The organism is Bacteroides sp. 2_2_4 (assembly GCF_000157055.1).
Lineage (GTDB): Bacteria > Bacteroidota > Bacteroidia > Bacteroidales > Bacteroidaceae > Bacteroides > Bacteroides ovatus.
The window spans coordinates 230,686-272,629 of record NZ_EQ973362.1 but is presented as its reverse complement, the minus strand read 5'-3'; the positions used below and the strand labels follow the sequence as shown (position 1 = coordinate 272,629).

Sequence of the window (41,944 nt, the reverse complement as noted above, 5' to 3'; positions counted from 1 at the left end):
AAAATTTATAGGTTCTTAATCAAATTCCGTGCTACTTATTTATGTTCAATTACCTTATTCATGGCTATTCCGGAGTACTTTAAGATGCATATAGTTTGGATAATTTATTTGCTATTTCTAATATGCCGATATCCCTTTATCCATCGGCCTTTCAATGAGCTTTACTAGCACGGAATTTGATTAAGAACCAATTTATATGTAAATACAATCAGTGTGTAGTAATTGACTTGTCTCTACATTGATCTTTTTATCTATTATCTCTCTTGCTTTTCGATTCATTCATAAACAGATAAGATTTCTTATAGCCTCCGTAGTCTACAACTAGCTTTTCCAGCACGATGCCCGGATCAAGAGGTTTGAAAATTAGTGTCTGCATGCCGTCTGATGTATTCGGCACATTCAGTTTGACCTTTTTCTCGACGATACGTCTTGCAACTGTCGGATAGTATATGCTATACACATTTTCGGGAAGTTCATTCAGATTATGATTGAAATTGATTGTCTGATCCTTTCCTCCTTCAAAACCTATGCTGTACTCATGCCCTTTCCGGTCGTGGAAAGCAAGAGTCGATTTCACTATCACGTGAACAGTCACTTTGTCGACTCCTTTAGGCAATTTTATTTTGTAGGAGATAGAAGCTCCGTCGGTCGGCTGGGTATAAGGCATCAGAGCCATGCCGCTAAGGGTTCGTCCCATGTAGGGGATCACTGTCCATTCCGTACCTGGTGCTGTTTTAGTGCTGTAATAGTGTTCGGCTTCCATAGCTACATATCCGTCTTGTCCGGTGAAGACGTATCCACCGACAGCCTTTTCCGGATGCTCGATTCGGTAGGTTTGTGGTAGTGTATCAGCGGGGAAATTATCATTCCATGAGGTATAACCGATATGTTTCTGAATCATCATGTTCTTCCATTTACCGCCGGACATAACATTGTTATAATCGTCACTCAATGCTTTATCCCGTGCAAAAGCCTGTTCCACTTTATCTGCCCATTCGTTAGCTTGCGGATTGTTTTCTTTGTACAATTTATGGTTCATGGCTTGTGCATAATACATCTCATACAGGTTTGCCATGGCTTGAACAGGGAAGAGGATTAATTGCTTGTAGGCATCTTTATATTCCGGTTTCAATGATATGTATTGTCTCAAAGCTTCCGCTTCCAGTTTCAGATATTCATCAGATACTTGTTTCCATTCGCCGGTCTCCAGGTTATAAGTATTCCGGTCGAGCATTTCTCCCGTTACGCGACCGTTATATTTGCTGTACAGGTTTAAGATTCGCATAGCTTCATCCGCTTGATCCTCGCCAAACTGCTGTGCGCAGAAACGACGGGGATGATCCAGCAAGTTAGAGACGTTGAATTGCTTGGGATTCCATGCCATATCCATGAAGAACGTGATCGGATATTCCATTGGTTTCAAATCGCCTACATTCAGTATCCACAACTTTTCTACTCCGTAATCGTATGTGAGTTGAAGTTGCTCCCACATATTTTGTATAGGGGTTACGTTCAGCCATTTGGAGTTTCTCGGAGCACCTACGTAGTCTACATGGTAATACATGCCCCAACCGCCCGGATGCTTACGTTCCTTGGCATTTGGCAGGCGGCATACATTTCCCCAGTTGTCATCACACAATAGCATGATTACGTCATCGGGTACACGCATACCTTTATCATAGTAATCCAGTACTTCTTTGTATAGTGCCCAGACTTGCGGGGTTGCTTTGGCAGGGCGTTTAGTCACCTTTTCAATGATTCTGCGTTGGTTCTTTACTATGTCTTCCAGCAGTTTCACGTTGGTGTTTTCGCTCATGGCTGCGTCACCGTCTCCGCGCATACCAATGGTTACGATATCTTCTGTGCCCTGCATCCGTTCGATACCTTCACGGAAAAACTGATCGATCACTTTTTTGTTAGTTGTATAATCCCATGCACCATATTCTTTGCGCTTGCGTGACCACTCCTGATGGTTGCGTGCCATTGGTTCGTGGTGGGATGTACCGATGATGATTCCCATTTCATCAGCAGTCTTACTATTCTCCGGGTCGTCTGCATAGAAAGCCCAGCTCCACATGGCAGGCCAAAGGAAATTACCTTTTAGGCGTAGTATCAATTCGCAAACTTGTGTATAAAAACGGTGGTCACCATAGTTTGTGCCGTAGGTCTGTTTTACCCAACCGGTCAGACAGGGCGCTTCATCATTGAGGAAGATGCCGCGGTAGGTCACCGCAGGTTCTCCGTCTGTATACTGTCCCGGCTTTACATATACATTCTGTTGTTTTCGGATAGGGACGTCTGCCCACCAATACCAGGGAGATACCCCTATTTGTTCGGAAAGTTCATAGATACCATAGATCGTACCGCGTCTGTCGCTGCCGATGATAACCACTGCTTCATCTACTCCTTCACAGGGATTGGTGACAACTTGCAGGATATATTTCTCATTTTTCCCTTCCAGCTCCTTTTTATCTATTTTGTTTGCAGCTATCAGTTTTTTTACAAAAGGAGTACTATAGGTACCTACAATGACACAGTGTTTCGAACTTACGTTTGTTAAGAATTCAGGCTTCGTTCCGCATACTTGCAGTATATCTTGTTGAAGATTGCCGACAGCTATCATTACCCCTTTGTCTTCGGAAGAATCTACATATATCGGACAAGGAACTCCGTTGGCAATCAACGGAAAATGATTACCGGCCGGTGTGAATATTACAAATTGTTCAGCGGCAAATGCCACTATACTCACAACAGAGAGGTAGAAGAATAGAAATAATCTTTTCATGGTTTCAATATTTAATAATTTGTTGTTAATCATTGATCTTACGTTTCACTGTAACCGGATATTCTACTTTGTAGATAATTGGTAATTGAAAAGTATATAACAGCAGGCTCAAAATGATGCAAATATCCTTCTTCATAAATACTATATTTAATGAAATTATCTTCTTTGTGTCTTAAATTCCAAAAATGGTTTATTTTTTGTCTGTACTGTGACACGATGCAAAGATAGTTGGTATTGATAAGAACGGGCTTTGGGTATGTTTCAATTATTTATACTGTTGATACCAATTTACTTTTTCTTGAAGTTTTTTCTTCGGAGATAAAATGAAGAAGTGTGAACAAACTGGTTTGTTCAATAAATGTTTTTGATTTTGTTTCAAAATCTTTTTGTATTGTATCTATGAGGCTGTCGGATGAATAATGATGGTTAATGTGTCATATTCCGTATTAATAAGATTGGTATGTGATGCGTATAATATAAGTTGGTTAAACAAGAGTAAGTAGAGATTTTAATGATCTTGAGAATATCGGTAAGCGTCAATTGCATTCTTAACCGAACCATGTAACAGTAACAATTTTTGTGCATGGTCATGATTTAATCCTAGTTCCTCCATAATCATCCTGGTGCCTCTTTCTACCAGTTTATGATTACTAAGCTGCATATTTACCATCTTATTTCCTTTCACCCGTCCAAGTTGAATCATCACCGACGTACTAATCATATTCAGAATCATTTTCTGTCCGGTGCCTGATTTCATCCGGGAACTGCCTGTCACATATTCCGGCCCTACAATCATTTCGATGGCGACATCCGCTTCTGCTGTCATTGGAGAATCGGGATTACTGGTGATACAACCTGTCAGGACACCGTGTTTACGGGCTTCCCGTAAAGCACCGATTACGTACGGGGTAGTGCCGGAAGCGGCAATGCCGATAACGGTGTCTTTTTCGTTGATCTGGTGTTCGACGAGTTCTTCCCAACCTCGATTTTCATCATCTTCGGCTCCTTCTACCGGATTGCGCAGGGCTGTATCGCCTCCTGCAATCAGTCCGATAATCCAGTTGGGAGACATTCCGAAAGTAGGAGGGATTTCGGAAGCATCCAATACTCCCAGGCGACCGCTTGTGCCGGCCCCCATATAAAAGATGCGTCCGCCTTGTTTCATGCGGGGTACAATCTGATTGACAAGCTCTTCAATTTGTGGAATAGCCTTTTGTACGGCTAACGCTACTTTCTGATCTTCCTGGTTGATATCTTCTAAGATCTCTCGTACAGATTTCTTTTCCAGATGATCGTAAAAGGACGGTTGTTCGGTTATCTGCATTTTTATAATTACTGGTTATAAATTACAATAGGTAAAAGAATTATTGTTGATGGTATTGAATCAGTCCTTCCATCGGACTTTGAAGAATCTTACCGATCTGAATACCTGTTGTTTGCGCGGCCTCCTGCAAAATCTCCTTGTAACAGTGAGCTACGGAACCAATAAAATGTACCGGATATTGCTTATAATCATATTGCATCACGTTTCTGCGGAGAAAAGCGATAAAGCTGTTGAGTACTAGTGAACGGATAGCCAGTTCTTCCAAGTGCTGTGCAAGGAAAGGGGAGAGACTAGCCAGAAAACGGTTCGGAAAGGGTTGGCGGTAAACGCGGTCGATGATTTCGGGGGCCGTCAGGTCGAACTGTTTTAAGAAAGCTTCTTTGATGGCGGGTGGAAGCTGGTTTTTCAGTACATCGCCTACCAGTAGTTTTCCTAAGACTGCGCCGCTTCCTTCATCTCCCAGGATGAATCCAAGAGGGGAGATGTTGTTGACAATCTCTTCACCGTTGTAGAAACAGGAATTGGAACCTGTGCCGAGGATGCAGGCAATCCCTGCTTCATGTCCGCATAGTCCGCGGGCAGCGGCAAGCATATCCGAGTAGGCTTTGATGTTCCCGATGACGGGCAGGCTGTCGGCAATAGCCCGCCGGAGGACGGGAGCTTTTTCGGGAGTGCATCCTGCACCATAAAAAAAGACGGAGTTGATCGTTCCTTCCGGTAGTTGTGGTAGAAGGGAGTGTGTCAGCTCTTGTTGAATTTCTTCTTCTGATTGGAAGAAGGGATTAATTCCCTTCGTTCCCATTCGTTTGATTGGGGTGCCGTTGAAAACGATGCACCAGTCGGTTTTGGTAGAACCACTATCTGCAATGAGTATCATATCTTTGAGCTTTTTATTGTTTCTTTCCGAAAGAATCCTCCAGTCGGTTGCGAATCATTAATGAGGCGACGATACCGGGCAGGGTACAAATACAAACCCAGATAAAGAAGTTTGTGTATCCGAGATGTTCCTGTATCCATCCGGCAGGCATACCGGGAATCATCATGCCCAGTGCCATAAATCCGGTTCCGATAGCATAGTGTGCCGTTTTATGTTCACCTTCTGCTATATAAATCAGATATAGCATATAAGCGGTAAAGCCGAAACCATACCCCAACTGTTCGATCGCTACACAAATGGCTATAAATATAGGATTGTCCGGGGTGGCGGCAGCCATCCATACATATAATAGATCGGGAATGTTGATGGCTAATGCCATGGGTAATATCCATTTCTTGAATCCGTCACGGGAAACGAGGAAACCACTAATGATTCCACCGAGCAATAAAGCTATGACACCTATCGTACCGTAGATCATTCCGACAGTTGCTGTGGATAAACCCAGTCCACCTTTATCGGTCGTATCGAGCAGGAAAGGAGAAGCTATTTTGGCTAACTGTGATTCTCCCAACCGATAGGTGAGGAGGAAAAAGAACATGAGACCGAGGTTCTTTTTCTGAAAGAATGTGACAAAGGTCAAAAGGAAATCTCCTAACAACTTACCCGGTGTGAGGCCGGGACGTTTAATGTCCGAATCAGGATGGGGGAGGATAAGTCGATGATAGATAGTAAGAGCCAGAAATAATCCGGCAAGGAGGTAGAATGTAATACTCCATGCCAAGGGAATATTGTTCTGTGATGTTTCCAGCCATCCTGCCAGCATGACTAGAATTCCCTGCCCGAAAATATTGGCAAGCCGATAGAAAGTATTCCGGATACCGACAAAGAAAGATTGTTCTTTATTATTGAGTCCGAGCATATAGAAACCGTCTGCTGCGATGTCATGCGTAGCGGAACTGAACGCCAGCAGCCAGAAAAAAGCAAGAGTCAACTGTACATAATGAGCAGTCGGAATAAAGAAGGCTATCCCCGCAAATCCGGCAGCGATGAAACCTTGCATGGCAATAATCCAGGCGCGTTTCGTTTTCACCAGATCAACGAATGGGCTCCATAGCGGTTTGATAGTCCAAGGAAGATAGAGCCAGGAAGTATATAAGGCTATTTCCGTATTGGATAATCCCAAACGCTTGTACATGATAACAGCAATCGTCATTACCGCTACGTATGGCAGCCCTTCTGCGAAGTAGAGGGTGGGTATCCAGCTCCAGGGATTTCTTTTTGTAGTGGGGGGTGTCATGGTATTATTCTTTTTTATTGATATTGTTTTTCGAGTGTACTTCCGGGGTAATAGTGAGACAGTATTTCTTCATATTTGTAACCTTGCTCTCCCATTACGGCAGCACCAATCTGGCAAAGTCCTACTCCATGCCCCCATCCGGCTCCGGTAAGGATGAATCGTGAAGGGATTTTATCCTCTTTATGTCCTTTTTCCTCATATTCCTTGTCTACTACGAAGGCGGAACTATACAGATGGGAAGTAGATAAGGTACGGCGTATTTCCAGTTCTTTCCCGATAATAAGCGTTCGCAAGGTTCCTATAATTTTCAATCGGACAAGACGTCCCGACGTTCCACGTTCTATAGGAATTAAATCCAGAATTTGTCCGAAGTCAATTCCCGAACGTTGATGAATCAGTGTTGAAAGTTCTTGTTGGGTATAACTGACTTTCCAACGATAGAAGTCTGCTGTTTCCTGATCGTAGTTGTTTAGTACTTGGCTTAGAATTTTCTTATCCTGCGTATTACAAAAAGCAACAGGTGAGGTACGTATCCATTTATCAGCTTCCGCCTCTATGGTCAAATCGGGAAGTTGTTTTTCAGTCTTGCTATCCCGTTGTCTGATTAGATAAGGATGCTTTACGTTTTCCCAACAATTTTGGAACTCTTCAAAAGCTCCGCCACAACATTTAGAGAAACGGGTATCACAAATCGCTCCTTTATACATCAGCACTTCCCCCCGCGTGGCGGAGACTGCTTCGATGGCTTGTGGTGTTGAGGCTCGTGTAATTCCTTGATACCGTTGGCAGTGATCGTCTGCGCATACGTCAAAGTTTTTGTGCGCTTCGTGGTCATACCATTTGATAAATTGAGAATCCGAAACGAAAGATGGAGAACAGGTTGCGCTATCCTTCTGTATAGACTTTCCTGTTTTCTCGTTCTTCATTTCCTGTTTTCTACTCTCTGTCTTACACTTATTCAACAGCCAACTTCGGGAAATAACAGCATGTGCCTTTAGTAGTTCTAAAGAAGCAGTAGCACTCATTTCTGATGAAATCACACTGATGAGATATTCTTCGATGGAAATAATATTGATAGCAGTAAGTTGTTCCCCTTCGACGATGATCTTTAACTCCCCTTTGAATTTCTGGACTTCTTTGCGTTCCCAATGGAAGTTGATTCCGATGGTCACATCTTTCAGTTCAAAGAAAGCAGGTGCACCTTGTTGGGGAGTGAAAGATAATTCATTATATTCTTTCCCTTGCCAATGAATCTTCCCATCCCGGTAAATAGCCTTTTGCATACCGGAGCTTTCCGTTCCGTCGGAGGAGATAAATTTTATAGGGAAAGAAAATTCAATCTCTTTCCCGGAAAGAATACCAACACTTATTAAGGGGACTCGCATATTACTTTATTACTATTTCTTTTTGAATAATTGATCGCATAGAGTATTTAATTGTTGGGGAGATAAACTTATCTCCTTGTAAATCTCTGTGAGTTTTTTGGCGTTTAATTTATCCATGTCTTCTTCTCTGACAATCGGGAATATGCCACCCATTTCTGCAACAGCCGGACTTATTAATAGCCCTTTTTCTTTTGGGGTATAATAGCAATCGGGACGATGTTTTGAGCGTAGGAAAATGATGCAATTCCATACTTCTATTTCGTCACCTCCGAAATGGCTTATTTTATCGAGACCATACCAGGTTATCATGTTGATTAAAGGTTCCTTATCCGAATAAATGATGGAAAGATTTTGGTAGACCTTTTCAAATTGTTGCATTAAGTCAACTTTCAGACCTGATGTCATACCTATGCAAGTTGTGAATACATTGTCTACATAAGTTGTTACGCCGTTTTCATTTTCTAATATACTCTTCAAGAAATTCAGCGCAAAAGGGTTAGTCAGTTCTTCTTCTTTTCCTGCTGCCTGGAAATGCATGTGGTCAGGGGCGGAAGCACCGCACTCCGGTCCGTTATAGAGTATATAGAACTCGTCCAGGTTTTCAGCTAAGTGAAGCATATCTTCAAAACGTCCTTTCATGCTTTGTGGAGTGTGTTCCTTGTCGATGATTGTCAAGTGACGCTGAAAAATGGGGTAGGGGTTGAGGCATACCTCATAATGTCCGAATGGTAGATATGTTTGCTCTGCGGGGCGGTTTTTTCCGCATAAAAAACAAGGCCTTTCCTGGATAGAACGACTATCTGTTTTTGCCATGGTCGAGAGGATGCGTTGAGGATTCGGGAAAATTCTAACTTTCATCTCTCTATCTTCTTCCTTCAGTTTCAATACTTTTTTCTTTTCCAGATTTTCTTCCAACGCTTCATAGTTCCTTTTCGCAAGTTCCCAGTTTTCTTTTTGGTTTTCTATCATTTCCTCTACAAGTTCCTGAAACTCTTCATCAATAGTATGCATCTGGATTCTGCCCTTAATTTCCCATGTGCGGATTCGGTCTTTGTAGAAGTTGTTCCGATTGACTTTTTCTGTGCTTAATGCGGCGTCAGAGTTACCTTCCCAACGGCGACAGAGGTATATTACATCATAGATACGTCCGATCTTATACTCCCGTGAGATTCGTAATCCTATGGCGTAATCTTCACCATAGCTGGTGTTCGGCAATTTGATATTACGAAGAATAGGAGTGTAGAAAGCTCGTGGAGCACCCAAACCATTGATACGTAGAGCGTTGTTCTTTCCATTTTCCGGTGTCCACTCTTTGTGGTCAATGATACCGGGGGGGATTTCGTTCAGTTGGAAGTCGGTCATTAGATAGGTACCTATAACCATTGCGCAGCTTTCCTTATAAAAGGTGTCTACGATTTTCTGTAAAGTGGATTCATCTTTATATAAATCGTCGCTATCTAACTGTATAGCGAACTTTCCGCATTTTTCGTGACATATACCCTTGTTCCAGCAGCCTCCTATACCTAAATCATTTTCTTGGGGGATGATATGGATCAATCTTTTATCGCTACTTAGTTCCTGGAGAATTTCCGTCGTTCCATCGGTGGAATGATTGTCGATAACAATAATGTTAAAAGAGAAAGTGGTCCGTTGGTTTAAAGCCGAATTGACAGCATCGCGGATTGTATGAGCACGATTGCGTACAGGGATGATGACAGATGCCTCGAATTCAAAGTTTTCGCTGTGAAGATTTACAGGCCGTGAAGAAGTAGGCATGAAATAAGCATCAATACATTTCAGGTATTCGGTACAGGCAGCTTCCATTTCAATTTGTACTTCCCGATTTTTGGGGTTTACATAGTCGAATTGTTTCTCTCCGCTTTTTCTGGTATCTGTTTCAATTTCGGTGTATAGATATTCATTGATGTGCACAATTGAATATTTGTAAGAGATGAATAGACGCATAGCATATAGTCCTGCGTATTTGTACTCTTCACGCAAAGCATCTGCTATTTTAGTGAAGGCAGAAGAACTGAATAGAAGCATGGAACCGAAATCGAAATCATCCCGGACGCTTCCTAATTGGTAGTCAATGACAGGTGCTTGTTTAAGTTCTCCGTTAATCAGCTGATAGTGGTCGGCATAAACTATTCCATTCTTTTTATCGTTCTCTATGATTTGCACCATGCGTTCCAAGGCATACAGTCCCAGTTTTAATGGAGTTTGTTTCAAGTAGAACAGAGTATATTCCGTATTGGCATTGGCTGCAATTGTTTTCATTGTGTCTGTGGAATAGAACCCTTTAACAGAGAGATATTCACAACCCGGAAGAGCTTTCTTACCGGGCTCCGAACCTAATAAATAGATCTTATTTACTAGCTCTGACACTTGTAGTTCCTTTACTGTCTGCATGGTATCTTCCGGAGTGCCGAAAGGTATGAAGCAATTAATTTTCTTCTTCATCTTCATCTTAATATTAAAGAACTGTCGTATTGTCCATCGTTGATTTCTTTCGAATGAGGAAGCAAAGTCCGATGAAAGTAAATGCAGCGTTAAATAATAGCAGCTCGTAACTAATTTGGTAACCGTTGAACCATGCTTCCGAATTTCGTTGCAGGATATAGCAAAGAATAGGAGAAGCGATAGCTACCAACGGAATATATTTATCATAAACTTGTTTCTTGGTGAAGATGCCGAAAGCGAACAACCCTAAGATAGGACCATACGTATAACTGGCCAATGTGTAAATCGCATCAATCACACTGGTGTTGTTCAGCAAATTGAATACAAAAATGACTGCCCCCATCACAATTGCCATACCGATATGTACCTGTTTGCGTATCTTGCTAAGTGCCGCCTCTCCTTTTATCTGTGCATGTAAAATATCTACGGTAAAGGAAGTGGTCAGTGCCGTCAAGGCAGAACCGGCTGCAGAATAGGCGGAGGCTATCAGTCCGATAATGAATAATATTCCGACTATGCCGGGAAAATAATTTCCGGTAGCAATCATCGGAAACAACTCGTCGCTTTTTTCCGGATTCCCAATGCCTTGCTGTGCTGTAAACGTATATAACAGTACTCCTAGCATCAGAAAAAGCAGAATGACAAAGAACTGTGAGATTCCACTGGTAATCATATTTTTCTGCGAGTCCCGGAAGTTCTTGCAGCTAAGATTGCGCTGCATCATATCCTGGTCGAGCCCGTTCATGGCAATAACGGTGAATACACCTGCCAGGAATTGTTTGAAGAAATATCGTTTGTCGTTGACATCGTCAAAAAAGAATGTCTTGGAAAAGTCACTATCTGAAATCGTACTAACCAGACCGCTGAAACTCAGATGCAGGCTGGAAGCAATATAATAGATGCAAAGTACAACCGACACTACCAGGCAGAATGTTTTTAGAACATCCGTCCATATCAATGATTTCACTCCACCGCGGAAAGTGTAAAGCCATACGATAAATACCGTAAGGATCACGTTCAACAGGAATGGGAGATGGAAAGGATCGAAGATAAGAAACTGCAATGTCAGGCATACGAGAAAGAGCCGGACGGCTGCCCCTAGCATCTTTGAAATAAAAAAGAACCAGGCTCCCGTCTTGTAGGAAGAGCTTCCGAACCTGTTCTCCAGATATTCATAAATGGAAACCAGATTCATGCGATAAAAGAGGGGAACAAGTACAAATGCAATGATAATTTGTCCTACTATGAATCCCAGCACCATCTGCAGGTAAGAAAAGCGACTTGCCTGTACCATACCCGGAACGGAAACGAAGGTGACTCCGGAAATGGTGGAACCGATCATGGCAAAGGCAACGATATACCAGGCTGATTTACGGTTTCCTACAAAGAATCCTTCATTGTCGGCTTTGCGTCCTGCTATATAAGAGATAGTGAACAGGATGATAAAGTATGCCACAGTAGTAATAGATATAACGGCTGGACTCATATCTGCTGTTTAAATTCGTTTGAGGATGAATATCCGGAACTTGTTTACTTTGCCTACAAATGTAGGGAATTTATCATAGATATACATACTCTTACATATTTTTTATTCCGGGTGTGCCTCCGGTGGCATGTTTGGAGGAACGCCAGTTTTTGTTGAGCGAGGACAACTCCGGAGATTTCTTTTCAAGCGAAACGCCGGTTATTTTATCAATGGTGTGCATTTCATCTCTAAAACAACAAGTGTCAAAAGTATGTCCTGGTGCAGTCTCTTTACTACTTGAAAGTGCCAGATACCCGCCATTATTGTTCAGTGCCGGGAAGTTCGGTATAATTATTATATTTTCTCCACCGACTTTATGTTTCTGAACAACTCTGTTGAAGTATTTCGTGAAGCAAAGATATGCTTTGGCAGGAATGGTTAGGGGAGTAGAAGGACTTTCATTTTGAAGGATGGTAGTATTGTATATTGCCCCGTCTTTATACATCTTATATAGATAAAGTGCCGGTAAAATGATAGCCTGTTCAGTCGGATTGTAGATTTCTATATATTCTGCACCATCAGTAGCATTGTTATACATGATTTCATTGAAAAGAAGCATACCTCTCACATCTTTCGGTAATTCGGGGGTGTTCGGATTATCTGGAATGTCTGTTCCGGGATGATCGGGTGTTTCATCAGGTGTAGTGTCCGTTTCTACGTTATTAGATAGCTGTATGTGATGAAATGTAAATCCTTTACAGCGGGTTTTGGTGTAAATGCAGTATATACCGCAGTAGCGGGAAGTTTGTATATCGGTATCTTTTATTTGTTTTTCTTTTACGTATTCATTCTCGGATTCACGTCGTGTCCAAAAAGTCCAGTAACCATTATTGTCACGTTCTACTTTTATATATAGTTTCGGTGAAGAGTCTCCTTTCATCAACTCTCTTCCCGAAGCCAGTAGTTTAGATTGGTCTCCGTTTTGACGATAAAGAGTTACATTATCTTTGGCTCCTCCTATCTGAATATAATAACCGTTTAAATTACCGGAAAGAATGTTTGAGGAAGAAGTCAGATAAAATCGTGCATAATTGTTAGCGGAAGGATTAAAGGTGAGGTGAACTCCAAATTCCCAACGGGTATTTTTTACAGAGGTGGAAGGAATGGTGACATAAGCTGTTCCGGCGTCTTCGTATGGATCATTCAGATGGATTCCTTCTTTAGAATTGATGGTGAATTTGTCCATCTCTCCTTCCCAGGGAAGTTCGGAGGTAACTGTATCCTCTCCCTCTGAATCTCCTTTTTCTTCGTCATTAGCAGGGAGCGAACAATTATAGAACAATATGATGAAGATACTTAGGAAAGCAAATGCTTTGTAAACTTTCATACGGTTTTTAATTTGAGTTTTTTCGTTTTACCGTATTTGTTTGTGTATAATGCAGAAGCAATTGCGGTCTGAATATTTGAATGAGTCGGCAAAGATAAACTTTCTTGCCGGAAAAAGCCCATACTTACAGAAGAAAAGATTGTAATTCTTTTTGTTTCCTATACACGCATGGGAAGAAAACTGTAAGGGACTACCCTAAGTCATATTTAATAGATTGACTTTTGATAGTCCCTTACAACTGTTACATTCAATATGGGAATACTATTCGAAACGTGGTATTACATATTTATCAGTATAAGATGTGAAAGTAATACCGGGCATGGAATGAGTAGACGATGCGTTCTCTAATTTTTTAATCAATGAATAATCGTCGGCATTCAATGCGTAATAATTATCAGAGGTCGGAGTAGTCACACGTACCGTCCAATCGAACATATTACCGATGATGGTTAATGCATCCGTTTCGGGATTGAATACAGGAATTCCTGTTTTCACTACTTCGTATGTCCGGCTCTGCAGTACATAGAAAGCATTGTTGACATCGGTCATGAACGCAAGTGTTTTCTTATTTCTGAACTCTGTCAGATACAGATGTTCCAGTGTCAGTCCTTCAGGCAAGGTGATGGCACGAACATACGGACGCCCTTTCACCTGTTTCAGATGAAACAGACGGCGGTCGGCATCCAATAGAAGATAACCTTCGTCATACTCCTTTTTCACCGTTGGATTTCCTACGATCTCTGTTGCCGGGAAACGAAACTCCTTTTTAGTCATAGCTTCGGTAAACTGAAGACTCTTGTCTTCCTTTACGCTGTTGGAGGCCATGTCGATAAACTCGATTCCTTTGGAGGTGATGCGGAATACGTCATCCGGCATTTTCAGGTCTACACGTCCTGACATGGATTCCATCAGAGGATAAAGTCCGATGGAAGGCGCATTGATATCCGAAGGTACACTGCGGAAGTTGAAATTCTCCGTCTGTACCATTTTAGGAGTTACTGCTATCCCTTTAATGGTATCCGGAAAACGCTCATCGGACATCAACTGACGAAAATAAAACATAGGCAGGATACTGTCGAAAGCTGCTTCCGAATAAATATTACCTGCCAGGTCGCGACGCACGCTTCCTTTTCCCTCTTCCTGTCCCATCTGTGCGAAATCGCCAATTACGAAACTGTACAGGGTAAAGGGAGTTTTCTCCGGCTTTACGACAAAGAAATTGTAACACCAGGGCAACTGCCAGAGAAGCAGAAAAGCGATGGTTACATATAATAATATAGTACTGAAACGTCTCATTACTCAATCTTTTAATTTTTAGTCTTTAATTTTTAATTGCTCCTAGTCCTGCTTTCCGGCCTTGAATCGTACGATAGAAAGCCACGAGAAAGAAGCTGTCAACAATGTATAAACCACTAAATAAGGGAGGAACTTGTTATATGCTTCCGGTGTGGGCGACAGAAAGAAGATTCGGAGTAATAATACTGCGATAATGAGATTCAGAATACGACGTTTCCATGCCGGTTCAAGGCAGATCCAGGCCACAAGCAGATAGCCGGAAATCCCGGCAAGATACCACGTTAAAGCGGTGAGCAATATGTGGTTCTTCAGTTCATGGGCAAGTATTCCATTCAGGTATACTTCCATCAACAGAAAATTGGAAGCGAAGCAGACAAGTAGCAACACTAATCCCGAAAGTAGCATATTACCTGTCATCTTCAACTCCGGATAAGGCAGATGGAGAGTCAGTTTCAGGCATTTGCGCTGCATTTCGGGAACAAACTGCACAATAGCCATCAAAATTCCCGCAATCAGAGGGATATATTGCAACATATCAATGAAGATGACATCTCGTTGCAGCATCACTTCCCACACATGAGCAGCCCCTTTCATTTCTACCACCCGGTTGATGCGGAGCATACAGTAGCCTGTAAAACCAAGTGTGGCGAGCACGGCAAGTAGAAAATACCACCGTGTCTTTATCCATTCTTTATAAAATATAGCGTACATTGTTTTTATCAATTATCAACGATTCTAGTATTTGCCTGTCAGGCCGATAAATGCATCTTCCAGATTCACCTGTTCACTATGAAAATTAGTGTAGGGCACTGACATGGATTTCAGTTTTGCTTCAGTTTCTGCCGGTTGAAGGAAAGAGAAAGTCTCCAACTGGTTCCGCATGACAGAAGGATGATAGAAATCATCAGATGCGGGAAGTTCGTAGCCTTCGGGAATAGTGAAGGTATAGCGACGTCCTTTTTCTAGTAGTTCGGCAATTGGTTTCTGAATCAGTATCTTTCCGTAGTCCATGATGATGCAGTCGTCAACAAGCCGCTCCATGTCCTGAATGATATGCGAGGTCAGAAAGACGGTTTTTCCTTCTGAACGGGCATAGTCGCGGAGGTAGTCGACAAACAGGCGACGATAGCCGGGATCGAGTCCGAGGGAGAAATCATCCAGCACGAGAAGTTCCGGGTTCTGTGCGAGAATCAGTCCGAGGGCTACTTGTGAACGTTGTCCGCAGGACATACGCGAGATACGTTGTCCGGGAGCGACTTTCAACTTATTCATCAGTTCATAGTACGCTTCCTTTTTCCATTGACCGGGGTAGAAAGCTGCGTAGAATTTCTCTATCTCGGTGATGGTCATGAATTGATATTGCACATGACCTTCGATGAGCAGTCCGATATTGCGACGCAGAGCCGGTGCCATTGTCTGAATCTCCTGTCCGAAGATGCGACATTCTCCCGAACGGGGTTTCAGGTAACCGCTCAAGATATTGATAGTGGTGGTCTTGCCCGTACCGTTCTTTCCCAACAGTCCCAAGATGCGTCCTTTGGGTACTGTGAAACTAAGATTTTCGTAAATCAACCGTTTGCCGTAATAGTGCGTCAGATTGTTACATTCGATAATATGTTCCATTTGATTTTATCTGTTATTCTATTCAAAAGAAGAAAAGGAAAAGAATGGGAATCAAGATTCCGACAATGACTTCGATCCCTCCTCTGCCGATAATGCCCTTATTCCCTTTCAGCATGATAATGCCGGAGAGAGTAATGATAATAAGAGCGATGGCGAAAATATCAGCAAAGTAAGTCCACCATTGTCCCGGGTTGTAATGTAAGCGGGACATTGCTCCGATAAGCGGGCGGCGGGTGACGGATTCATATACCGCTTCTCCTGTCTTCACGTTTACCAGGAGATTGGAGCCGCCTTTCAGGAATACTTTCATTACGTCCGTTTTCGGGAAGTAATATTTGGTATAGTTGCCGCTTTCTCCCAATGGTTCCAGGAGAGTGAGCACTTTCTCCTTATTCATTCCTGCTTTATCCGGTAGCTTTTCTGCTATCTTATACTCTTTCCGTGTGATGGAGAAGTTCGGATTAATAGTGTCACGGTGATTCATTACAATTCCGGAAATGGCATATATCAATACCATTCCGGAAAAGAAAAATGATAAGTCACGGTGTATGAGCCGACTCCACTTACGGATGTTACTACTCCACTTCATACGAGTCAGCTTCCATGAAATAGAAAGATAAATACTCTTTTCCTGTTTCTGCCTTGCGGTCGGCTATTTTTGCACGGAAATCTGCAATGCGGGCTTCAGGGCTGTTGGCTGTTTCACCACGTGCTTTCTTTTCAGAGTCGCATCCGGCTTCACCGGTTCCGTGTTTCTCGGCAGCCTGTGCTTTGAGTTGCGCTTCCCAGTTCTGGAGGTAGGCTTCGTCAATGCGTTGTTCTTTCAGTGTTCCGGTAACACGAACGATGGAGTTCACGCATTTAGGATCGAATGTCCCCAAAGTGCCCGCTTCTACACGGATCACTTGGGTATCGTCGCTACCCATCAGGAAGATTTTCTTTGCGCCATGTTTGCAGGTATGTGTGCAGACGCCTTCAATGGTCACTTCTTGTCCTGCAAGGCTTTCGGCATTGGCAAGAAGAGAATCAATTTCCAAGGCGGAAGATGCAGACTGTTCTGTAGTCGCTTCTGATGCGCTTTTCTGTTGTTTGTTACCACATGAAGTTCCGATAAAAGTCATTGCCATGATGGCAATTGCGATTGTTAGCTTTTTTGTTTTCATTGTTATTGCTTCGTTTTTATATAGTTTGTAATCTGTTTTTCGTTTGTTTATAGCTTATCGTAGTTCGCCTTACGGGCGAGGGGGGTAGCCTTACTTGAAACTTTTAGTTTCCCAGTTTGAAACTGGTAGTTTCTCACCGAGAAACTAAAGGTTTCAAGGCATGAAACAAATATTAGTCTTTTAGTTGCCGGCTTGATCCCTTATGCAACGAACTTGCATACCGGCTTTAATGCTAACATAAGATAATGATAATCTGCCTTCCGGATACTTGGTTGCATTGATTGTACTCATTAATCCAAAGAACTGTATATTGGTTAGTAGGCCGCTGGTACTATTGTATATGGGTTTGTAGGCGGTCGAAGTCATGAGATAATTCATTGCCGGTTTTCCATGCCACGCAGCTTGAATCTTGGCGTCATCTGCTATTGCAGTTTTTTGGTAGCTGCCGGCGCCTGTAAGACTTGTTGCCATACGAACACCGGAGAATTGGTAATTGAATCCTGCATCCATCAGTGATGATATTTTGGCTCCATCATAAGCTGTATCATAAAAAAGAGCTTTATCACCATCAGCCGGTACCTTGCCGTCGGCATCATTCGTTGTTTTTCCTACCAGATTAAAGTACTCCAGACGTGTCGGTATGTGCCATCCTTTCGGGCAGATTCCTTGTGCTCCTTCAAAGGAGGTCAGATTACTATCAGTAATTTCTTTACCACCCAGTGCAGCCTGGAAATCATATAGATAACCTAATTCTTTTATGGCACTTTCTTTTGTTGTAGCTACGGTTGCACCGTCGGCTGTGATTTCATACGGATACCAAACATGGCTATCAGCAGTTGGATCACTTGAAGGAGTATACCCTTTCGGTAAATAAATAAGCGGTTCAGCCATCCATGTCGTACCGTTTGAGAGAGTTACAGTCTTATATTTTACATTATCATACAGGAAATAGTTCTGATCGAGATGTTCCTCGAAAGGAATCTCATTATCAGCTCCAATTTCACCCTCATCTGTCCAGTTTTCAATGTCACCACTAAGTTTGACTTCTATATCGTCAGGTAACACGCGAATGTTCACACTGTATTGTCCTCCTTGTGCCAAAGTGGTAGATGTGAGCTTCTGTGACAAGGTCTTGCCGTCAGATGTTGCTACTTCAAGCGTCAAGGCTACTGTTTGGGGAACGATAATGGCGCGGTATGTCTCATTCGCTTTAACGGCTTGTGCAACAATGCTTGTTGCGGAGGCGTTTGCATCAGCAGTCACTGTGAGAGCACTCAAATCAAGAGTTGCAGTCGGGATGGAACCTTTCAATGCGATAGACGAGATGTTAGCTTCTACTTCCTTTGTTACATTAATCACTAATTTAGTAAACATGTGTTTGAAGTTCATGCTTATAACGTTGGTAGTCGGAAGTACATCCGATTTCTTTGCTGCCATAAAATCTGACGCTCCATATCCACTAGTCTGATCGGTTTCAACAGTAAATGAAGCCGGAGTATTACCCTCCTTATAGGGATAATAGGCTACTATTTGCGATTTGTCATTTCCTTCCGGGTACCAGAGTAAATCGCCTGCAAATACTCCGTCATTGTATGTCATCTGTTTATTCTCTGCATATACGAAGTCACCGTTTTGGGTGATTGTAACACCGATTTTATCTCCGGTCTCAAAGTTAACTTCCGTAGCACGTGTAATAATAGGAGAGATAGTAATGCGACTGTTTGCAGGAGTCGTAGCTTCGTTCTCTTCCTGTTGGCAAGATACCAAAAGCGCTGCTGCGAAGATAAATGTCAAACTCTTTTTCATTGCTTAATAATTTAGTTTATTTATATTCATTGTTTTCAAAAAGTATATCCTAATTTGATAGTCTCGTTCCAACGGTTCGAACCATCTATATATTGCAGGTTGAAACCGTGCGTATAACTACCTTCTACTTCCGCATAAATTCCATAGTTGAAATGATAGCGCAATCCGAGATGAAATGTCGCTTGTGGGGCGGTTGCATATTCATTTTTCAGATTGTAATAATCAGTCAGCCGATAAGGCGGATTACCCGGTTCCGTATCTGTTGCCGTAGTCCTGTTTTTCTCGGTAAAGTTTCCTATGGCAAAGGATGCAGCCGCTTTCAGGTCGAGTTTCCCTAGATGAAATACGCTGGAGATATAAGTCTGGCTACAAATCATCTTTTCCGAAACCACATAAGGATACATCTGTGTGGTCAGTCGTCTGAATGTTGATATATTCGTTCCCAGGCGAAGTTCCGTGCGGGGACTAATCAATTCATATTCGGGATTAGCAGAGAAAACATCCTGCTCAAAAATACGATTGGAACCGTGTACGTGAGTGGTCGTTATCCCGTTCACAGTTTCTTTGGTTATCACATTTTCGTTGTTGACCAGATGTGACCATTGCAAGTTCAGTCGCAGAAAATGCTCTTTCTTTCCCTGTTTGAAATGATAACTCAAATGGGAGGTAATTCGGTGGGTTGGAAATTTAAACCAGATAGCATCTCTTTCACCGGCAGAACCTGAAGAATATGTGTATTCTGCATCTCCGTAAAATCCTTTCCATTGAAGTTGCACGGCTACCCCGTTCGACAATTCTTTGATGGGGAAACCGTTGACACCCGATTCACTAAGATGGATTCCACTCCCGTCCCATGCCTCGTAAGCTCCATACATAAGTCCTTTATCCAGAAAAGCATTGTAAGAGTTTTCGGCTGTACCGATGACTTCTGCTTTTACTGATTCGCTATTTTTGCCGAGAATATAGGAAAAGCCGATCGCCATATCTCCCAAATGATACATGATGCTGGGGGCTATTTTCAAATCCAGTCGGTAATTGGTATGCCGCAAGTCCTTTCGTTTGGAATAGTTGGAAGCGGCAAAGTCTATCTTTCCTCCTAATCGCCAGTTGGGTGAAATATCAGTTGCAATACCACCCATGAAAGTGTAAGTTTGCAAGTCTTTACGTCCGGGTGTGAACTCCAGGAGGTCTACGGGATAAAATCCTGGGTGGATAAACATCGAACCGCTCATATCCTTGCCTGAAGTATGATCGAATGAGAACGAACCCGTCAGTGAATAACCTTTCAGATGAGTGATGGACTTTGCTACCGCTCCGGCACTCCATGCTTCTTTTGCTTCGTAATAGTTGCGGAAATCACCGTGGTTATTCTTTCCGTACAGTTCGGCATAGGAAGCAGAAATACTGTCCATCATGATACCTGTGACATTTGTCCCGGCATTCCAGGAGTTACGCCGTTCGATGATGTCATAAGTCTGCGCCGAAACTCCGGATGTCAGACATAGGATCCAAAGGCCTGTTATATATATTTTCTTCATCTCACTCATGCAAAGATTGTTTTTCCCGTTCATAAAAATCGGTAGAAGAGTTGTTTGTATCTACCAGTACTTCGTAACCCGCTTCCTGTGTCGCTTCTTCATCCACATGACGGTATAAACTGCGTCCGTTGTATGTGGCACTTTGAGTGACATATCCCGCATCGATGGATGGAGAAATACGCTTTTTATTGTTGGAAGAACCGCCATAATATACTTCCGTGCCATCAATCATCCAGTCAAGTGGTATCGCTATCACCTGATCCGTAGTGCTTCCCGGTTTTTGTATGACGCTTCCCTCTTTTAGAACGAAGTCCTGTATCGTGGTATCCTTGGCTTTAAAAATAACCGCGGCAGGAGAAAATATCGAGAATGAATAGGCGTTCGCCTGACCAGTCTTCAACACTACGTTCAGGTAATGATCCGGTGTGATCTGGTCGCCCGGAGCCGGATGATACTGTGTGTTCGGAAAATAAACATTATTATAGCATACAAAATATCCGGGTTTGTTCAGGTTGACAGATTGCGGATATTGTGCCGCATGGTCAACCGCTCCGTTGATGGCAATCACTGCATCTTCTCCCGGCTGAAGCGGGAACGTTTTACCGGTACCGCCAAATTGCCAGATACACTGAACGATGGGAGCAAAGTCCTTGAAGATGGTTGCTCCGGTTACTTCATCCTGTGTCACCCATACATTAGTGGCTTGTGAATTGTAAGGGTCGAGTGCTCCGAAGCATAAACTATCCAGATATTGCACTTCCGAGTCGTTATTATGCAGGATAATGTACTTGTCGGACTGATAATTTCCTTCCAGCGGTAACTTTGTGCATCCTCCGCAGTAAATCTCTTTAATAATGATCGTCCCGGCCTTGGAATGAATGAGCGGGAGATTAAGAGACATGTCTCCGCTGGTTAGTTTGACATTATCAGCTAATCCGTTGAAAATATCCTTTCCGCCTTTGTCGCTGACTTGTACGCGGTATATACCTTTGGTCAAAGAGAATTGCGCCACTCCATTCTTGTCGGTTTTAGCCTTGTAAGAATTTCCACGGTCGACATCTTCAATCTTTACGGTCACTCCTTCCCGGAGATGATCCGTGTATCCGTCCGGATATACGGCAGTAACCTGCAGGCTGTGCAACTGGTTGTCATACGGATTCTCTTTATCGATATCTGTGCATCCCGCAAAGATGCCAGTCACTGTTAGTAATAATATGTAGATGAATTGTTTCATATAGTTAGAATTTGATACGGCAAGTAAGTCCATAATAGAAATCCGGGGTGAAGAGAGCGCTTACACCCGTTGCATGAGATTTTACATAAGGCCGTGAGTTGGTGAAATTAATCGCATTGAGAGAAAGAGATACATAGTCTCCAATCTCTTTGGTGATATTGATATTGGCAGAAAAATAAGGATCATATCCGTCTGCTGCAAATGTATAGGCATTGCCCGATTTGCGTATCAGGTAGGAGAATTCCGGATTCGCGGCTTCCGCTGATGTGAAAGGATGCATCTCATTATTCAGGTCGAGGTATGCTACCGGCCAGATAGCGGTATAAGAGTTACCGTCATAGATACTTCCCCCGGTTTGGGTATTACTGCTTTCGCTCACATTGAAAGCATATTCTTTTCCTTGATACTCGGAGATGTTCTGCGAACGCTTCACAAGCGAAGCTTCCAGTCGGCACGAGATAATCAGTCTGGCTTTCGGAATACGGGTGATGGCTGTGATATTGGCATCCAGCGAGTGGGTACGCTTGCCGTTGGCAGTAGTCGATAAGTTGTCGCCGTTGGCGTAGATACCTACATATTGGTAAGAACGATTGGCAAGACTGGTGTGCGACCATCCATTCTGATAATAATACGATAAAGAGTTGTCGATGTATTTCGTATAAGTATAAGCGGCATCTACCCGGAATTGCGTGCGAATCGGAGTAATTTCCGGGAAATCAACAATCATTTCCGCTCCGCGACGAATCACGTCCATTCCATTGTCGGGAGAAGTTGACTTTACAAAAGTCTGGTCGGTCACTTTGACATCCATAGGAGTCCAGTAACTGGATGCATTGTCGCGTATGTAAACCATCCCTGTCTGGTTATCTACATTGATTTGCGGGTTAGTCGGCATCGTGAATCCATCCGGCAATTGGAGCACATCATAGGAGAACGGAGTATAAGTACTTGCGTATTTATACGGCAGCTTGGTACGGTTGAAATAACCGACTAATGAAATTCTGGTACGGGCAATGTTGACGTCCAGACCGATTTCTGCGTTCTGATTCCGTTGCCAGCGTAGGTTTTCATTGTGCAATAACGTGTAGGGCTGACTATAATATATATAAGATGATTCAATCTTATTATAGGAAAAGCCGAAGGTCTGTATGTCCCGATATTCCTGTTTGGGATACAAGGTGTAGAAAGAGGGCAGCTTTTCGGTAATTCCCCAACCGCCACGGATAGCGATATGTTCGTTCAACTGCCATCTGGCATTGAAACGTGGTGAAAGAGTATTCAGGTTCTTATATTTCGTTCCCTTGATAAACAAATGTTCCCAACGTACCCCTGCCATCAGTCTAAGCATGGTATTTCCCACAGGAAATGACAGACTTTCTTCTGCATAAAGCGAAACATTATGCATATATGGATAAGTAGTGTAAGGACGGGGACGATAACCGTTTGGAGCCAATGATGGGTCTTTGTAATATTCTCCTTCACCCACATTGCCTGTTGCTTTCCATTGAACACCCGCTTTCAGGTTGCTGTTTACAGTCTTAAATCGTCTGTTCCATTCATATTTTAACGATGCGGCATAATCCAGTTCTTTGGAGTCGATGATTTGGTCGGCAAAGTAAGTATATGGCAGTTTGTTTGCCATAAAATATCCTTCCTCTGTGGCATGAACAGCCGGTTGCTCCGATGCATAGGAGTAGAACGTATGCGCGTGGGAGTTGTTATCATTGTAGTATATCGATGCGTCGAACTTGAGGTTGGTTATCCACGATTTGTTGAGCAGCCAGGCCAGTGAAGTGTTTGTCCGGAATACGTTATCTCTCACTTTGTTGTATTCTCCCGAATAGGCATCAGGATCATCTTTGGTATTCATTCCTCCGATATTGCCTGTAACACCGATGTCGAATCTTAATACGTTGCGGAACGTGTTGCTATATCCGGCAGAGAATCCTCTTCTTGTATAAGAAGAATAGGGAGATACCAACTTTTGAGTAGCCTTGGTCCACTCACCGTTTATGTTGATGACACCTTTATTGTTTCCTAAATCCAATCCTTTAGCAAATGAAACCTGTTCGGTGCGAGGATTGATAGACAGCAATATGTTCCAGGGTGTTTTCCCTTTCCGGGTGTGAATCTTGACCATACCACTATTCAAGTCTCCATATTCTGCCGAAGGCACTCCGGTGATGACTTCCACCGATTCAATATCTGCAACAGTGATATTCCGGGTATCCACTCCGTTCATATTGCCAAACGAACCATTGTTTCCAATACGAACTCCATCCACTTCTACGGCTGTTCCAAATGCGGCATTACCGGCTGTTGACCCTCCGTCGCGTAATGAGAAGATATTATTGGTGGTAAGATCCGGCACTTTAGTTTTTCCTCCCGGAAGGAGAGCGGAGATATCGCTCACGTTGGACACCTGTAGATGTTCCAATGCATGATTTCCGATAGTGAGCGTCGTGTTTAATTCATTTTTGGGTGCTTGTGCAGTGACGACTACATCATCCAGTGCAAGTGTATTTTCTTTGAGTATGATAGGAAGGTTATTGATATTGCTGCGTACATTTACGGGAATTGTTGCCGGTACATAACCAAGAAAAGAAACCTCCAGATTATATTTTCCCTCCTGTACTCCTTGTATCGTAAATTCTCCTTTCTGATTGGATACGGCCCACAAATAGGTACCTTTAATGAGGATAGAAGCACCAGGCAAAGGGGAATTCGTTTTTGCCTCGGTCACACGTCCCGAGATTGTATAGATGTTTGAATTAGCTGTGGCCTCAAATAAATTGAAAAATAGTAGCCCCCAGAATGCTATATTAAAAAGACAATATTTCATAGATAAGTTTTGCGCAAAATTCGATAAAAAGTGACTTTCTATCAATCACTATAAATAGTTATTTTGGTAAATGCTGATACCTATAACTAGTGACTTCTTACCTACGAATAGGTATTTTCTCTCTAATTACGGCTTGGAGAATAAAAAAACCGGCTTGCATTGTGATCACTATCACATTGCAAACCGGCTGATTTATTGGGCTTATCTATAGTTGTCTGGATATTATATCCAGTCTGTTATATTAGATATTTTTTACTTTAATCAAATATTCGGCAATCTGAACAGCATTCAGGGCAGCCCCTTTCTTAATCTGGTCACCTACAATCCAGAAAGTCAATCCGTTTTCGTTTGTCAGGTCTTTGCGGATACGGCCTACGTATACCGGATCTTTACCTGCCAGGAACAACGGCATCGGGTATTCTTTTTCGGCAGGATTGTCCTGCAGAACCAGACCTTCACCGTTAGCGAATGCTTCACGAGCCTCTTCTACGGAAATCGGACGTTCAGTTTCTACCCAAATACTTTCAGAGTGAGCACGTAATGCAGGAACACGTACGCAAGTTGCGCTAACTTTTACGTCAGAATGCATGATCTTGCGTGTTTCATTATACATCTTCATCTCTTCTTTCGTATAACCGTTTTCTGTAAACACGTCGATCTGCGGAATCAGGTTGAAAGCCAACTGATAGGCAAACTTCTCTACAGTCACAGGTTCGTTTGCCAATACCTGACGATATTGTTCGTACAATTCGTCCATGGCAGCGGCACCCGCACCACTTGCTGCCTGATAGGTAGACACGTGCACAGTTTTTATATGAGAAAGCTTTTCGATGGCTTTCAGTGCAACTACCATCTGGATAGTCGTACAATTCGGGTTGGCGATAACGCCGCGCGGACGTTCCAATGCATCCTCTGCATTTACTTCAGGCACCACCAAAGGCACATCGGCATCCATACGGAAAGCGCTGGAGTTGTCGATCATCACAGCACCATACTTGGTAATTGTTTTCTCGAACTCCTTAGATGTTCCTGCACCGGCAGAAGTGAAAGCAATGTCTACCCCTTTAAAGTCATCGTTGTGTTGTAAGAGTTTCACCTCGATCTGTTTACCGCGGAAAGTATATGTTGTTCCGGCACTACGTTTAGAACCGAACAAAACTAACTCGTCCATCGGGAAGTTTCTCTCATCGAGCACGCGCAGGAACTCTTGTCCTACGGCTCCGCTTACGCCAACAATAGCTACTTTCATCTTTTTCTTTTGTTAAATTGTGAATATTGAATTTCTCTCCTTATCCTGTCGAATAGAAAAGATTTGGCTGCAAAATTATAACAATTTAGCATATAAACATCGATTTTGAGAGAAATATTTCAGTTTTTCGGCGGATTACTCATGCTTCCGTATAGTTGGACGTGGTTATTGGAGTGAAATGACCATTAGACATTCATTGGATTCTGCAAACTTTTTTGTTCCTTTGCAGAAAATTCCTAAAAAACACAGCCTATGAACCTGTTTGATCTCAATTTAACGCTGCCGATTTCTGATCCGACCTGGGTGTTCTTTTTGGTACTAATTATCATTCTTTTTGCTCCGATGATTTTGGGGCGTCTCCATATACCTCATATTATAGGCATGATTCTGGCGGGTGTCTTGATTGGCGAACACGGCTTTCATGTGCTCGACCGCGACAGTAGTTTTGAACTGTTTGGTAAAGTAGGACTCTATTACATCATGTTCCTTGCCGGTCTTGAGATGGATATGGAGGACTTTAAGAAGAACCGGACGAAAAGTTTCGTGTTCGGCTGGCTCACCTTTCTGATTCCTATGGCGTTAGGGATATGGAGTAGTATGAGTATGCTGGGATATGGTTTTCTCACGGCGGTATTGTTGGCAAGTATGTACGCTTCTCATACCTTAATTGCTTATCCTATTATTAGCCGTTACGGATTGTCTCGTTTGCGCAGTGTCAATATCACCATTGGTGGTACTGCTGTCACCGTTACTCTTGCTTTGATTATTCTTGCCGTCATAGGTGGTATGTTTAAAGGCACTGTTGATGGTTGGTTCTGGGTATTTCTTGTGGCAAAAGTGGCTTTCCTCGGATTCCTGATTGTATTCTTTTTCCCCCGTATCGGACGCTGGTTCTTCCGGAAGTATGATGACAGCGTGATGCAGTTTGTGTTTGTGCTGGCGATGGTTTTCCTCGGAGGAGGATTGATGGAATTTGTGGGAATGGAAGGAATTTTAGGTGCTTTCCTGGCAGGATTAGTGTTGAATCGTTTGATTCCTCATGTATCTCCTTTGATGAACCGGTTGGAATTTGTGGGAAATGCACTGTTTATTCCCTATTTTCTGATTGGCGTCGGAATGATTATTGATGTAAGAAGCCTGTTTACCGGAGGTGAAGCATTGAAAGTAGCTATTGTGATGACAGTGGTGGCAACCTTTAGCAAATGGCTGGCTGCCTGGATCACACAAAAGATCTATCGGATGCAGTCCAATGAACGGAGCATGATATTCGGTTTGAGTAATGCGCAGGCCGCAGCTACACTGGCAGCAGTGTTGATCGGTCATGAAATCATTATGGAGAATGGAGAACGGTTGCTGAATGATGATGTATTGAACGGTACGGTAGTGATGATACTTTTCACTTGTGTCATCAGTTCTTTGGTAACCGAACGTTCGGCACGTCGTTTTGCTTTGGATGAGAATGTGCAGGCGGAAGAAGAAGCTAAAAAAGTAAATACGGAACAAATCTTGATTCCGGTGGCTAACCCGGAGACGATTGAAGATTTGATTAATCTGGCTTTAGTAATAAAGGATGCCAAGCAGAAAAATGCATTGGTGGCATTGAACGTTATCAATGACAATAACAGTTCGGAGAAGAAAGAGCAGCAGGGTAAACGTAATCTGGAGAAGGCGGCTATGATTGCCGCTGCTGCCGATGTGCCTGTTACGATGGTGAGTCGCTATGACTTGAATATTGCTTCGGGGATTATCCATACAATCAAGGAGTATGAAGCTACGGATATTGTGATCGGTCTGCACCGGAAAGCAAATATTGTCGACTCTTTCTTCGGACATCTGGCCGAAAGTCTGTTGAAAGGTACGCATCGTGAAGTGATGATTGCCAAATTCCTGATGCCTGTTAATACCCTGCGTCGAATCAATATTGCCGTTCCGCCAAAGGCCGAATATGAGTCGGGATTCTCTAAATGGGTGGAACACTTCTGCCGTATGGGAAGTATCCTGGGCTGTCGGGTGCATTTTTTTGCCAATGAGCGTACATTGATGCGTGTTCAGCAACTTGTGAAAAAGCGACATGCAGGTACTCCGACGGAATTCTCCATATTGGAGGAGTGGGAGGATCTCTTGCTGTTGACAGGGCAGGTGAATTATGACCATTTATTGGTAGTTATCTCTGCCCGTCGCGGATCTATCTCTTATGATCCCTCTTTTGAACGTCTCCCGGCACAATTAGGAAAATATTTCTCTAATAATAGTTTGATAATCCTGTATCCCGACCAGTTTGGCGAACCGCAGGAAATTGTGTCATTCTCCGATCCTCGTGGACATAATGAGTCTCAACATTATGAGAAGGTCGGCAAATGGTTCTATAAATGGTTAAAGAAAAACTAATGGAAAGATACGACTGGCAACAGAGAACGGAACTCCTGTTAGGAGAGGAAAAGATGGAACGCATCCGGAACGCGCACGTATTGGTCGTGGGACTGGGTGGAGTAGGTGCTTATGCCGCCGAGATGATTTGCCGTGCAGGTGTCGGGCGGATGACGATTGTAGATGCCGATACAGTGCAGCCTACTAATATGAATCGTCAGTTGCCGGCCATGCATTCCACGCTGGGGAGGACGAAAGCGGAAGTGTTGGCAGCCCGTTATAAAGATATAAATCCGGCGATTGAGCTGACTGTCCTTCCTGTTTACCTGAAGGATGAAAATATACCGGAACTGCTGGATGCCGATAAATATGATTTTATAGTAGATGCTATTGATACGATCAGTCCGAAATGCTTTCTGATTTATGAAGCGATGAAACGTCGTATAAAGATAGTTTCCAGTATGGGAGCAGGGGCGAAGAGTGACATTACTCAGGTTCGTTTTGCCGATCTTTGGGAGACGTATCATTGCGGTTTGAGTAAGGCTGTGCGAAAGCGTTTGCAGAAGATGGGAATGAAACGGAAACTTCCGGTGGTATTCAGTACGGAGCAAGCCGATCCGAAAGCGGTATTGCTGACGGAGGATGAACAGAATAAGAAATCGACATGTGGAACAGTTAGTTATATGCCGGCCGTGTTTGGGTGTTATCTGGCTGAATATGTCATTAAACGATTATAAGGCTATTATGATAAAACTAGAAGGGATTACGAAGAGTTTCGGCTCATTACAGGTGTTGAAAGGCATTGATCTGGAAATCAACAAAGGAGAAATTATTAGTATTGTAGGCCCGAGCGGTGCGGGTAAAACTACGTTATTGCAGATAATGGGCACTTTAGATGAACCGGACGCAGGTGTGGTACAGATTGACGGAACAATGGTGAGTCGGATGAAGGAGAAAGAACTATCTGCATTTCGTAATAAGAATATTGGTTTTGTTTTCCAGTTTCACCAACTACTGCCGGAGTTCACGGCATTGGAAAATGTGATGATTCCCGCTCTAATCGCTGGGGTATCTTCGAAGGAGGCGCACGAACGCGCTATGAAGATTCTGGATTTTATGGGACTGGTTGACAGGGCTTCTCATAAACCGAATGAATTGTCGGGAGGCGAGAAACAACGGGTGGCGGTAGCGAGGGCTTTAATCAACGATCCGGCAGTTATTCTGGCAGACGAACCATCCGGTAGTCTGGATACACATAATAAAGAAGATTTACATCAACTGTTCTTCGATTTGAGAGACCGGCTGGGGCAGACTTTTGTCATTGTGACGCATGACGAGGGGCTTGCCAAAATTACGGACCGGACCGTTCATATAGTGGATGGTATGATTAAAAAAGATTAATTAGAGAACCTAATTTCTAAAAATGTATACCAAAAAGGTAGAGCCTTGCAAGTGTTCTATCTTTTAGCTATATATTTATAGTCGCTTCTCTACGGAAGTCTGTGAAGATGATAGTAGAGTGTTTGTTTTGTTTGTGTGTGATGCATTCTTGTCTGGTGTGATAGGAATGCATCTTTTTTTTATTAATTATAACAAATGTAGGGCTCTAGCCGTTCAAGATCAATAGGAGTGAACTCCTCATAGAGAGATAATTGCTTCAGACTTTTTAAGAATCCTTTCTTTTTCCGATATTCTATGATAACCTTTGCTTGGTAGTAGTTTATGTATGGATGATGCATCATTCGTTCCATGCCGGCTTTATTTACATTGATGCGGCGTGTCTGATGGGTGTCAATGGAAAACCACGGACGGAGTTTCTCTGCCTTTAGATGAATCTCCTGTAACTGCTCTATTCGGAAAAAGCCTCCCAGCCGTTCGCGGTAATTCACAATCATCCGGGCAATGCTGCTTCCGATTCCCGGAATCTTCTTCAGTTCGGTGGTATCTGCGGAGTTGAGACTGATGACAGTTCCCGGGAGATATTTCACAAGGGTGTCCCGTTGTATGCTTGGTGCGGTTAACAATCGTACCGTGTCTTTATTTGTCGAACTGAAATCTTCTGTAATTTGTATATAAGGACGAAGAGTCTGGTATTGTTCTTCCGTGAGTCCATATATCTTTCGGAAATCTTCCGGGTGGCGGAATTTACCTTGTTTATAGCGATAGTGCAGGATATTCTTTATCATCCAGGATGGTAATCCAAGCGAAAGAAAAGTAGTGGAGTCTGCGGTGTTCGGGTCAAACATCGCAAGCTTGATTTCCCTTTGAGGGGATGATTGAAAAGAATGACCGGACTTTTGGTGAGGTTTGGTTTCCCGGAGGGAGGAAATAAAGTCGTTGTATTCCTTATCGAACTTCTCGTTCTCTCTGCAGTCGGTATCTTCAGCGTGTGTGAAAAAGGAGAAGAGTTTAGGGGCGGCATATACTCCTAAAATAAGAACGACAAGGACGATAATGCCTTGTCGTTCTGTTTTAGTATAATAAAGGAAGTCTTTCCACATTATAGCTTGATTAATCCCAGTTCATTGATAAATATCAGTGAGATGGCGATTGGTGCGATATATTTTAATATAAAGATAATGAGTTTGTATACCGGTACCTTTAATGAACCGTCATTGGTAATCTCCGACCATACAATCTTCTTGTCCAGATACCATCCGGTAAAGAGGGAGATGCACAATCCGCCCAGTGGTAACATGATTTTAGCTGTTACAAAGTCGAAGAGGTCGAACATGCCCAGTCCGAAAACGGTAAATCCTTTCATGACTCCCAGTGATAGTGAACAGAATATTCCGAGGAAGACACAACCGCCGGTGACTAACCTTGCTGCTTTTCCACGGGAGAGGTTGAACTCCTCATGTAAATAAGCGGTTACTACTTCGTGCAGGGAAATGGTAGAAGTTAAAGCAGCCATTGCCAACAACGCATAAAACATGACAGAGAATATATATGCCAGTATGGGAACTCCGCTAAATGCCTGTTGGAATACATTAGGCAGGGTGATAAAGATCAGACTCGGACCTGAATCAGGTTGTATGCCTACGGAAAAAGCTGCCGGGAAGATGATAAATCCGGCTAGTATCGCCACAAAGGTATCAATGATTCCTACGCTGAAAGCTGTTTTGGTCAGGTTGGTTTCTTTACTGAAATAGGAGGCGTACGTACAAAGGCATCCCATTCCCAAACTCAATGAGAAGAACGCTTGTCCCATGGCACTCAAAAATACATTTCCGTCCACTTTGCTAAAGTCGGGCTTGAGCAGGAATTCGATACCTGCACCGGCTCCCGGCAGAGTGACCGAGCAAACAACCAGTATGAGGATAATGATAAACAGGGTAGGCATCATGATCTTGGAGGACTTTTCGATTCCTTTTTCTACCCCTTTCACAATGATGAAATGAGTAATCAACAAGAATGCCACCAACCATACAACCGGTCTCCATGGGCTACTGGAGAATTGTTGAAAAGAGGATATGAACTCTCCGGAGGTTTTTCCGGCAAAGCCATTAGTAGCAGCTTCAAAAATATATTCGAGTGTCCATCCTGCTACTACAGCATAATAACTAAGTATCAGGAAGCCTGCCAATACCCCCATGCGTCCTACCCAACGCCAATGTGTTCCAGGTACTAATTTCTGATATGCTCTAGCTGTGTTAGCTCTCGAACGGCGTCCTATCAGGAACTCGGCAATCATAATAGGCAATCCCAGAAGAAGAATGCAGCCTAAATAGATCAATATAAAAGCAGCGCCTCCATGGTTTCCTGTTTCATAGGGAAACCTCCATATATTACCCAATCCGACTGCAGAGCCGGCAGAAGCGAGTATGACTCCTAATTTACTGCCGAAGTTTGCTCTATCATTTTTTGCCATAAATCTTGTTTTATCTTACAAATCGTTATAAAATATACGTATTAGAGCGCAAATATAGAAAATGATACTTATATTTGCACGAAAATTGTAACATTATTTAGATATGCTATCTTATATTAAGAAATATCCAATCTCGCTTTTTATCATTCTGACAGTGATTTATCTGTCGTTCTTTAAACCGCCTAAGACGGATTTAGATGAAATTCCCAACCTCGACAAACTGGTTCATGTTTGTATGTATTTGGGTATGTCGGGGATGCTGTGGCTGGAATTTTTGCGTGCACATCGCAGGGACAATGCTCCGATATGGCATGCATGGGTAGGCGCATTCCTTTGCCCTGTACTTTTTAGTGGTTGTGTGGAATTGTTGCAGGAATATTGTACTACTTACCGGGGTGGAGACTGGTTGGATTTTGCGGCCAATACAACAGGGGCGGTTCTGGCTAGTTTAGTGGCCTATTATGTCGTACGACCGAGGATGAAAATAAATAAGCAGTAAAAGGCAACCTATGAACAACAACGGTGAATGATAAACGGTGAACGGTAAACGGTGAATAATGGATATGATATAGTCAACCATTATTCACCGTTTACCGTTCACCGTTTATCATTCCGGCTTTATAGAAATTCTACCGTTGAACTAAGTTTGATTCCATTGGAACCTTTAATGAGAATAGTATATCCTTTGGGTTTATCTTCTTGCAAATCCTTTATAACTTCCTGCACATTTGCATAAGTTTTAAAAGAATGTTCACTTGCGGCAAACTGTTCTCCCACGAGCCATACTTTCTCAAAATTACTTTCTTTGATGTAGTCAACGATTTTCTGGTGTTCGGCCGGGCTATCAGCACCCAGTTCGCGCATATCTCCTAATATGAGCATCTTGTGGGGAACTGTCATATTCCGGAAGTTTTGCAAGGCAGCCATCATGCTGGTTGGGTTTGCGTTATATGCGTCGATGATAAGCGTGTTATTTTCTGTCTTTTTAAGTTGGGAACGGTTGTTCTGTGGCGTATACTCTGCCAGAGCTTTATCGATCTTCTTTGTTTCCACTCCGAAGAAACGTCCGATAGTGATTGCAGCCAGGGCATTGGGGAAATTATATTCTCCGATCAATTGTGTACAGACTTGATGGGCTTCACCGTCTTTACCGGCTTTCCATTCGAAAGCAAGATAAGGCGAATTGCCGGTAATCCGGCCATTGACATAGAGATCATCTTCTGTTCCATAAGAAATCAGGTTCAGTCCCTGTGAGATATTCATCAAATAGGGGTTATCGTGATGGATAAAGGTGATGGCATCTTTCTTGCGGAGGAAATCATAAAGCTCTCCTTTGGTCTTGATAACTCCTTCGAAAGAACCGAATCCCTCCAGATGAGCTTTGCCTACGTTAGTGATAATACCATAATCCGGTTCGGCTATTTCGCAAAGAAACTTGATTTCCCCCGGATGGTTGGCGCCCATCTCAATGACGGCAAGGTCATGTTCCGGTTTTAACCGTAGCAGGGTAGTCGGTACGCCGATGTGGTTGTTGAGATTACCTAAAGTATAGAGTACATTGTGGGCTTGGCAGAGAACGCTGGAAATTAACTCTTTGGTGGTTGTCTTCCCATTAGTGCCCGTAATGCCGATCACTCGCGTTCCGAGTTGGCGGCGATGATAGTTGGCAAGCTGCTGCATGGTTTGCAGGCAGTCGTCTACAAGTATATATCGTTGATCGCCTTCTACGGCATACTGTATTTCATCGATAATGGCAAACGCGCATCCGGAGTCCAGTGCTAATTTGGCAAATGCATTACCGTTGAACGACTCACCTTTCAAGGCGATAAACAAAGAACCGTCCGGACAGTTCCGGCTATCAGTAGTTACTGATTGGCAATCCAGAAAAATCTGGTAAAGAGCAGAAAGTTTCATAACCTGATCTTTTATTTAAAACGTTGCAAAGATAGGCTATTCTTTCGGATTTGATGGGAGTTCGGGCAGTTTTTTGCTTAGGCATATATCAAAGGAAGAGTCAGGATCATCCGGCATCCTTCTGTGTAAGAAGTGTCGATTCGGAGGCTGCCTCCTAACTTTTCGGCAATACTCCGGCATATCGGAAGTCCGAGCCCGGTGCCCTGCGTGAAAGAGTTCATTTTGTAAAAACGTTCAAATACTGCTTCCTGTTGGTCTTTCGGGATGCCTGTTCCTGTATCGGTCACACTGATTTCAATTTTCTTTTCAGCTTCCAATACGGAATAAGCGATGCGAATACTGCCATGAGTCGTAAATTTAGCGGCATTATGTGCGAGGTTGTTCAATACTTGTGATATACGTTCCGAATTACTGCGTATGAGCAGGCTTTCTCTTTCAGGTTCGAATAAAACCTCCACATCTTTCTGCGTGTTATCTTTGGCAACTTCAGATGCAAGTTGACAGATCGCATGAAGGTCTGTTTCGGCGTCGGTGGGCAGTTGTTCATATTGATCCAGTTCGGACAGCGTGAGCACATCAGTCACCAGTCGAAGCAAGTCGTTACTGTTGCTTTTGATGATATTGACAAACTCCTGTGTTTCCGGACTATTGCTGTAATGGTCGCTTAATACTTGCGAGAAGCCTACGATAGAGTTGAGCGGTGTGCGGATTTCGTGCGTCATGCTTTGGATAAACGTCGTTTTCATCCGGCTGCTTGCTTCCGCTATATCTTTGGCTTTACGCAATTCTTCCTTTGATACCATAAGTTCTTCATTCCTTGTTTTAAGTTCGGCCTCTGAAACTTTCAGTTTGCGTTTCAAGAAATTTTCTCTATAAAGGAATATGAATAAGATACCTAATAAAATAATCAATGAAATAATCAAGGTTGTTTTATTATGCAACTCCTTCTCTTGTGCCTGAAGCATGAGTTCTTTCTTTTCGGCATTGAGCTTTTCTACATTTAATAAGGTGGCGAATTCGCTGCTGGACACTTGTTCATTGGCTATTTTCAAAGAGTCATCCGCGTTGATGTACATTTGCAGATATTTGACCGCCAGGTTCATATTCCCCATCTTTTGGTAGATTTCTCCCTGTGTGCGGTAATGAATGCTGCTAAGTATGCTTTCGCTTAAACGACGTTCTTCTTTTTCCTGCATCTTTGCGGCTTCCAGCGCTTTCTGATATTGTTTGGTCTGCTGGTAGTATAAACATTCTATATTATACAGTCTCTTTTTGATAGACTCCAGTCTTTTGTCCTGTTCAAACGCTGTCTGACACTCCTTCAGTAATTTTTCGGCAGCTTGAAAGTCGCCGAACTTGCTGTAGTAGTTTACAAATTCCAACTTGGCAGATATTTGTTGCGTAGAGGAATTGGCAGTCGCAATGGCTTTTTCCACAGCAGCTAATGCTTCTTTTTGCTTTTTCTGGTTGATGTAATAGTTGGCTATCTGGGCATAGGTCTGGGAGATGTTGTAGTTTTCGATCTTGTATTTTTCAGTCAGTTCGATTTCTTTCAATCGCCACTCGAACGCCATCGAATCGAATCTTTTGATGGTGTAGATTTGCGACATGATGTTATAGCAACGGGAGAGGCCGGTCTTATCATCCTCTTCTTGAGCTTCTTTTAACATGTTTTGCACTTCATAAAGTGCTATGTTTGTTCTGCTTGTTTTTAGGTAATAGGTGATTAATCTATTAGCCCATGCGAAGTAATAGTATTTAGGCTGATGAGTGGCCTTGGCGAATTCTTTTACTTTGTTGGTATAGTGGATTACGCTGTCTTCATTGGTTCCCTGAAAATAATAATAATCCAGTTGAGTGGCTATGGCTACTGCCTGCATTCGTTCGTCCTGCCGTTCGCCGGCCATTCGGAATAAAGTGTCGGACATATTAAGTACAACAGGCTCTAACAAGTATTCTTGACAACGTTGATAATATTCATAGAGAGTAGAGTCAACATTGAAGGTTTCAGCCTCTTTTTGAGCTTTAGCAGTAGTGGTAAAGAACAAAATGAGGAAAAGAAATCCTACGCGAAATAGGGTTAATCGGCTCATGGTATGAATTTTTCGGGTTCTTCTATAGTTTGCAAATATACGTTTATTTCTTCTTTTTAGTACGAATACTTGCTTTTTTTATCTACATTTGTAGGCGATCTAAAAGGAATGTTGTCAATGATGAAACCTATATCTCCTATTTATATAAATGTAAAAGGGCGGTTGCTCGATCTTGCTACTCCGCAGGTGATGGGAATTTTAAATGTTACTCCCGATTCTTTTTATTCCGGCAGCCGGATGCAGACTGAAGAAGACATTGCTGCCCGGGCCCGGCAGATACTTGATGAAGGTGCTTCAATAATTGATATAGGAGCCTATTCTTCACGACCGAATGCCGAACATATTTCTGCTGAAGAAGAGATGCGAAGACTGCGCACCGGTTTGGAGATTCTGAACCGTAATCATCCCGAAGCCATTATTTCCGTTGATACTTTCCGGGCTGATGTGGCGGAAGAATGTGTGAAAGAATATGGAGTGGCTATGATTAATGACATAGCTGCCGGTGAAATGGATCACCGGATGTTTCAGACAGTAGCCGACTTGGGAGTACCTTATATAATGATGCACATGCAGGGAACTCCCCAAAATATGCAGAAAGAACCGTCTTATGATAATCTGATAAAAGATGTTTTCCTGTATTTCGCCCGTAAAGTGCAGCAACTTCGCGACTTGGGAGTGAAAGATATCATTCTCGATCCGGGATTCGGATTCGGAAAGACACTGGAACATAATTATGAACTATTGGCACATCTGGAAGAATTCCACATATTCGAACTTCCCGTTTTAGTGGGAGTTTCGCGGAAATCAATGATTTATAAATTATTGGGAGGAACCCCGCAAGATTCATTAAACGGGACAACCGTATTGGACACTGTTGCGTTAATGAAAGGAGCGCACATCCTGCGTGTACATGATGTGCGTGAGGCGGTGGAAGCTGTCCGGATCACAGAGAAATTAAAAATAGAGAGTGGATATGACAAATAAGAGGAGGGTGCATGTTTTTTGAGTTTGGTATAAAAGATTTTATCGATATCCTGCTGGTAGCTTTTGTTTTGTACTATACCTACAAACTGATGAAAGCTTCCGGCTCCATCAAGGTATTCACCGGAATTTTGGTTTTTATCCTGATCTGGCTGGTGGTGACGCAAGTGCTGGAAATGAAATTGTTGGGCTCTATTTTCGACACATTGATGAATGTGGGTGTGATCGCGTTGATTGTTCTTTTTCAGGATGAGATACGCCGTTTCCTCTTGACTTTGGGGTCTCACCGACATGTCAGCGCACTGGCCCGTCTTTTTAACGGTTCGAAAAAAGAGTCGTTGAAGCATGACGATATCATGCCGGTGGTAATGGCTTGTTTGAATATGGGGAAGCAGAAAGTCGGCGCATTGATTGTCATTGAGCATAACGTTCCTTTAGACGAAGTTGTCCGTACGGGCGAACTGATTGATGCGGCGATCAACCAACGTTTAATCGAAAATATATTCTTCAAGAATAGTCCGTTGCACGATGGCGCAATGGTAATCAGCAAAAAACGTATCAAGGCGGCAGGATGTATTCTTCCTGTATCCCATGATTTGAATATACCGAAAGAACTTGGCTTGCGGCATCGCGCAGCGATGGGAATCTCTCAACAGTCGGACGCACATGCCATTATTGTTTCAGAGGAAACGGGCGCTATCTCCGTAGCCTATCGCGGACAATTCTACCTCCGCCTGAATGCGGAAGAACTGGAAAGTCTATTGACAAAAGAAAACTGATTTTATTGTAATCACATACCGGACAAATGGTCGGAAGATGAGCATGGTAAAATGCCTCTCATCTTCCGACCATTGTTGTTTTATCTGCTATTTGGCGCTATTTTGCTTTATTTCCAACCCTTTTTGAATGATAATTATGCCCTTCTTTTTAGGTGAATCGCCTACCTTTGCCGTATACTATTAAAATTCTATTTTTGAATAAACCATGAAAAACAGATTGATTGCTTTACTGGTACTTTTTACAGTTATTTTCTTTAGTACTGCACAGGCGCAAACTACTGCACGGAAGTTTGAGGCAGGCAAGAACACATTCTTGCTGGATGGAAAACCGTTTGTGGTGAAGGCTGCCGAGTTGCATTACACCCGCATCCCGCAAGCTTATTGGGAGCATCGCATTGAGATGTGCAAGGCATTAGGCATGAATACTATTTGTATTTATATTTTCTGGAATATCCATGAACAGGAAGAAGGAAAGTTCGATTTTTCCGGTCAGAATGATATTGCAACTTTCTGCCGTGCGGCACAGAAACACGGTATGTATGTCATTGTCCGTCCTGGTCCGTATGTATGTGCGGAGTGGGAGATGGGGGGACTTCCCTGGTGGCTGTTGAAGAAAAAAGATATAGCCTTGCGTACGCTCGATCCCTATTATATGGAACGGGTAGGCATCTTTATGAAAGAGGTCGGTAAGCAACTGGCTCCGCTGCAAGTGAATAAAGGGGGAAATATCATCATGGTACAGGTAGAGAATGAATACGGTTCTTATGGAATCGACAAACCTTATGTCTCTGCCGTGCGCGACCTGGTTCGTGAATCCGGTTTTACCGATGTACCTCTGTTTCAATGTGACTGGAGCAGTAACTTCACCAATAACGCGCTCGATGACCTGATTTGGACGGTGAACTTTGGAACAGGTGCCAATATCGACCAGCAATTTAAAAAACTCAAAGAACTTCGTCCTGAAACTCCGTTGATGTGTAGCGAGTTCTGGAGCGGATGGTTCGACCACTGGGGACGCAAACATGAGACACGTCCTGCAAAAGATATGGTACAGGGCATCAAGGATATGCTCGACCGGAACATCTCTTTCAGTCTGTATATGACTCACGGAGGAACGACTTTCGGACATTGGGGAGGTGCGAACAACCCGGCTTATTCTGCCATGTGCAGCTCATACGATTATGATGCTCCGATTAGCGAACCCGGATGGACGACCGACAAGTTTTTCTTGCTTCGTGACTTGTTGAAAAACTATCTTCCGGCAGGTGAGACGTTGCCCGCAGTGCCCGCAGCTCTGCCTGTTATTGAAATCCCCGAGTTTCACTTCCATAAAGTGGCTCCGCTTTTCTCAAATCTGCCGGAGGCAAAACAAACGGTGGATATTCAACCGATGGAACAATTCAACCAGGGATGGGGAACGATTCTGTATCGCACCACATTGCCCGAAACGACTCTTGCAGGCACCACTTTGAAAATTACGGAAGTGCACGACTGGGCGCAGATATATGCCGACGGTAAACTGCTGGCACGCTTGGACCGTCGTAAGGGAGAATTTACAACGACCCTGCCCGCGCTGAAAAAAGGCACACAACTGGATATTCTTGTGGAAGCAATGGGACGTGTTAACTTTGACAAATCCATCCACGACCGCAAAGGAATCACTGAAAAGGTGGAACTTATTTCGGGTAACCAGACTAAGGAATTGAAAAACTGGACTGTATATAACTTCCCGGTAGATTATTCCTTTATAAAAGATAAGAAATATAGCGATACAAAGATATTACCGACTATGCCTGCCTATTATAAGAGCACCTTTACACTGGATAAAGTAGGAGATACTTTCCTGGATATGAGTACATGGGGAAAAGGTATGGTCTGGGTGAACGGTCATGCAATGGGGCGTTTCTGGGAAATCGGTCCGCAGCAGACTCTCTTTATGCCGGGGTGCTGGCTGAAAGAAGGAGAGAATGAAATCCTCGTTCTGGATTTGAAAGGTCCTACCCGGGCTTCCATCAAAGGTTTGAAGAAACCAATTCTCGATGTGCTTCGTGAAAAAGCTCCCGAAACACACCGCAAGGATGGAGAAAAACTGAAACTGACGGGTGAGAAAGTGGTCCATGAAGGAGCTTTCACTCCGGGTAACGGCTGGCAGGAAGTGCGATTTGCCACTCCGGTGAAAGGACGTTATTTCTGTCTGGAAGCACTTTCTCCACAAGCAAATGATAACATCGCAGCTATAGCAGAGTTTGATGTCCTGGGAGTTGATAGTAAACCGGTATCCCGCGAACATTGGAAGATTCGTTATGCCGATAGTGAAGAAACACGTAGTGGCAACCGTACAGCTGACAAAATATTCGACTTGCAGGAATCCACTTTCTGGATGACAGTGGACAATGTTCTTTATCCTCATCAATTGGTAATTGACTTGAGCAAAGTGGAAAATGTGACCGGTTTCCGCTATCTGCCCCGCGCCGAAAAAGGGTATCCGGGTATGATTAAGGAATATCGTGTATATGTGAAACCTGCTGATTTCAACTACTAAACAGTGAATGGACAAGAATAAAACAATGGATGAAAAAGCATTGAAATGATGATGAATATGAAGAAAAATATAATTCTTTTCGCATTCCTATTTGTGGGAGTGTTGACTGGGTATTGCCAGCAATCTGCTTACCTGTTTGTTTACTTCACCGGCAATCGCATGAGTGAAGAAGCCGTCCGGATGGCTGTTAGCCTCGATGGATATAATTATAAAGCCTTGAATGGAAATCAGCCGGTACTTGATTCCCGTGTGATTAGTTCAACAGGTGGAGTACGTGATCCCCATATCTTGCGCTGTGAAGATGGGAAGACATTTTATATGGTGGTGACAGATATGGTGTCCGGCAATGGATGGAGTTCTAACCGTGCCATGATATTATTGAAATCAAAAGACCTTGTACACTGGACTTCCAATATCGTGAATATCCAGAAAAAATATCCCAATCAGGAGGATCTGAAACGTGTGTGGGCTCCACAAACTATTTATGATAGGGAAGCAGGAAAGTACATGGTTTACTGGTCCATGCAACATGGCAATGGTCCCGATATCATTTATTATGCTTATGCCAACAAAGATTTTACCGATATAGAAGGAGAACCGAAGCCACTGTTTCTTCCGGAAAACAAAAAATCATGTATTGACGGCGACATTATTTACAAAGATGGACTCTATCATTTGTTCTACAAAACGGAAGGGAATGGAAATGGAATTAAAAAGGCCACTACCTCCTCTCTAACCTCCGGCCAATGGACAGAATCGGATGACTATAAACAGCAGACGAAGGATCCGGTAGAAGGTTCGGGTATTTTCCCGCTGGTTGGTTCCGATAAGTATATTTTGATGTATGATGTATATACGAAAGGTAAATACCAGTTTACCGAAAGTTCCGATCTGGAACATTTCAAAGTGATTGACCATGCTATCAGTATGGATTTCCATCCGCGCCATGGCACTGTCATGCCGATTACCCCAAAAGAGTTGAAACGCCTCTTCAAGGTCTATGGTAAACCCGAAGGTTTCTGAACTAAAATATCTCGTGGGACAGGAGAAAAATACCTGTCCCTGATTTGTTAAACCAATTGTTTTTCAGGCGGGTAATCTTCGCTTCCCAGTGAGTATTCCCATCCTTTTGTTTTCTTTTGAGTTATTCTGATAAGATGGATTCAACTAGTTGTAATCCAGGAAAACAGTATACGATATGGGGAAAAGTGTATATTTTACTCTTGTTTACTTGTTTCTTATATATTTTTAAGTGTATAATTACCAATTATTATATGAAACACGCTTGTTAGAATGATGAAAATCTTAACTTTGCGATTGATAATCTTAATGCAATATATACCATGAGAAAATTATTCCTCCTTTTAGTTGTCTTGTTTTTGTCGTTCCAGCAGCTCACTTTAGCTGCAATCAAAGAAATGACGAGTACACCCGATTCGGTTTATCTGTTTTCTTTTGCAACTTCCGGAGACGACGGACGCAGCGGACTCCGTTTTGCCTGGAGTACAGATAAAGAAAATTGGTTTGAAATTGGCCGGAACTACGGATATCTCCGGTGCGATTATAGCCGCTGGGGATCACAGAAGAAAATGCTCGATCCTTATTTGAAACAATCGTCCGATGGCGAATGGATTTGTACCTGGAAACTGAATGACCATGATGG

Annotated in this window: 31 protein-coding genes (1 of these 31 cut by a window edge); 9 read left to right on the top strand and 22 right to left on the bottom strand. The window is 43.0% G+C overall.

The features are described 5' to 3' along the window. Positions 1–247: 247 nt before the first annotated feature. The 18 genes from BSCG_RS10025 to BSCG_RS10110 all read right to left on the bottom strand — a co-directional run bounded on the left by BSCG_RS10025 (position 248) and on the right by BSCG_RS10110 (position 25,734). Complete coding sequence (locus tag BSCG_RS10025; protein WP_032849612.1) at positions 248–2,785, bottom strand: glycosyl hydrolase 115 family protein; 2,538 nt, start codon at positions 2,783–2,785, stop codon at positions 248–250. Between the two features lie 508 nt (positions 2,786–3,293). After that, the gene (gene murQ / locus BSCG_RS10030) at positions 3,294–4,109 is read right to left on the bottom strand and encodes an N-acetylmuramic acid 6-phosphate etherase (protein WP_008024375.1); all 816 of its coding nucleotides are present in this window, start codon (positions 4,107–4,109) and stop codon (positions 3,294–3,296) included. A gap of 40 nt (positions 4,110–4,149) precedes the next feature. Continuing rightward, the gene (locus tag BSCG_RS10035; RefSeq protein ID WP_008776477.1) at positions 4,150–4,986 is read right to left on the bottom strand and encodes an ATPase; all 837 of its coding nucleotides are present in this window, start codon (positions 4,984–4,986) and stop codon (positions 4,150–4,152) included. Positions 4,987–4,999: 13 nt separating this feature from the next. Beyond that, positions 5,000–6,283, bottom strand: coding sequence for an MFS transporter (locus BSCG_RS10040; RefSeq protein WP_008776476.1), 1,284 nt, complete (start codon positions 6,281–6,283; stop codon positions 5,000–5,002). A gap of 14 nt (positions 6,284–6,297) precedes the next feature. After that, positions 6,298–7,668, bottom strand: a complete 1,371-nt coding sequence (locus BSCG_RS10045; RefSeq protein ID WP_008776475.1) for a SpoIID/LytB domain-containing protein — start codon at positions 7,666–7,668, stop codon at positions 6,298–6,300. 12 nt (positions 7,669–7,680) lie between these two features. Continuing rightward, positions 7,681–10,131, bottom strand: a complete 2,451-nt coding sequence (locus BSCG_RS10050) for a DUF4922 domain-containing protein (RefSeq protein WP_032849611.1) — start codon at positions 10,129–10,131, stop codon at positions 7,681–7,683. Positions 10,132–10,144: 13 nt separating this feature from the next. Further along, positions 10,145–11,617 (bottom strand): sodium:solute symporter, encoded by a 1,473-nt coding sequence (locus BSCG_RS10055; RefSeq protein WP_008776473.1) that lies wholly within the window; start codon positions 11,615–11,617, stop codon positions 10,145–10,147. A 91-nt stretch (positions 11,618–11,708) separates the two neighbouring features. Further along, positions 11,709–12,983 (bottom strand): hypothetical protein, encoded by a 1,275-nt coding sequence (locus BSCG_RS10060; protein WP_008776472.1) that lies wholly within the window; start codon positions 12,981–12,983, stop codon positions 11,709–11,711. 261 nt (positions 12,984–13,244) lie between these two features. Next, the gene (locus BSCG_RS10065) at positions 13,245–14,279 is read right to left on the bottom strand and encodes a DUF4857 domain-containing protein (RefSeq protein ID WP_008776471.1); all 1,035 of its coding nucleotides are present in this window, start codon (positions 14,277–14,279) and stop codon (positions 13,245–13,247) included. Positions 14,280–14,321: 42 nt separating this feature from the next. Then, the gene (locus BSCG_RS10070) at positions 14,322–14,990 is read right to left on the bottom strand and encodes a hypothetical protein (protein WP_004305102.1); all 669 of its coding nucleotides are present in this window, start codon (positions 14,988–14,990) and stop codon (positions 14,322–14,324) included. A 24-nt stretch (positions 14,991–15,014) separates the two neighbouring features. Beyond that, positions 15,015–15,902, bottom strand: a complete 888-nt coding sequence (locus tag BSCG_RS10075) for an ABC transporter ATP-binding protein (RefSeq protein WP_004324548.1) — start codon at positions 15,900–15,902, stop codon at positions 15,015–15,017. Positions 15,903–15,924: 22 nt separating this feature from the next. Then, a complete protein-coding gene (locus BSCG_RS10080; RefSeq protein WP_004305100.1) occupies positions 15,925–16,491 on the bottom strand; it encodes a PepSY-associated TM helix domain-containing protein in 567 nt (188 codons plus the stop codon). After that, positions 16,478–17,065 (bottom strand): hypothetical protein, encoded by a 588-nt coding sequence (locus BSCG_RS10085; RefSeq protein ID WP_004309654.1) that lies wholly within the window; start codon positions 17,063–17,065, stop codon positions 16,478–16,480. Before BSCG_RS10085 ends, BSCG_RS10080 begins: the two co-directional genes overlap by 14 nt. A 180-nt stretch (positions 17,066–17,245) precedes the next feature. After that, a complete protein-coding gene (locus tag BSCG_RS10090; protein ID WP_004324550.1) occupies positions 17,246–18,871 on the bottom strand; it encodes a fimbrillin family protein in 1,626 nt (541 codons plus the stop codon). 35 nt (positions 18,872–18,906) lie between these two features. Beyond that, on the bottom strand, positions 18,907–20,418 hold the full coding sequence (locus tag BSCG_RS10095) for a DUF6850 family outer membrane beta-barrel protein (RefSeq protein ID WP_004309656.1): 1,512 nt from the start codon (positions 20,416–20,418) through the stop codon (positions 18,907–18,909). After that, positions 20,411–21,643 (bottom strand): DUF4876 domain-containing protein, encoded by a 1,233-nt coding sequence (locus BSCG_RS10100; RefSeq protein WP_004324552.1) that lies wholly within the window; start codon positions 21,641–21,643, stop codon positions 20,411–20,413. Before BSCG_RS10100 ends, BSCG_RS10095 begins: the two co-directional genes overlap by 8 nt. Positions 21,644–21,647: 4 nt before the next feature. After that, a complete protein-coding gene (locus BSCG_RS10105; protein ID WP_008776470.1) occupies positions 21,648–24,485 on the bottom strand; it encodes a TonB-dependent receptor in 2,838 nt (945 codons plus the stop codon). A 241-nt stretch (positions 24,486–24,726) separates the two neighbouring features. Then, positions 24,727–25,734, bottom strand: a complete 1,008-nt coding sequence (locus BSCG_RS10110) for an aspartate-semialdehyde dehydrogenase (protein ID WP_004299708.1) — start codon at positions 25,732–25,734, stop codon at positions 24,727–24,729. A 252-nt stretch (positions 25,735–25,986) separates the two neighbouring features. Here BSCG_RS10110 and BSCG_RS10115 point away from each other — a divergent pair, with 252 nt between their 5' ends. From BSCG_RS10115 to BSCG_RS10125, 3 genes are read left to right on the top strand one after another with little or no spacing between them, the layout of a single operon-like run. Further along, positions 25,987–28,122 carry a cation:proton antiporter gene (locus BSCG_RS10115; RefSeq protein ID WP_004299709.1) on the top strand — a complete coding sequence of 712 codons (2,136 nt, stop codon included), beginning with the start codon at positions 25,987–25,989 and terminating at the stop codon, positions 28,120–28,122. Then, positions 28,104–28,838 (top strand): ThiF family adenylyltransferase, encoded by a 735-nt coding sequence (locus BSCG_RS10120; protein WP_032842925.1) that lies wholly within the window; start codon positions 28,104–28,106, stop codon positions 28,836–28,838. The genes BSCG_RS10115 and BSCG_RS10120 overlap by 19 nt, the downstream gene beginning before the upstream one ends. Positions 28,839–28,845: 7 nt before the next feature. Beyond that, positions 28,846–29,502, top strand: coding sequence for an ABC transporter ATP-binding protein (locus BSCG_RS10125; protein WP_004309659.1), 657 nt, complete (start codon positions 28,846–28,848; stop codon positions 29,500–29,502). A 182-nt stretch (positions 29,503–29,684) separates the two neighbouring features. On the opposite strand, the gene BSCG_RS10130 is transcribed toward BSCG_RS10125, so the two are convergent. Together BSCG_RS10130 and BSCG_RS10135 are read right to left on the bottom strand one after the other, a co-directional pair. Continuing rightward, a complete protein-coding gene (locus BSCG_RS10130) occupies positions 29,685–30,602 on the bottom strand; it encodes a helix-hairpin-helix domain-containing protein (RefSeq protein ID WP_004309660.1) in 918 nt (305 codons plus the stop codon). Further along, positions 30,602–31,972, bottom strand: a complete 1,371-nt coding sequence (locus BSCG_RS10135; RefSeq protein WP_004309661.1) for a sodium-dependent transporter — start codon at positions 31,970–31,972, stop codon at positions 30,602–30,604. The genes BSCG_RS10130 and BSCG_RS10135 overlap by 1 nt, the downstream gene beginning before the upstream one ends. 103 nt (positions 31,973–32,075) lie before the next feature. Here BSCG_RS10135 and BSCG_RS10140 point away from each other — a divergent pair, with 103 nt between their 5' ends. Then, positions 32,076–32,471, top strand: coding sequence for a VanZ family protein (locus tag BSCG_RS10140; RefSeq protein ID WP_008649548.1), 396 nt, complete (start codon positions 32,076–32,078; stop codon positions 32,469–32,471). Between the two features lie 119 nt (positions 32,472–32,590). On the opposite strand, the gene BSCG_RS10145 is transcribed toward BSCG_RS10140, so the two are convergent. Next, positions 32,591–33,886, bottom strand: a complete 1,296-nt coding sequence (locus tag BSCG_RS10145; protein ID WP_008649550.1) for a UDP-N-acetylmuramoyl-tripeptide--D-alanyl-D-alanine ligase — start codon at positions 33,884–33,886, stop codon at positions 32,591–32,593. 77 nt (positions 33,887–33,963) lie between these two features. Further along, positions 33,964–35,979 (bottom strand): sensor histidine kinase, encoded by a 2,016-nt coding sequence (locus BSCG_RS10150; protein ID WP_008776468.1) that lies wholly within the window; start codon positions 35,977–35,979, stop codon positions 33,964–33,966. 117 nt (positions 35,980–36,096) lie between these two features. Here BSCG_RS10150 and folP point away from each other — a divergent pair, with 117 nt between their 5' ends. The 5 genes from folP to BSCG_RS10175 form a co-directional block, all read left to right on the top strand. Then, positions 36,097–36,963 (top strand): dihydropteroate synthase, encoded by an 867-nt coding sequence (gene folP / locus BSCG_RS10155; RefSeq protein WP_175285325.1) that lies wholly within the window; start codon positions 36,097–36,099, stop codon positions 36,961–36,963. An 11-nt stretch (positions 36,964–36,974) separates the two neighbouring features. Beyond that, positions 36,975–37,739: a diadenylate cyclase CdaA gene (cdaA, locus tag BSCG_RS10160; RefSeq protein WP_008776466.1), complete on the top strand. Its 765-nt coding sequence runs from the start codon at positions 36,975–36,977 to the stop codon at positions 37,737–37,739. 205 nt (positions 37,740–37,944) lie between these two features. Next, complete coding sequence (locus tag BSCG_RS10165) at positions 37,945–40,281, top strand: beta-galactosidase (RefSeq protein ID WP_008776465.1); 2,337 nt, start codon at positions 37,945–37,947, stop codon at positions 40,279–40,281. A 45-nt stretch (positions 40,282–40,326) separates the two neighbouring features. Continuing rightward, positions 40,327–41,304, top strand: a complete 978-nt coding sequence (locus BSCG_RS10170) for a glycoside hydrolase family 43 protein (protein WP_032849593.1) — start codon at positions 40,327–40,329, stop codon at positions 41,302–41,304. Positions 41,305–41,624: 320 nt separating this feature from the next. Next, a protein-coding gene (locus BSCG_RS10175) for an alpha-L-arabinofuranosidase C-terminal domain-containing protein (protein ID WP_008776463.1) crosses the window boundary here: on the top strand, positions 41,625–41,944 show its 5' portion. The gene runs 2,146 nt beyond the window's last position; 320 of the gene's 2,466 nt are visible here — the first part of the coding sequence; the start codon lies at positions 41,625–41,627; its stop codon lies beyond the right edge, outside the window.

Bases quoted from the DNA above. Each gene is read 5' to 3' on its own strand.
- BSCG_RS10170 (WP_032849593.1), top strand. From the start codon at position 40,327: ATGATGATGAATATGAAGAAAAATATAATTCTTTTCGCATTCCTATTT.
- BSCG_RS10035 (WP_008776477.1), bottom strand. From the start codon at position 4,986: ATGATACTCATTGCAGATAGTGGTTCTACCAAAACCGACTGGTGCATC.
- BSCG_RS10140 (WP_008649548.1), top strand. From the start codon at position 32,076: ATGCTATCTTATATTAAGAAATATCCAATCTCGCTTTTTATCATTCTG.
- cdaA (WP_008776466.1), top strand. From the start codon at position 36,975: ATGTTTTTTGAGTTTGGTATAAAAGATTTTATCGATATCCTGCTGGTA.
- BSCG_RS10100 (WP_004324552.1), bottom strand. From the start codon at position 21,643: ATGAAACAATTCATCTACATATTATTACTAACAGTGACTGGCATCTTT.
- BSCG_RS10050 (WP_032849611.1), bottom strand. From the start codon at position 10,131: ATGAAGAAGAAAATTAATTGCTTCATACCTTTCGGCACTCCGGAAGAT.
- BSCG_RS10025 (WP_032849612.1), bottom strand. From the start codon at position 2,785: ATGAAAAGATTATTTCTATTCTTCTACCTCTCTGTTGTGAGTATAGTG.
- folP (WP_175285325.1), top strand. From the start codon at position 36,097: ATGATGAAACCTATATCTCCTATTTATATAAATGTAAAAGGGCGGTTG.
- BSCG_RS10055 (WP_008776473.1), bottom strand. From the start codon at position 11,617: ATGAGTCCAGCCGTTATATCTATTACTACTGTGGCATACTTTATCATC.
- BSCG_RS10095 (WP_004309656.1), bottom strand. From the start codon at position 20,418: ATGAGTGAGATGAAGAAAATATATATAACAGGCCTTTGGATCCTATGT.
- BSCG_RS10150 (WP_008776468.1), bottom strand. From the start codon at position 35,979: ATGAGCCGATTAACCCTATTTCGCGTAGGATTTCTTTTCCTCATTTTG.
- BSCG_RS10115 (WP_004299709.1), top strand. From the start codon at position 25,987: ATGAACCTGTTTGATCTCAATTTAACGCTGCCGATTTCTGATCCGACC.
- BSCG_RS10120 (WP_032842925.1), top strand. From the start codon at position 28,104: ATGGTTAAAGAAAAACTAATGGAAAGATACGACTGGCAACAGAGAACG.
- BSCG_RS10040 (WP_008776476.1), bottom strand. From the start codon at position 6,283: ATGACACCCCCCACTACAAAAAGAAATCCCTGGAGCTGGATACCCACC.
- BSCG_RS10085 (WP_004309654.1), bottom strand. From the start codon at position 17,065: ATGAAAACAAAAAAGCTAACAATCGCAATTGCCATCATGGCAATGACT.
- BSCG_RS10065 (WP_008776471.1), bottom strand. From the start codon at position 14,279: ATGAGACGTTTCAGTACTATATTATTATATGTAACCATCGCTTTTCTG.
- BSCG_RS10125 (WP_004309659.1), top strand. From the start codon at position 28,846: ATGATAAAACTAGAAGGGATTACGAAGAGTTTCGGCTCATTACAGGTG.
- BSCG_RS10105 (WP_008776470.1), bottom strand. From the start codon at position 24,485: ATGAAATATTGTCTTTTTAATATAGCATTCTGGGGGCTACTATTTTTC.
- BSCG_RS10075 (WP_004324548.1), bottom strand. From the start codon at position 15,902: ATGGAACATATTATCGAATGTAACAATCTGACGCACTATTACGGCAAA.
- BSCG_RS10045 (WP_008776475.1), bottom strand. From the start codon at position 7,668: ATGCGAGTCCCCTTAATAAGTGTTGGTATTCTTTCCGGGAAAGAGATT.
- BSCG_RS10130 (WP_004309660.1), bottom strand. From the start codon at position 30,602: ATGTGGAAAGACTTCCTTTATTATACTAAAACAGAACGACAAGGCATT.
- BSCG_RS10070 (WP_004305102.1), bottom strand. From the start codon at position 14,990: ATGTACGCTATATTTTATAAAGAATGGATAAAGACACGGTGGTATTTT.
- murQ (WP_008024375.1), bottom strand. From the start codon at position 4,109: ATGCAGATAACCGAACAACCGTCCTTTTACGATCATCTGGAAAAGAAA.
- BSCG_RS10090 (WP_004324550.1), bottom strand. From the start codon at position 18,871: ATGAAAAAGAGTTTGACATTTATCTTCGCAGCAGCGCTTTTGGTATCT.
- BSCG_RS10145 (WP_008649550.1), bottom strand. From the start codon at position 33,886: ATGAAACTTTCTGCTCTTTACCAGATTTTTCTGGATTGCCAATCAGTA.
- BSCG_RS10060 (WP_008776472.1), bottom strand. From the start codon at position 12,983: ATGAAAGTTTACAAAGCATTTGCTTTCCTAAGTATCTTCATCATATTG.
- BSCG_RS10165 (WP_008776465.1), top strand. From the start codon at position 37,945: ATGAAAAACAGATTGATTGCTTTACTGGTACTTTTTACAGTTATTTTC.
- BSCG_RS10135 (WP_004309661.1), bottom strand. From the start codon at position 31,972: ATGGCAAAAAATGATAGAGCAAACTTCGGCAGTAAATTAGGAGTCATA.
- BSCG_RS10110 (WP_004299708.1), bottom strand. From the start codon at position 25,734: ATGAAAGTAGCTATTGTTGGCGTAAGCGGAGCCGTAGGACAAGAGTTC.
- BSCG_RS10080 (WP_004305100.1), bottom strand. From the start codon at position 16,491: ATGAAGTGGAGTAGTAACATCCGTAAGTGGAGTCGGCTCATACACCGT.